This window comes from Methanooceanicella nereidis, assembly GCF_021023085.1.
GTDB classification, from domain to species: domain Archaea; phylum Halobacteriota; class Methanocellia; order Methanocellales; family Methanocellaceae; genus Methanooceanicella; species Methanooceanicella nereidis.
The window spans coordinates 1-57,282 of the sequence record NZ_PGCK01000005.1; the positions used below are offsets into that span (position 1 = coordinate 1).

General features: G+C 45.8%; 59 protein-coding genes, 1 tRNA gene and 1 CRISPR repeat array (1 of these 61 only partly in view). Of the genes, 19 read left to right on the forward strand and 41 right to left on the reverse strand.

Features of this window, described 5'->3' with window-relative positions; genetic code table 11:
• Positions 1-329: 329 nt before the first annotated feature.
• Together CUJ83_RS06955 and CUJ83_RS06960 are read left to right on the forward strand one after the other, a co-directional pair.
• On the forward strand, positions 330-830 hold the full coding sequence (locus CUJ83_RS06955) for a thioredoxin family protein (RefSeq protein WP_230741568.1): 501 nt from the start codon (positions 330-332) through the stop codon (positions 828-830).
• A gap of 113 nt (positions 831-943) precedes the next feature.
• Entirely contained in the window at positions 944-1,738 is a 795-nt protein-coding gene (locus CUJ83_RS06960) for an NAD+ synthase (RefSeq protein WP_230741569.1), read from the forward strand.
• Between the two features lie 606 nt (positions 1,739-2,344).
• Here the strand turns inward: CUJ83_RS06960 and CUJ83_RS06965 are convergent.
• Positions 2,345-2,698 (reverse strand): DUF192 domain-containing protein, encoded by a 354-nt coding sequence (locus tag CUJ83_RS06965; protein WP_230741570.1) that lies wholly within the window; start codon positions 2,696-2,698, stop codon positions 2,345-2,347.
• Positions 2,699-2,761: 63 nt separating this feature from the next.
• Here CUJ83_RS06965 and CUJ83_RS06970 point away from each other — a divergent pair, with 63 nt between their 5' ends.
• Positions 2,762-3,856, forward strand: coding sequence for a sodium:calcium antiporter (locus CUJ83_RS06970; protein WP_230741571.1), 1,095 nt, complete (start codon positions 2,762-2,764; stop codon positions 3,854-3,856).
• A gap of 667 nt (positions 3,857-4,523) precedes the next feature.
• On the opposite strand, the gene CUJ83_RS06975 is transcribed toward CUJ83_RS06970, so the two are convergent.
• Entirely contained in the window at positions 4,524-5,291 is a 768-nt protein-coding gene (locus CUJ83_RS06975; RefSeq protein WP_230741572.1) for a glucose-6-phosphate isomerase family protein, read from the reverse strand.
• 131 nt (positions 5,292-5,422) lie between these two features.
• Between CUJ83_RS06975 and CUJ83_RS15680 the strand changes: the two genes are divergently transcribed.
• The gene (locus CUJ83_RS15680) at positions 5,423-5,551 is read left to right on the forward strand and encodes a hypothetical protein (protein ID WP_255668405.1); all 129 of its coding nucleotides are present in this window, start codon (positions 5,423-5,425) and stop codon (positions 5,549-5,551) included.
• A gap of 114 nt (positions 5,552-5,665) precedes the next feature.
• Here CUJ83_RS15680 and CUJ83_RS06980 read toward each other — a convergent pair whose 3' ends face one another.
• The 8 genes from CUJ83_RS06980 to CUJ83_RS07015 form a co-directional block, all read right to left on the reverse strand.
• Positions 5,666-6,142 carry a type IV pilin domain-containing protein gene (locus tag CUJ83_RS06980; RefSeq protein ID WP_369423937.1) on the reverse strand — a complete coding sequence of 159 codons (477 nt, stop codon included), beginning with the start codon at positions 6,140-6,142 and terminating at the stop codon, positions 5,666-5,668.
• Between the two features lie 38 nt (positions 6,143-6,180).
• On the reverse strand, positions 6,181-6,588 hold the full coding sequence (locus tag CUJ83_RS06985) for a type IV pilin domain-containing protein (RefSeq protein ID WP_230741574.1): 408 nt from the start codon (positions 6,586-6,588) through the stop codon (positions 6,181-6,183).
• Positions 6,589-7,411: 823 nt separating this feature from the next.
• Complete coding sequence (locus CUJ83_RS06990; protein WP_230741575.1) at positions 7,412-8,941, reverse strand: DUF7289 family protein; 1,530 nt, start codon at positions 8,939-8,941, stop codon at positions 7,412-7,414.
• Positions 8,942-8,958: 17 nt separating this feature from the next.
• Positions 8,959-9,747, reverse strand: a complete 789-nt coding sequence (locus tag CUJ83_RS06995) for a DUF7289 family protein (protein WP_230741576.1) — start codon at positions 9,745-9,747, stop codon at positions 8,959-8,961.
• Positions 9,748-9,751: 4 nt separating this feature from the next.
• Positions 9,752-10,252, reverse strand: coding sequence for a hypothetical protein (locus CUJ83_RS07000; protein WP_230741577.1), 501 nt, complete (start codon positions 10,250-10,252; stop codon positions 9,752-9,754).
• 20 nt (positions 10,253-10,272) lie between these two features.
• Complete coding sequence (locus CUJ83_RS07005) at positions 10,273-11,499, reverse strand: hypothetical protein (RefSeq protein WP_230741578.1); 1,227 nt, start codon at positions 11,497-11,499, stop codon at positions 10,273-10,275.
• Entirely contained in the window at positions 11,500-12,153 is a 654-nt protein-coding gene (locus CUJ83_RS07010) for a DUF7288 family protein (protein WP_230741579.1), read from the reverse strand.
• The gene (locus tag CUJ83_RS07015) at positions 12,153-12,665 is read right to left on the reverse strand and encodes a DUF7287 family protein (protein WP_230741580.1); all 513 of its coding nucleotides are present in this window, start codon (positions 12,663-12,665) and stop codon (positions 12,153-12,155) included. The genes CUJ83_RS07010 and CUJ83_RS07015 overlap by 1 nt, the downstream gene beginning before the upstream one ends.
• A 268-nt stretch (positions 12,666-12,933) precedes the next feature.
• Here CUJ83_RS07015 and CUJ83_RS07020 point away from each other — a divergent pair, with 268 nt between their 5' ends.
• Positions 12,934-13,155, forward strand: coding sequence for a tautomerase family protein (locus CUJ83_RS07020; protein WP_255668406.1), 222 nt, complete (start codon positions 12,934-12,936; stop codon positions 13,153-13,155).
• A gap of 356 nt (positions 13,156-13,511) precedes the next feature.
• Here the strand turns inward: CUJ83_RS07020 and CUJ83_RS07025 are convergent, their stop codons facing one another.
• Genes CUJ83_RS07025 through CUJ83_RS07035 form a run of 3 tightly spaced genes read right to left on the reverse strand, consistent with a single transcriptional unit; the run spans position 13,512 to position 17,288 of the window.
• Positions 13,512-13,844, reverse strand: a complete 333-nt coding sequence (locus CUJ83_RS07025) for a hypothetical protein (RefSeq protein WP_230741582.1) — start codon at positions 13,842-13,844, stop codon at positions 13,512-13,514.
• Positions 13,845-13,893: 49 nt separating this feature from the next.
• Entirely contained in the window at positions 13,894-14,625 is a 732-nt protein-coding gene (locus CUJ83_RS07030; RefSeq protein WP_230741583.1) for a metallophosphoesterase, read from the reverse strand.
• Positions 14,622-17,288, reverse strand: coding sequence for an ATP-dependent helicase (locus CUJ83_RS07035; RefSeq protein ID WP_230741584.1), 2,667 nt, complete (start codon positions 17,286-17,288; stop codon positions 14,622-14,624). The genes CUJ83_RS07030 and CUJ83_RS07035 overlap by 4 nt, the downstream gene beginning before the upstream one ends.
• A gap of 153 nt (positions 17,289-17,441) precedes the next feature.
• Here CUJ83_RS07035 and larE point away from each other — a divergent pair, with 153 nt between their 5' ends.
• Both larE and larC read left to right on the forward strand, forming a co-directional pair.
• Positions 17,442-18,263, forward strand: coding sequence for an ATP-dependent sacrificial sulfur transferase LarE (gene larE / locus CUJ83_RS07040; protein WP_230741585.1), 822 nt, complete (start codon positions 17,442-17,444; stop codon positions 18,261-18,263).
• 21 nt (positions 18,264-18,284) lie between these two features.
• Positions 18,285-19,031, forward strand: coding sequence for a nickel pincer cofactor biosynthesis protein LarC (gene larC, locus CUJ83_RS07045; RefSeq protein WP_230741586.1), 747 nt, complete (start codon positions 18,285-18,287; stop codon positions 19,029-19,031).
• Between the two features lie 617 nt (positions 19,032-19,648).
• Here larC and CUJ83_RS07050 read toward each other — a convergent pair.
• The 4 genes from CUJ83_RS07050 to CUJ83_RS07065 all read right to left on the reverse strand — a co-directional run bounded on the left by CUJ83_RS07050 (position 19,649) and on the right by CUJ83_RS07065 (position 21,618).
• Positions 19,649-20,104 carry a hypothetical protein gene (locus CUJ83_RS07050; RefSeq protein WP_230741587.1) on the reverse strand — a complete coding sequence of 152 codons (456 nt, stop codon included), beginning with the start codon at positions 20,102-20,104 and terminating at the stop codon, positions 19,649-19,651.
• On the reverse strand, positions 20,091-20,486 hold the full coding sequence (locus CUJ83_RS07055; RefSeq protein WP_230741588.1) for a phage holin family protein: 396 nt from the start codon (positions 20,484-20,486) through the stop codon (positions 20,091-20,093). The genes CUJ83_RS07050 and CUJ83_RS07055 overlap by 14 nt, the downstream gene beginning before the upstream one ends.
• A 10-nt stretch (positions 20,487-20,496) precedes the next feature.
• A complete protein-coding gene (locus CUJ83_RS07060) occupies positions 20,497-20,799 on the reverse strand; it encodes a glycine zipper domain-containing protein (protein WP_230741589.1) in 303 nt (100 codons plus the stop codon).
• 69 nt (positions 20,800-20,868) lie between these two features.
• Positions 20,869-21,618: a 4-phosphopantoate--beta-alanine ligase gene (locus CUJ83_RS07065; protein WP_230741590.1), complete on the reverse strand. Its 750-nt coding sequence runs from the start codon at positions 21,616-21,618 to the stop codon at positions 20,869-20,871.
• A gap of 824 nt (positions 21,619-22,442) precedes the next feature.
• Here CUJ83_RS07065 and CUJ83_RS07070 point away from each other — a divergent pair.
• The gene (locus tag CUJ83_RS07070) at positions 22,443-23,309 is read left to right on the forward strand and encodes a hypothetical protein (RefSeq protein WP_230741591.1); all 867 of its coding nucleotides are present in this window, start codon (positions 22,443-22,445) and stop codon (positions 23,307-23,309) included.
• Between the two features lie 282 nt (positions 23,310-23,591).
• Positions 23,592-26,408, forward strand: coding sequence for a leucine--tRNA ligase (gene leuS / locus CUJ83_RS07075; RefSeq protein ID WP_230741592.1), 2,817 nt, complete (start codon positions 23,592-23,594; stop codon positions 26,406-26,408).
• 115 nt (positions 26,409-26,523) lie between these two features.
• On the opposite strand, the gene CUJ83_RS07080 is transcribed toward leuS, so the two are convergent.
• The gene (locus CUJ83_RS07080; protein WP_230741593.1) at positions 26,524-27,849 is read right to left on the reverse strand and encodes a sensor histidine kinase; all 1,326 of its coding nucleotides are present in this window, start codon (positions 27,847-27,849) and stop codon (positions 26,524-26,526) included.
• Between the two features lie 294 nt (positions 27,850-28,143).
• Here CUJ83_RS07080 and CUJ83_RS07085 point away from each other — a divergent pair.
• A tRNA-Ala gene (locus tag CUJ83_RS07085) sits at positions 28,144-28,215 on the forward strand.
• Positions 28,216-28,301: 86 nt separating this feature from the next.
• Here CUJ83_RS07085 and CUJ83_RS07090 read toward each other — a convergent pair.
• The 3 genes from CUJ83_RS07090 to CUJ83_RS07100 form a co-directional block, all read right to left on the reverse strand.
• Positions 28,302-29,300, reverse strand: coding sequence for a C45 family autoproteolytic acyltransferase/hydrolase (locus tag CUJ83_RS07090; RefSeq protein WP_255668407.1), 999 nt, complete (start codon positions 29,298-29,300; stop codon positions 28,302-28,304).
• Positions 29,301-29,688: 388 nt separating this feature from the next.
• Positions 29,689-30,639: an LppY/LpqO family protein gene (locus tag CUJ83_RS07095; RefSeq protein WP_230741594.1), complete on the reverse strand. Its 951-nt coding sequence runs from the start codon at positions 30,637-30,639 to the stop codon at positions 29,689-29,691.
• Positions 30,640-30,964: 325 nt separating this feature from the next.
• Positions 30,965-31,378, reverse strand: coding sequence for a hypothetical protein (locus tag CUJ83_RS07100; RefSeq protein ID WP_230741595.1), 414 nt, complete (start codon positions 31,376-31,378; stop codon positions 30,965-30,967).
• A gap of 249 nt (positions 31,379-31,627) precedes the next feature.
• Between CUJ83_RS07100 and CUJ83_RS07105 the strand changes: the two genes are divergently transcribed.
• Entirely contained in the window at positions 31,628-31,807 is a 180-nt protein-coding gene (locus CUJ83_RS07105) for a hypothetical protein (protein WP_230741596.1), read from the forward strand.
• A gap of 9 nt (positions 31,808-31,816) precedes the next feature.
• Here the strand turns inward: CUJ83_RS07105 and CUJ83_RS07110 are convergent, their stop codons facing one another.
• From CUJ83_RS07110 to CUJ83_RS07120, 3 genes are all read right to left on the reverse strand, one after another.
• Entirely contained in the window at positions 31,817-32,026 is a 210-nt protein-coding gene (locus tag CUJ83_RS07110) for a hypothetical protein (RefSeq protein WP_230741597.1), read from the reverse strand.
• Between the two features lie 94 nt (positions 32,027-32,120).
• The gene (locus CUJ83_RS07115; RefSeq protein ID WP_230741598.1) at positions 32,121-32,663 is read right to left on the reverse strand and encodes a GNAT family N-acetyltransferase; all 543 of its coding nucleotides are present in this window, start codon (positions 32,661-32,663) and stop codon (positions 32,121-32,123) included.
• A gap of 65 nt (positions 32,664-32,728) precedes the next feature.
• Positions 32,729-33,175 carry a universal stress protein gene (locus CUJ83_RS07120; RefSeq protein ID WP_230741599.1) on the reverse strand — a complete coding sequence of 149 codons (447 nt, stop codon included), beginning with the start codon at positions 33,173-33,175 and terminating at the stop codon, positions 32,729-32,731.
• Between the two features lie 97 nt (positions 33,176-33,272).
• Here CUJ83_RS07120 and CUJ83_RS07125 point away from each other — a divergent pair, with 97 nt between their 5' ends.
• Complete coding sequence (locus tag CUJ83_RS07125; protein WP_230741600.1) at positions 33,273-34,037, forward strand: YhfC family glutamic-type intramembrane protease; 765 nt, start codon at positions 33,273-33,275, stop codon at positions 34,035-34,037.
• Complete coding sequence (locus CUJ83_RS07130; protein ID WP_369423939.1) at positions 34,009-34,599, forward strand: endonuclease dU; 591 nt, start codon at positions 34,009-34,011, stop codon at positions 34,597-34,599. The genes CUJ83_RS07125 and CUJ83_RS07130 overlap by 29 nt, the downstream gene beginning before the upstream one ends.
• A gap of 9 nt (positions 34,600-34,608) precedes the next feature.
• On the opposite strand, the gene CUJ83_RS07135 is transcribed toward CUJ83_RS07130, so the two are convergent.
• On the reverse strand, positions 34,609-35,019 hold the full coding sequence (locus CUJ83_RS07135) for a hypothetical protein (RefSeq protein ID WP_230741602.1): 411 nt from the start codon (positions 35,017-35,019) through the stop codon (positions 34,609-34,611).
• 216 nt (positions 35,020-35,235) lie between these two features.
• Between CUJ83_RS07135 and CUJ83_RS07140 the strand changes: the two genes are divergently transcribed.
• Together CUJ83_RS07140 and CUJ83_RS07145 are read left to right on the forward strand one after the other, a co-directional pair.
• Positions 35,236-36,474, forward strand: coding sequence for a 2,3-bisphosphoglycerate-independent phosphoglycerate mutase (locus CUJ83_RS07140; protein WP_230741603.1), 1,239 nt, complete (start codon positions 35,236-35,238; stop codon positions 36,472-36,474).
• A gap of 301 nt (positions 36,475-36,775) precedes the next feature.
• Positions 36,776-37,669, forward strand: coding sequence for a radical SAM protein (locus CUJ83_RS07145; RefSeq protein WP_230741604.1), 894 nt, complete (start codon positions 36,776-36,778; stop codon positions 37,667-37,669).
• 308 nt (positions 37,670-37,977) lie between these two features.
• Here the strand turns inward: CUJ83_RS07145 and CUJ83_RS07150 are convergent, their stop codons facing one another.
• From CUJ83_RS07150 to CUJ83_RS07165, 4 genes are all read right to left on the reverse strand, one after another.
• The gene (locus CUJ83_RS07150) at positions 37,978-40,038 is read right to left on the reverse strand and encodes a sodium-translocating pyrophosphatase (RefSeq protein WP_230741605.1); all 2,061 of its coding nucleotides are present in this window, start codon (positions 40,036-40,038) and stop codon (positions 37,978-37,980) included.
• Positions 40,039-40,272: 234 nt separating this feature from the next.
• On the reverse strand, positions 40,273-41,445 hold the full coding sequence (locus tag CUJ83_RS07155; protein WP_230741606.1) for a hypothetical protein: 1,173 nt from the start codon (positions 41,443-41,445) through the stop codon (positions 40,273-40,275).
• A gap of 10 nt (positions 41,446-41,455) precedes the next feature.
• Complete coding sequence (locus CUJ83_RS07160; RefSeq protein WP_230741607.1) at positions 41,456-41,704, reverse strand: hypothetical protein; 249 nt, start codon at positions 41,702-41,704, stop codon at positions 41,456-41,458.
• Between the two features lie 182 nt (positions 41,705-41,886).
• On the reverse strand, positions 41,887-42,048 hold the full coding sequence (locus tag CUJ83_RS07165) for an HNH endonuclease (RefSeq protein WP_230741608.1): 162 nt from the start codon (positions 42,046-42,048) through the stop codon (positions 41,887-41,889).
• Between the two features lie 135 nt (positions 42,049-42,183).
• On the opposite strand from CUJ83_RS07165, the gene CUJ83_RS07170 reads away from it, so the two are divergent.
• Positions 42,184-43,302 (forward strand): TIGR04013 family B12-binding domain/radical SAM domain-containing protein, encoded by a 1,119-nt coding sequence (locus CUJ83_RS07170; protein ID WP_230741609.1) that lies wholly within the window; start codon positions 42,184-42,186, stop codon positions 43,300-43,302.
• A 349-nt stretch (positions 43,303-43,651) separates the two neighbouring features.
• Here the strand turns inward: CUJ83_RS07170 and sppA are convergent, their stop codons facing one another.
• From sppA to CUJ83_RS07200, 6 genes are all read right to left on the reverse strand, one after another.
• On the reverse strand, positions 43,652-44,626 hold the full coding sequence (sppA, locus tag CUJ83_RS07175; protein ID WP_230741610.1) for a signal peptide peptidase SppA: 975 nt from the start codon (positions 44,624-44,626) through the stop codon (positions 43,652-43,654).
• A 165-nt stretch (positions 44,627-44,791) separates the two neighbouring features.
• Entirely contained in the window at positions 44,792-45,160 is a 369-nt protein-coding gene (locus CUJ83_RS07180) for a Fic family protein (RefSeq protein ID WP_230741611.1), read from the reverse strand.
• Positions 45,161-45,258: 98 nt separating this feature from the next.
• Complete coding sequence (locus tag CUJ83_RS07185) at positions 45,259-45,780, reverse strand: hypothetical protein (RefSeq protein WP_230741612.1); 522 nt, start codon at positions 45,778-45,780, stop codon at positions 45,259-45,261.
• Positions 45,781-45,798: 18 nt separating this feature from the next.
• On the reverse strand, positions 45,799-47,280 hold the full coding sequence (locus CUJ83_RS07190) for a hypothetical protein (protein ID WP_230741613.1): 1,482 nt from the start codon (positions 47,278-47,280) through the stop codon (positions 45,799-45,801).
• 5 nt (positions 47,281-47,285) lie between these two features.
• Positions 47,286-47,903: a PA14 domain-containing protein gene (locus tag CUJ83_RS07195; protein WP_230741614.1), complete on the reverse strand. Its 618-nt coding sequence runs from the start codon at positions 47,901-47,903 to the stop codon at positions 47,286-47,288.
• A gap of 20 nt (positions 47,904-47,923) precedes the next feature.
• Complete coding sequence (locus CUJ83_RS07200) at positions 47,924-48,403, reverse strand: type IV pilin N-terminal domain-containing protein (protein ID WP_230741615.1); 480 nt, start codon at positions 48,401-48,403, stop codon at positions 47,924-47,926.
• A 207-nt stretch (positions 48,404-48,610) separates the two neighbouring features.
• On the opposite strand from CUJ83_RS07200, the gene CUJ83_RS07205 reads away from it, so the two are divergent.
• The gene (locus CUJ83_RS07205) at positions 48,611-49,192 is read left to right on the forward strand and encodes a flavodoxin domain-containing protein (RefSeq protein ID WP_230741616.1); all 582 of its coding nucleotides are present in this window, start codon (positions 48,611-48,613) and stop codon (positions 49,190-49,192) included.
• A gap of 14 nt (positions 49,193-49,206) precedes the next feature.
• On the opposite strand, the gene CUJ83_RS07210 is transcribed toward CUJ83_RS07205, so the two are convergent.
• The 3 genes from CUJ83_RS07210 to CUJ83_RS07220 form a co-directional block, all read right to left on the reverse strand.
• On the reverse strand, positions 49,207-49,692 hold the full coding sequence (locus CUJ83_RS07210) for a deoxycytidylate deaminase (protein ID WP_230741617.1): 486 nt from the start codon (positions 49,690-49,692) through the stop codon (positions 49,207-49,209).
• Positions 49,693-49,702: 10 nt separating this feature from the next.
• The gene (locus tag CUJ83_RS07215; protein ID WP_369423940.1) at positions 49,703-50,845 is read right to left on the reverse strand and encodes a deoxyhypusine synthase; all 1,143 of its coding nucleotides are present in this window, start codon (positions 50,843-50,845) and stop codon (positions 49,703-49,705) included.
• Between the two features lie 310 nt (positions 50,846-51,155).
• A complete protein-coding gene (locus CUJ83_RS07220; RefSeq protein ID WP_230741619.1) occupies positions 51,156-51,908 on the reverse strand; it encodes a DUF128 domain-containing protein in 753 nt (250 codons plus the stop codon).
• Positions 51,909-51,980: 72 nt separating this feature from the next.
• On the opposite strand from CUJ83_RS07220, the gene CUJ83_RS07225 reads away from it, so the two are divergent.
• Both CUJ83_RS07225 and CUJ83_RS07230 read left to right on the forward strand, forming a co-directional pair.
• Positions 51,981-53,132, forward strand: coding sequence for a restriction endonuclease (locus tag CUJ83_RS07225; RefSeq protein WP_230741620.1), 1,152 nt, complete (start codon positions 51,981-51,983; stop codon positions 53,130-53,132).
• A 72-nt stretch (positions 53,133-53,204) separates the two neighbouring features.
• Positions 53,205-53,522, forward strand: coding sequence for a HesB/IscA family protein (locus tag CUJ83_RS07230; protein ID WP_230741621.1), 318 nt, complete (start codon positions 53,205-53,207; stop codon positions 53,520-53,522).
• A 171-nt stretch (positions 53,523-53,693) separates the two neighbouring features.
• Here the strand turns inward: CUJ83_RS07230 and CUJ83_RS07235 are convergent, their stop codons facing one another.
• From CUJ83_RS07235 to cas1e, 3 genes are all read right to left on the reverse strand, one after another.
• A complete protein-coding gene (locus tag CUJ83_RS07235; protein WP_230741781.1) occupies positions 53,694-54,062 on the reverse strand; it encodes a rhodanese-like domain-containing protein in 369 nt (122 codons plus the stop codon).
• Positions 54,063-54,457: 395 nt separating this feature from the next.
• Positions 54,458-56,255: a CRISPR direct-repeat array (repeat unit 29 nt; unit sequence CGGTTCACCCCCACGCATGTGGGGACCTT).
• A 27-nt stretch (positions 56,256-56,282) separates the two neighbouring features.
• Complete coding sequence (cas2e, locus tag CUJ83_RS07240; RefSeq protein ID WP_255668410.1) at positions 56,283-56,573, reverse strand: type I-E CRISPR-associated endoribonuclease Cas2e; 291 nt, start codon at positions 56,571-56,573, stop codon at positions 56,283-56,285.
• Between the two features lie 9 nt (positions 56,574-56,582).
• On the reverse strand, positions 56,583-57,282 hold the 3' portion of the coding sequence (cas1e, locus tag CUJ83_RS07245) for a type I-E CRISPR-associated endonuclease Cas1e (protein WP_230741623.1). The gene runs 242 nt beyond the window's last position; only the last 700 of its 942 coding nucleotides appear in the window; its start codon lies beyond the right edge, outside the window; the stop codon is at positions 56,583-56,585.

Below are 57,282 nucleotides of genomic sequence, written 5' to 3' on the forward strand. Positions count from 1 at the left end.
AACGTTTTAGTTTTCACACACAAAAAACAACCGATAAACTGATAACTCCTCCCATACTAACCAACCAAAAACACCACAAAAACAAACAACAACACCACAACCAACTAAACACCATCACAACTACTGGGCTCAAGGGTTCACAAAGGACTTTTTTGAAGATAATTATTATCATAAAAAACTTAGTGTACCCTAGAGCCCGTTGAGCGCTTCGTGGTGAAAAATAGTGTACATTACTCGCCTTTGTGAGAGAATATACACTTAAATAAGATTACCAAAACCGGGAAAATTTCACCGAAAAGTATCTAATATTCAGTGTTAGATTGAACAGTATGCGATTAAGAGCTAAAATGATCATCCCAATGATAATCTTGATACTTACAATATCATTTAGCAGTGGTTGCATATGCCAGCAGCTCTCGCCGGAAAGTACAGCACCGGTAGAAGGTTCCCTGATGAAGGAACTTAGCAGTGCGGAAGACATAGACGCCGCGCTGGAGACAGGACCGGTATTTTTGGAGTTCGGGAACGACGGATGTTACTGGTGCCGCTTACAAAAACCAATAGCAGAGCAGCTGTCAATAGAGTATGATGGCATCAGTTTCCTGTACATAGATACGAGCGTACACAGGGCTCTGGTCGCAGAGTATAACGTAAATCCGATACCGCACATGAATTTGATCGTGAAAAAGAACCCGGACGGATCATACCTTTATGTAGATGAGGCCGGAAACCTGACAGAGAACAGGGATAGCTCGAAGATCCTGGGCCTTCATCAAAAGGACCAGCTTGTTAAACTGCTTGATACTGCCTTAAGCGCAAGAGCAGCATGATCGAAACATGGTAAATTAGGCGGGAATCATTCCCGTTTTCTTATTTTTACATAACAACTTTTAAATTTACCCCGGTATAGTATTAGTATGCCAAAGTAATGCACGGTGTGAACATGGAAGGACTTGAACTCTCGAAGGAAAGCCTGGTAAAATGTGAGAATAAGATAATGGAATCAATAGTGCGTGTCGTCGAGCTTAGTAACTCAAACGGCGCTATACTTGCCATCAGCGGCGGCATAGACTCCGCGCTCGTCGCGACGCTTGCCTCAAGGGTGGTCGACGTGTACGGCCTGATCATGCCGGATTCCACGTCCACGGACCCGGACGATATACAGCACGCGAGGGAGCTTGCCGAGAGCCTTGGCATCGATTATGAGATCATCGATATAAGCAGCATCGTGCAGGCTATCTACAGGTCGAGGCCGGAGTTAGGGCCCGAAGAATGTAAACTGGCATACGCCAACGTCAAGCCGCGCGTAAGGATGATCATGAACTACTTTGCGGCGAACCTGGACGGCCGCATAGTCCTCGGGACAGGGAACAAGACTGAACTGTGCCTTGGCTACTTTACGAAATACGGTGACGGCGGAGTCGACATTTTGCCTATTGGCGATCTTTACAAGACCAGGGTATGGCAGCTATCAAGGCACCTGGGAATACCGGAGCATATCGTTAGTAAAGCGCCTTCTGCAGGGTTATGGAAAGGGCAGACGGACGAGGCGGAGCTCGGGCTGAGCTATAAGACTGCTGATATGATCCTATATGCAATGTTCGATAAAGGACTGACAAGGGAACAGATCAAAAAAGAGACTGGCGTAGATGACGAGTCGATCGATAAAGTGATGCAGAGGATCAGGGGCAGCGAGCATAAGCGCATCATGCCGCCGATAGTCAAACTCGATGTATGAGCACATAGCGATTGATTACATTGTAGAAGATTTATTCGCCGCAAAAGTAATTGATGAATACTATTTTTCACCACAAAGGACACAAAGGTTACTAAGGTCCACCAGCTTAACCACAAAGGACACAAAGGCAACCAAGTAACACGGTTTTTCACCACAAAGGACACAAAGGCAACCAAGTAACACGGTTTTTCACCACAAAGGACACAAAGGCAACCAAGGAACACGGTTTTTCACCACAAAGGACACAAAGGCAACCAAGGTCCGCCAGCTTAACCACAAAGGACACAAAGGCAACCAAGTAACACGATATATTTAAAAAAGATGAACAAGCTCAAAAAAATTGTGTTACTTAGTTGCCCTCGTGTACTTTGTGGTTAAGCTAGTGAACCTTAGTTACCCTCGTGTACTTTGTGGTTAAGCTAGTGAACCTTAGTTACCCTCGTGTACTTTGTGGTTAAGCTAGTGAACCTTAGTTACCCTCGTGTACTTTGTGGTTAAGCTAGTGCACCTTAGTTACCCTCGTGTACTTTGTGGTTAAGCTAGTGAACCTTAGTTACCCTCGTGTACTTTGTGGTGAAAATTTTGGAAAAATTTTTCTAATAAAAATTACCACTCTAGCACGCCCCCTTCCTTCAGATAAAATTTTTCTACGGTCCCCACCGGCATTTCTATTACATATCTTGCAGGTGACTTAGGTGTCGCCATCCCTGTCCATGGCTTTAATCCTTTCTTAAGATCAACTATCTTTTTTTCATTATTCAGGTAGACCAGATCGATGGGGAAAGTGACGAACATCATATGTATGTCCACGTATTGTTCCCATATCACGTCGAATATCATTGCAAAATCTTCAGGTATATCTCTGCGGAACATCAGCCCGATAGTTTGCTTTAGCATCGTGTCGGCGAACTCTATGTTCCTGGCTATGATGGTCCCGTCGCTCTTCTTTAGTAGATTCATTTAATGGTAATTAGCCGGAAAACTATTTATCAATAATTGACCTCCTATAGTCTCGTGGATTGAATGGACCTGGTACTCTTTCTACTGAGCTTTGCCATAATACTCACCGGATGTGAGCTTTTCACGAACGGTGTCGAGTGGACCGGCAAGCGTTTTAAACTATCAGAAGGTGCAGTGGGCAGTGTCCTTGCAGCCGTCGGGACGGCTCTCCCGGAGACGATAGTACCCCTTATAGCGATATTGTTAATAGGCGGGGATGCAGGACATGAGATCGGTGTCGGAGCGATACTCGGCGCACCGTTCATGCTGGCGACACTTGCGCTTTTCGTCTGCGGATTGTCTGTGCTGGTATTTAGAAAGAGAAGAGGGACGAATAAACTCAAGATCAACGGATTGCTGATCAGGCGCGACCTTAAGTTTTTCCTGCTGGCATATTCGCTGGCTGCGATCGCAGCTCTCACACCGCCCGAGTACGGGTTTTTCAAGGTCATACTTGGATATACTCTGATACCTTTATACCTCGTTTATGTGATCTATACTTTAAAGACGGGCGAGACATGTGACGGCGGGGAGGATCTGAAGAACCTTTACTTTGATAACGTCATTAGAAAATGTACTGGTAAGTCTGGTGAGCCCGTACAGTGCCCTACTGACATGGACGGTTCGGGCTATAAAGTCTTCAATCCGCCAGAGCCTCATACAATACTTATTATCATACAGGTGCTGGCCGCGCTTGCCGCGATCATTCTGGGAGCGAACCTGTTCGTGAACCAGATCAAAAGCATCGCGGATATCATAGGGATAAACCCGCTCATATTATCACTTATTATCAGCCCTATCGCTACCGAGCTTCCGGAGAAGTTCAACAGCATGCTGTGGATACGCGAAAAGAAGGATACTTTTGCGATAGGGAATATTACCGGCGCAATGGTGTTCCAGAGCTGTATACCCGTGACGTTCGGTATTATTCTTACAGGATGGCACCTTGATCTGACGAACACTGTGCAGTTCCTTGAGGCAGTGAGCATTGCGATAGCGCTATTCTCCGGTGTTGTGCTTTACATAAGGTCGAGCCATAAAGAGATGAGCATGTCCGGGCTTATGATGGGCGGATTGCTATACCTGATCTTCATAGCGCTGGTGCTATGGAGTATCTAGATTTTTAGTAGTTTTACCTGACGGATGGCAGGTAGATACAAACCTCACGAAAACACGGAAACACAAAAATTTTTTTATGATTTTTTAAGAGCTCAAAAGCACCAAAAACTTACTCACTAAACCACAAAGGCTCTAGTATCACCGTCAATGCACTAACGTCCCAAATGCTCAACTCAACGCACCAAATTCTCTAATACACTAACGCTAAAACAAATCCCGAACCTCTCAAAAGCACGAAAGTTTAATAACCCGGTTTCCGTTCAACACGACTAAAGCATACCGGATATAATGATGATCAATAAGGCTTAGCACAAACCGCGATTTAAACTTTCGTGTTTTGGGGAAGTTCGGGCCTTGTTTTAGCGTTAGTGGATTAGTGATTTTCGTGCGTTGAGTTGAGCGTTAGTGACGTTTGAGCGTTGACGGTGATACTAGAGCCTTAGAGGTTTAGTGAGTGAACTCTTAGAGATTTCGTGCCCTTAAAAAAAATCATTAAAAAATTTTGTGTTTCCGTGTTTTCGTGAGGTTTGTATCTACCTGCCATCCGTCAGGCATAAGGCGAAGATTTTGATAAAGTAGCAGAACCTTAATTTAAAATAGATATCATAGGGTGGAAAAATCCCAATGCAATTATAACTTATAACACCCTATAATATCAATATTGTCATCATAGCATTGGAGGCTCTGCCCGGTTTTTATCGCTCAGTACCTCCTCCCATAGCCAGTCATATTTTTCTGGATAGTTCAGGTATTCGAGTTTACCGGGATCGCGCACAAGTCCATACATCTCTTTACCCTTCGCGAACCCTACCTTTGAGTAGTTCGTCGGCTTTAGGTATCTGATCTCCGGGACCTGGTCGCACCTGGCGTTCTTTATCAGCCGGCCGTCAGTAAGCTCGTAGTAAGCAGCCCCGCCGCATTTTTTGTATGGCTCGTATATTGACTCGAAGTTCCTGGATACCCAGTTCGCCATCTTTAATTCTTTATTTGACGGGTTAATTGTCACGTGGCCGTAGTTCGGGGGGATTATGACCTTGTCGCCCTCGACAGCCTCTATCATCACGACGTCGGCCATCCTGCCGCCTTCACATTTCTGTAATAAGTAGTGAGCTTTTCCCTTTAGCACTTCGTAGACTTCGGGGAAGGTATAGCCGGTATCGCCTTTGTACGGGTGGTAATGTCCTGCCGTTTTAATGAATTCGCTGCCCAGCCTTGCGGGCGGGATGACTGTGATATCATAGCGGAGACCGTTATCTAATATTATGGAATGGTCCTGCCTGCTCATGTGGACATCCCTGTACATATAATAAAGTTCCATGTCCGGGGCGTTTTTAAGCCATTCGATATCATAGATGACGTCAGTCATATCACTTAATCTTCTGACGCTCGGGGAAATGGTCTTGCCGCCGAATTCAAGCGTTCTGGTCGGGTTCACTATAACACACCATTTATATAATAATGCATTTCCCCGTATTATAGGTTTTGAAATGTATCGGAGAAAAGAAGTCGAAAGGTTAAGAATAAACCGAATAATTTATAAGCAATCAGTTAGTGAAAATTAGCATTATGGAAGATGTTGACCAGAATAAGGTATTTTACGTATGCAAAGTGTGCGGGTTCGTATTTGAGGCTGATCCTTACTTTTTCCCGATAAAATGTCCGCATTGTGGAAGCGAAGATACGATGAGGACATGATAATAAAAAATTATTAAAATAAAAATATTTTATTTAATTATTGTAAATATTTAGACATTAAATATATATAAATATATATATATAAAAAATATATTATATGTTTAATAAATTCAATTAAACATTAGTATCTATTACAACTTTTTCTTTTCCATCGACTTTTGCGGTTACAACTAGATGTATATCATTCATTGGTACATTTACATATTTATACCTGTAAACATCACCTACTGACATAACAGTCCCAATATTACATGGATTCCCCAATCCACCGTTTTGATATTGAAGTTCATATAAAGAACCTGTCTCTGGCGATATTATTGTCAATTCACTTACTATTTGTGCACCATTTTTATCTGCAAAAGTAATGTCTAATACATCATTAGACATCTTTGTTATTGTAAATACAGGAATATTATTTTTACCAATATTATTTAATAGTCCAAGCGAATAAGCCGCCACTAAAGCTGCTAAAATGACAACAATTGCAACTATAAGAATAATGCCAATAGTTTCTGATTCGCCTTTATCATTATTTTGAAAAAATAACGTATTAAAACCCCTATGTATAATAATGTTAAAACTAAATAAAATTTATTACTATAATAAAAAAAAGAAGAGGATTAATCCCCTTATACAGTTGCATCAATTACTACTTGGCTATTTCCATCGACTGTAGCACTACCTACAACGTGATACTGAGCCGAGGAGGCTAATGTATACCTGTAAGTTTCACCGACAGTCATCGAAGTTGATGAAGGTACAGGAACTGCTGTTAAAGTAGTACCATCAGCTGTTAGTGTAAGAGAATTTACTGTCTGTGCTCCACCCATGTCTACAAAAGTAACATCTAAATAGGTAGTTGATCCACTTGCAACCCTCTTCATTGTGAAAGCGGGATTCTTCTTTGTACCTACGCCACCTGCCATTCCAAATACGAATGCTGCAATAACTGCCGCTAAGATAACGGTGATCGCTACCATAAGGATAACACCGATGACGGCGGATACTGCCTCATCATTCTTCTTAAAGTTCCTCATATTAGTTTAACCTCCTAAACCATTCCACCCCACTTGTGAACCCACAAATGAGACACATATAAATATGCTAGATACTGTATTACTATCAATAGGTACTTAATCTTTTTGCTGTCAAAAACGCCATACACCAAAGTTATTTTGTAAAAATTGTACTGTATGAAATTTAGTAGATTTAATGTAAAAATAAAAAATGTTTACTAAAATTTTCGAAAATATTTTCGAAAAATCATTTTATAAAAATAAATTGTCGAGTTTATTTACAAATATTTTTAAAAAATAATTTATTGAAATAAAATATGATTAATAAGTAAAAAACTAAATAAAAATTATAAAGCAAACATTATAAAATTGTAATTAAAAAAGTAAAAATACTTATGAATAATTACAATACAAAGATTTATAAGTAATTGATTTTTAAATATGATTTTTACTAATATTTTGTATATTTTGTAAAATTTGTGTCAATAGGTTTTTCTATGCCCAAGTTTTTTCATGAGGGCCCCATCATTCTTGACCTTTACCATGTTTAATTAATAAGGTAGATATTAAATAATGCCCTACTTCAGAGTAAAGTAAAACACCAAAATATAAAATATCCACATCAAAATTACCTTATATACTATTTATATTATAAATATATAAAAAACTGATTCTGGTTCTTTCTACGAAAATTATGCGCCTTTCAAGTTATTTTCAATAAAAAATAGAATTGTGCAGTAATCCAGGATACCGTTTGATCAATATGATCATAGGTTTATTCATTTACCTATTACCTGCATCCTGAATTACCGCATCGGACAGTCTATGTTAATTTATATCAAGCTCAGCTTTGCATGCTTCCTGTCTTTGACGACAGGCCTACTTTTAATACACCCTCTGTTATGTAAAGGTATTTTATATCCTGGCCGGAACGATATTTTATAAATACCCTTGACTCGTCAGGGTTAAACTTGAAATTATTATTGCCGGTTGGCCCTCCAGGCAGACCTGATATTTTCTTTTCCGCGATATCATAGTCCGGCCCGTCATCCGGGTATTGTTTTGCCATCAGCCAGAGATAATGCTGTGTTATGTCGTGAAGCGTCTTAGACCCTCCCGGCATAATATCAGAACTGTCATCATACCCTATCACCAAACCCGTATCAAAATTGGCCTGGTCCGTGCCCCATGTCACTGTCGGGTTCGTGCTATGATAATTAAGCACGTAAGACTGGTTAAGCATATCTATATACAGGCTGTCTTCCCTGAATTCCTGCCTTTGGTATTCGGTACAGTTTGCAAATACCTCTTCTATGCCGTTCGCCTTATCAATATACTTGAACTCGATGACGCCGTAGTTCTTGTTTTCATTTACCGGCACGCCAGCCTCGTCCTTTATTTTACCGTTAAGTCTCGTCACGATGATGTATAACTGCGGATCGGGTTCTGCACCGTCAATATCGGGTACACAGTAAGTCAGGGTATAACAGTTACCGGGGTTCCTGCCAGTAAGGTTAAGGATAAAGACCTCTATCGGTGTAGGATCGTCAGTATCCATGGCTTCTGTCGTGAAACCGTCTATTGCAAGTTTATTCTGTAACGGTATACCGGTCTTCAGCGAGACGTTCACGATCTTTTTAGATGGGTCGGTCACGGCTATTGCGCTGGTACGTTCGTTGATATAGTCCGCCCATGCTGAATAGTAATCCGATTTAATGGTAATGTTAATAGAGTAGTTCTGAGGCACAGGGTTCATGCCCTTGATGCCCGGATAGATCGGAGTTATCACGCCGTCAGGCGAGCTCGCGTCAAGCATTACAGCGCCACCGCCGTTAACAGCAATGCTTGTATTGCCATCAATACGCGTTATGGGCAGCGTAAGCGTGACGCCATTATAGTTAAAGTCTGGAGGGGACCGCATTATGGTGCCGCCGTTAGGATATTTTACCCAGACACCTCCGCCCTGATATGCTATTTCGCCGTTATCACCCACATATTTTACAGTTCCCAGCGCACAGCGGTGGATCAGTTTTTGGTCCGCGCCATAAATAGCGATATAGCTATCATCTTCTGTGCCGTTCACGAAGACCGTTCCGTCACCGAACTCAAAAGGCGTCTCCTGGAATATGGATGTACTGAACCTTGCTTTGCTCATCCTGGAGTCCCCTACGGTAAAAGCCTGCTCAACTGTATTGAACTGGGCAGTTTCTTTACTGTCAGGGATCACATAAGCTCCGGAAAGTAATATAATCGATATTCCCAAAACCACTATTCCCATGAGGATCAGGTAACCGAATATTTCAGAGACCGCATCATCCCTTATTATCATACTATCGTGCCCGTTTTTAGCCGATCTTAGATCATTCACCAACATAGATACTGTCCCCTTTGTCATTTTGCTGTTATCGTTACATATGAGGGCATCCAGCAGAACTTAATGCCCGAAGTATAATTATTGCTAAGGACGACGACACCGCCGGTATTGCTCAACTCATTGAAGTACAATTCGTCCTGGAAGAACCTGCTAAGATAATTAGTATAATCACCGCTTAGATGTACGTCTATCCGCTTAACGTTATCATAGTAGCTTGGCATAGGGTAACTGACATACTGAGAAAGTTTTGAGTAGTAAGGCGTCGAGATCGATATTCTAGTCAGGCCGTTGCCGCTTATGGCCACGTTGCTGTTGTAAAACTTTATGACCGGTACGACGAACATGTTTGAGCTATTATAGATCTCAGGGTTCTTTACGGCATATGTATAATCACCGTTTTTCCTGCAAACTCCGCCCAGCAGATATGCTACACCCTGGTCATTTATAGAATATTCCATAGCTGACAATGTCGTGCTATTATTGCCCATTAAATTGTTACCTTCATGGTCGCTATAGCAAAATATGTTTATATAGCCGTCCTCACGTATGCCAAGGGAGCCGCCGTGTAACTTTAGCTCTGCGGACTGAAATGTCGACTCCAGCATTGCGACCTTATTGCCTTCGGAGGCCATTATGTAAAAGCCTTCTTCCATATTCTGAAGGTGGCTCCTGTCCAGTTCCTGGGTGAAGGCAGGATATCCTATTAACAAGATTATAGATATCGATGTGACAAGTATAAAGGTCACTAATATGTAGCCCATAGATTCGGATACCGCTTTATCGGAGCTTAACAAAGAACGATACATATGATCAATCCTCCAGGTCTATTACTATCGTGCTACCATTGTAATAGATATGCCCTGGCGCGTCCGAGCTATAGAAGAAAGTCTCTTCCACCGGCACCACGCTGCTAAAGGATGCTGCTGATGTCACGCCGGAATTTGCTTCATAGGTAATGATAACGTCTCCGCTCCTTGTAGCGGCGTCATAGGTAACGTTCACAATGTATTGCTTTCCTTTTACCAGTTTCGGCAATTCAAAATACAGGCCATATCCTGTCGCTGTCGTGTTCGTGTGTTCATCGGTATAGCCATTCATATATATCTCGTTGGAGACGCAGGTTATCCTTCCCGCAAAGTCATTAGAGATGATGTCGAACTCTTCCTTCAGGACAAGCCTGTCACTGGTGCTTATAACAGAATTTAATGTCATAAGCAGGATCGTCAGGAGTACGGACATGATGATGAGGGTGAAAATATATTCGACCACCACGTTGACTCCCGTTTCATCCTTCAAAAAATTTTTACCCATAGCAGCTCGCTCCTGTGGATCTATGGCCAATCGCCGGGATTACCCCGTACGTGTATGATGACCTCTCGCTCGTAAAGCGGCCTGTTCCCGGGTGTCCCGCAAATGTTACACGTTCCGGATATTCTCATGGTCAGGTTCGCAAAGTAGGGATAGTCATTATCAAGACATTGTATACGTACATTGATGTTTTTATTATAATTGGTACCGCTGATCAGGGCCTGAGTGAAAGAGCCGCTATCATCCGACGTTGCGAAAGCCGTGTTATTGGAATCGGGATTTAAGGTTATATCCACCTTGAAATTGCTGAAGTTGTATAATCCGTTTACGTAAATATCGTAGCTGATCTTAACGAAATCAGCCCTCAGGTTACCGCCGCCGGTAGCATAGATCTTCTCATTCTCCGCATATGTTTTTGTATAGGTCGTATTGCCCACAACATGACTGCAGGCGGATGGTATCGGGGCGCAAAATATGTTAATGTCGTTAGATCTGTTACCAGCCCCGATCGTCGCATATATCGTATCGGTGCCTGTTTGTGCACTAACATATTTTAACGTAGCCTTGCCGGTAGAATCGGTAGTGACGACAGTTACGGCCGTACCCGAGAGATCCCTGAATTCTGACCCCGCAAGAGTTTTATGCATAGTCACATCGACGTTTGCCTGTGCCACAGGGGTTGAACTGTTACTGAAAACTTCAACCGTCAAAAGTACGTAATCCATAGGCGTTAGCCCTACGGTCACGTTATATTTCGAAGGTATAATGTTTATCTTATAGCCGCTGGAAGTCCCGCCGGGGGTCGTTCCCGAAGATAGAGGGTTACCCGTAAATATCTTATAAGTTAAATTAGAGTTCCTTCCGATGATAGATAATTGCGATTCGGTCTCTGTGACGGCGAGCGGATCGCTGATAGGGATACGGTATGGCGTACTCGTAATGGTGACCTGTTTTGATTTTATTCCATACAGGCCGTTAAGTGCTTTCTCATAGTCGTCCGTATATTTGTCAAACCTGCTGCTGTCTGCGTCGCCTTTAGTATAATTATAAGCATAGGATATTTCTTTAGCCGTAGCCTGTTTAAGAGACAGGGCATCGTACCTTGACTGGTCCATCATGCCTACATATGCCATATTGCTCGAAAATATCACGTTATTCAGCATGAGCGTGATCGCGATTATGGCGAAAGCTAGTATGAATGCGCTTGTCAGCAGGAACTGGCCGGAATCATCCCTAATGATCTTTGACACCTACATCACCCACATCGTCAGTTTTACTTCAGCCACGTTATGCAGCGGCGTATCCGGACTTATATCCGGCAATATGAAGCTATTATCATAATAGCCGTCGACGGGTATGTCTTTCCCGGTCCCGTAAACGTCATCGTGCAGTACTATGATCCTTGAGACGGTCACGCAGTTTTCAGACGGGTCGCCGTTCCATATCATTTTTGCACACCTGACACGATTCTCCATGTCAGGATAAGCGACCTCTACGTTAAACGCCACGCCGCGATCTATCAAAGCGTAACTTAAAGCGTTCCCTAAAGCGGTATTCAGTATCGTGGTGTTGTTCACATAAGAAAGACTGACGTACGTGGTGTTGTTCCATGCGTACCAGTCATAATTATTAACCAGGACCCATTCTTTGATGCTCTGCTTTAATAACGACGTCGCGTTCAGATCGGTAGTGTTCATCGTATACGTCTCATCTAACGTCGTAAGTATATCCTGGCCCATGTTTTGAAGCTCTAATTTAATATGCTGGTTAGTGAATGAAGATGTAAGAGGTGTCACTGAAGTCGTCTGTACGACTAACGCAAGCACTGACAGCATGATCATAGCTGCTCCCAGCCCTTCGATAGTCTGCATTTGCCCCCTGTCGTCACGTCTTAATGAAGCCATTACCAAACCCTCACGGTCAATATTGCCATTTTACCCGGATAATTAGCCGGATTGGAGTCCCGCATATAAACGAAACGCTTGCTCTGGCCGACATTTTCATTTCCCGGGGTTATCCCGCCATTGATCTTGTACTCTGTGCCGTCCTCATCCTCAACTATGATCTGCAGGTTATGGATCTTACCATTAATATCCATACCCAGTGATCTCATTAGATTATTATAGTCAGCCGGGCTGGAAGGGCTCTCTATGCCGGATTTTAAATTATTGAAAACGTTAAGATCGACGATCCCCGGCATTATCGTACCCGAATTGTTTTTTGCCAGTATCGTCTCTACCAGTGTCATTCCCACCCTGTCGGCGGTCATTGTCAACTCATCGGAGTTTGACTGGAAAGGCGTGAACATTCCCGGTATGAATGCGAATACAAAGATAAACGCGATCAAGAAGATGGTTATCCCTGTAATGAAATCCAGGCCTGTTTGAGCAGTATTATCGCGAATTAGTCTCCTCATAGTGCCAGTACCTTCCAAATAGGTATCGATTGCTTTATTATTTTAAGCAGAAGTCTTATAATAAGCTATCGCTGGAAATTTCGATTTTAAATATGTCTTTTTACATAATATTCAAATATAACTTTTCTATGTATAAAATATTGAATAATAAGCATTAATTATTTAAACGAAAGAAAAAGACGATTTTTAATGTTACTTGATAATAAGAATACGTTTTGAACGTTTAAAAACCATAAAGAACTTAATTATTAGTTAGATTAATCTATAATTGAAGTTTAGCTTATATACTTTTAAAAAATATTCTATTGATATGCCTGTAATTAAGATATATATGTGGGAAGGCCGAACTAAGGAAGCTAAGAAAAAGATAGTATCCGGGATTACTGATGTATTCGTAAAAGAAGGAGTAAATCCGGAAGCAGTGACAGTGATCATAGAAGACGTTAAAAAAGAGAACTGGGGCTGTGCAGGTAAGCTGGCTGATGAGTGAGCTTTTATTATCAAATTTTTTCTAATATATTTTTATCAAATTTTTAGCTCAAATTATAAAGAAAGATGTTATCGTCCATATCCCCATGTGGGATACCTGCAGCAAGCCAGTTACCTTTCTTCACATAGTAAAAGCACAGGACGCACAGCTCAAGGAATAACGATCCCGTAAATACTCCCGACTGGATGAAAGCGTTAGGGAACAGTATAAGTTATTTTTCGGCCTGAGCGCGGTCCTTTCATCATCATCGAGCCGGACAAGCCTGAATATATAAACGCATGCAACTATCAAGCAAATATTCTAGACGATAAACCCCGAGATAAAAAAGTCGCCCGCTAGAACGTTCACCAGGGGCATCAGCAGAGGACATAGAGGGAAAAACGCATAGTTGGACATGTTGACTTCATTGGAGTATCGCCGAATAGCCGTTCGCGGCAATATCCAGATACCATACGCTGTCCCACACACCTCACATGCTCAGCCAATCGAACTCCGTATAGCTTTTTAGCCAGAGTCAAATGTGACATGAGCCCTATAGCGGTCAGCATTACCCTTGTGGCCGTAAAAAGCAAAAGTGTATATTTTATCCTTACGGGAATATTAGATAAAACATTTTTAATGGTCGCAATGAGCTTAATTTCATTGATCTTCGGAAGCATCATTGAACTGCCTTTTATATCCGTAGCCATTGATAACAAACGTCTTCTGCATGTTAAGACTTTAATAATTTACAGCCTATTATATGTTTAATATATCCCGGAACTCTTTTAACATGGGGAACTCCAGCGCTTCGTCATCAGCAGTGATGATAGGGCGATACTTGCCGATGTCCCCTTCTTTGATGAATGCGGACATAAAATCCCTGGAGTCCATATAGTTTATCGTCGTCCCGGAACAAAGGGGATTAAACGCGGGCAATACAAGCACGTCCTTCCCGCGCCAAGTCTTCTTGCCATACAGGAAGCAAGGCTGCTTTTTAAGTTCTATGTCAAGCGAGGGATGCTCATGGCCGAGCACTATGAGCTTTACGTCAGGATCGTTCGCGCGGGAGGGTATGGTATTCCCGTGCGTGAAGAGCACACCCCCTTTAAAAAAGAATTCTTCTGCCGTAACGCCATCGATGTCCTGAAGAGCCAGTTCCAGCATCTTATCATGCGAGCCTGTTATCACTATGATATTATCCACGGAGGCGATAAGGCTGAGCATTATCCTGTCGAAGGACTTTTTAGTGTTCCTCCTCAGCCTGTGGAACTCATGCAGGATGTCGCCGTTAAGCACGATAGTTTCCGGCTTGAATTTTTTTATTATATCGTTAAAACGTTCCTGCAGTTCGCGCTCCTCGTCCAAAGGCATTGAGAAGCCTTCGGCCTGAAGGGCGTCCTCTATGCCGATGTGTATGTCGGAGCATGTGCAAACTTTAATGCCAGGGAAATATGCAGCGCTGCGGAAATACTCTATCTTCAACCTCATTTACTCCCGATCTTTTCCATGACGCGCCTGTGGAACTCTTTCAGCAGCGACGTCTTGTCCTCCGCCAGCACGACGTCCGAAGCGGACAGAGACGCCACGCCGAACGACAGCGGGCTCGGGGAATCGACATTGATAACGACGACTTCCATATCGCCGCCCTTTATCGCGCGCACTATCTGCTGGATATGGTCTATCTCCAGCTTATCCTCGATTATTTCCCTGTATGACTCTTCAAGTACAGAAAAGTTATCGAGCCGGTGGGCGAACGACAGCATCATATCGGCGGACACCTGCTGGCGCCTTGCGCTCTTCTGGTGGCCCTTATAGTTCCTTAGTATCATAAGGGACCTTGTGGCGTTGATCCTGAACATGCGCTTCAGAAGCTGGCTCTCCTCGAGCGACTCGCGAAGTATCTCCTTCGCCATGGTCTCGTCAAGCGACTCCATATAGCCTTTTATGTCCAGCTTTTTCGAAAGCGGGACCGAGATGAAGAAGCCGCTGTCGCTTACTGACAGTGTCACGTTGCTGGTCTTTTCCCTTGATACTATGAAAGCGAGGATACGGCTAAGCCCGTCGTTGAACTGTCTGCCGTAGTTAGACTGGAAGTAGTAGTAACGGCGCAGGTGCTCCTTATCCTGGTGCTCCTCGACCACGAACCTGGTTCCGGTCGCTATGGAATCGTCGCCCGAATATCTATCCTGTTCGTCGAAGATCTGAAAGATGCTCGCCGCCGTGTTCTCGTCCACAGGGTAATTCTTAAAAAGCCATTTTAAGGTCCGGCTGTCCCCTATGCGCTTTGTCATCTCTGCCTTGAACTCGAGGACATGAAGCCCGAGGTCGAAGGAGAGCGGCAGCCTTTCCGAGAACCAAGAGGGGACGGTCGGACGGCTTGTCGAGTTGTCGACATACACCTTTCCGCCCCTGCGGTATATGAACTCGTAGAATTTACCTCCGAGAACGAAAACGTCGCCCTTCTGGAGTTTTTCAAGGTACTGCTCGTCAAGGCTTCCCACCCATTTGTTATCTCCGCGAGTCAGCACGTCGCATGAGAACTCATCGGGTATGACGCCTACGTTAGTGTAATATATCATCCTTGAGAGCTTTCCGCGCTTTCCGATATAGTTCGTCTCGTCGTCGTACCATATCTTGCCGTATATGCTCTTCTCTTCCATTCCGGGGAGCCCGCCCGAGAGATATTTTACGACGCTCATGAAGTCTTCGTCGCTGAGGTCCCGGTAACAGTAACAGCGCTTAATGATATTTTTGGCCTTTTCGATGCTCATGGGCTCGTTTATAGCCATTCCGAAAAGGTGCTGCGTCAGTACGTCAAGGCAGTTCTCGGGAATGTGCACGCCGTCGATGAAACCTTCCTGGGCTTTCTTCAGCATTACAGCGCACTCTATAAGCTCATCACGGTCGAGGGCGATAACCCTGCCTTTCACGACCTGGCCAAGGCTGTGGCCTGCCCTGCCTATCCTCTGTAATAATGATGCTACGGATTTAGGAGAGCCCACCTGTATGACAAGGTCGAGGTATGGCATGTCTATGCCCAGTTCCAGCGACGTAGATGTCGTGGCGACCTTCATCGTACCGGACTTTAGCTTATTCTCAATGTCATGCCTGCCGCTCTTTGAAAGTGAGCCATGGTGGCATCCGGAGTTTTCTTCCGTATAAAATTCAGGGTAAGACTTCCTCAGATGATATAAAATTCGCTCGGCGCCGCTGCGGGTATTCGTGAATATCAGGGTGTTCTTGTTTTCCTGTACAAGGCCGTGTATCATCTCGTACATCGCCTCGTTTATCTCATGCGCCGTCGCTTCTATAAGGTTGGGCACGGGACATAATAGCTTCAGGTCGAACTCCCTGACAAAGCGGGTATCCACGATACTGACATCCCGCGTAGTTCCGTTATCGTTCCCGGCAAGGAACTCGGCGATCTTATCCAGGGGCTCTACCGTGGCGCTGCAGCCTATCCTGACGAAAGGCCTTTTAGTGACTTCCTGAAGCCTTTCCAGCCCTAATGATAAGAACACGCCCCTTTTATTATCGGCCATCGAATGTATCTCGTCGATTATGACCCACCTTACCGTCGCGAGCTTTTCCACGAACTTTGGCGAGTTCAATAAAATTGCGAGAGTCTCCGGCGTCGTGTTAAGTATATGCGGGGTCTTTCTCAGCATCGCAGACCGCTCTTCGGATGCGGTGTCGCCGTGCCTGATAGCATGGCGTATAAGCCTGTCGTCGCCATAGAGGGCGCTGATCCCGGCAAGGGGCTCCTCCAGGTTTTTATGTATATCGTTAGCCAGTGATTTCAAAGGTGATATGTAAATGCAATAAACGCTGTTCTCCAGCCCTTCTTCCGATCTGGCCAGAAGGAAAAGCTCATTGATTATTGACGTAAATGCCGATAGCGTCTTTCCCGAACCCGTAGGGCTGCATATGAGGACGTTCTTGCCCTCGTGAATGAGCGGGATGGCAAGTCGCTGCGGCGGTGTAAAATAGCCTCCGTTGACTTTGCGGCGTGAGCCGAACGTATCTTTCCACCATTTTTTTACCGACGGCTCGAACAGGTCGAGGATCTCCTCGTCCGTGTGCGCCAGCGTCGCGTAGCTTACCGGTGAAACTGGAGTGTAGGCCTGCTTTTTTCTCCTTGATGTTGACATGAAAAATACCTTGAACGTTCGTTTTTAGATTAGCGAGTGAGTCTTTAAGTTTAAGGTTCATATCTTTTCTCTATGTGAGTATTGAAAGTATTTTTCTATAAAAACGGTTAGATATGTGCAAAGCAATCTGTAGTATGTAAAAGGTGATACCTGATGGCCGCCGGCAGCGCGTTAAAGTCGAAACTCATGAGGCTGAAAGAGATATTGCAAGAGCTGGATAGCGTGCTGGTCGCATATTCGGGAGGAGTGGATTCCACATTACTTTTAAAATGTGCCGTGGACGTACTCGGATATGAAAAGGTCGTCGCAGCGACGGCGGTATCCGAGATAATGATACAGGAGGACATCGAAGAGGCTAAGAAGGTCGCCGAAGGCCTGGGTGTCAGGCACATTATTTTTCACTCAGAGGAAATGGAAAACTTAGAGTTTATCGCTAACACCCCCGAAAGATGTTACATCTGTAAAAAAGGCCGGTATGAAAGCCTTGTCGGGTTAAAGGAAGAGCTTGGGCTGGCATATATTGTCGATGGTTCCAACAAGGACGATGAAAAAGACTACAGGCCGGGAGAAAGAGCTCTGAAAGAATTAGGTATCAGGAGCCCGCTGAGAGAGGCCGGACTGTATAAATCCGAGATCCGTGAGATTTCCAGGGAGATGGGACTGCCGACGTGGGACAGCCCTTCGAGGACATGCCTGGCCACACGCATACCTTATGGAGAGAGCATAACGAAGGATAAAATCTACGCGATACGCGAGGCCGAGAACCTGCTTCACTGCATGGGATTCGCCCAGGTTAGAGTGAGACATCACGGCGACATCGCACGTATAGAGGTCCCGTATGATGAGATAGATGATATTTTAAAGCATAAAAAAGATATTGTAGATGGTATTAAAAAACTAGGCTTCAAGTATATATCGCTCGACCTTGAAGGATTCAGGAGCGGAAGCCTTAACGAGGTCCTTAAAGGCCAATGATCATTCATGGCGGTCGGTTAAATGAAAATTTTGTACCTTGATTGTTTTTCCGGGATAAGCGGCGACATGTTCCTGGGTGCCATGGTCGACGCAGGCGTAGATATCCGCGTTCTTGAGGACGGGCTGGATATGCTCGGCATAGAGGGTTTAAAGCTCGAGGCCGGCAGAGTAAGAAAATGCGGCATCTCGGGCACAAAGGTCGATGTTCTGGCATCCGACACGACCGAGGAAAGGCACCTTTCTGACATCATCGAGATCCTTGATAACAGCAAGCTAGACCCCGATATTAAGAAAATGGCGAGGGCTGTGTTCAGAAGGCTGGCCGCGGCAGAGTCGAAAGTGCATGGTATTCCTGTAGAGCATGTACATTTCCATGAAGTGGGAGCGCTCGACACGATCGCCGACGTGGTCGGTGCGTCCATATGCCTGAGAGAGTCGGGAGTTGATGCCGTCTATGCATCCCCGGTGAACGTCGGAGGCGGTTTTGTAAAGACGTCTCACGGATTGCTTCCGGTCCCCGCACCGGCCACTCTTGAGATCCTGAAAGGCATACCGATATACTCAAGCGGCGTGAACATCGAGCTGGCTACGCCCACGGGAGCCGCCATTCTTGCCGAGGTCTGTTCCGGCTTCGGCCATATGCCAGGCATAAAGGTGGAAAGCATAGGATACGGCGCAGGCTCCAAAGAGCTGGAAATGCCGAACATGCTTAGGGCAATAATAGGCGAAAAGACAGAGCTGAAAAAAGAATATTGCCAAAAACATTAATAAAAGGTTTTTAAGTCTTTTTATTAAAACTACACCTTTCGGATGGCAGGTAGATACTAATTTCACAGAACCACAAAAATACTAAAATTTTTATATGATTTTTTAAGGTCTCAAAAGCACCAAAAAACATACTCACGAAACCTCTAAGGCTCTATCAGCACCGTCAACGCACTAACATCCCAAATGCCCGACTCAACGCACTAAAATCTCAAATTCTCTAACGCTAAAACAAGGCCCGAACATCTCCAAACCACGAAAGCTCAATAGCTCGGTTTCCGTTTAAATCGACTAAAAAATACAGGATATAATAATGATCAATAAGGTGCAAAACAAACCGGGATTTAAACTTTCGTGCTTTGGAGAGGTTCGGGGTTTGTTTTAGCGTTAGTGGATTTGTGCACTTTGGGCATTGAGTCGGGCATTTGGGATGTTAGTGCGTTGACGGTGCTGATAGAGCCTTAGAGGTTTCGTGAGTAAATTCTTAGAGCTTTCGTGCTCTTAAAATCTGAAAAAATTTTGTGTTTCTGTGTTTCTGTGAAATTAGTATCTACCTGCGATCCGAAAATAATAACCTTAAAGATAATTCGAAAAGTGTAAAGACCATAAAAAATAGTATTTTATCTTTCTGCTTTTATAGGCTCTTTATCAGTTTCTGTTTTCACGGCCGTATATTCACTCTTTTTTCCTGTGAACATGTTCGCCAGCTCTTTTTCCAGGTATGCTATGGCATACGGGGTCGCCATGGAAACAACCTGGGACGTTAGCTGAGATATGATATCCGGCCCCTTTTTAGGTGCGGGCTTTTCCGCTTCCCCTTCCTTTACCGGTACAGGGACCTCTTTTACGACGACCTTTGGCGTGGCGATGCGTATGGCCTCGTGGATTATAAGCCCGGTGCCTGCCGCTGCCGCGATCGTGGCGTACGGGTGCTCCTCCACCAGATCAGTAACTGGCCTGACAATATCAGAAGGCACTTTAAGTACGGCTTTCTTCAGGTTCCCGAAGGATCTGCCGATCATCTCCTCGGTGACGCGCAGGTCGTCTTCCGTGACAGGTTTCTTATACGTCGTCAACCTTTGTCAGCTCCGATGTCTTTGGCGTCTTCATGACAAGCTTTCTGGAGAACAGGATGTATGCTATGGCGCCCGCAAGTATGACGGACACAACGCCCGCTATGATCAATGCGGCCCACAATGGGATGAGCGTGGATATGAAAAGTATCAGCCCTATTGCCAGCGACAGCGTGCCGACCACAAGCAGGGAAGCCAGCACGGAGAGGTATATGACCTGTTTTATGATGAAATCAAGCGGGTCCAGTACATAGTTCTGGATATACAGGTCTATTTTTTGCCTTATGTACAGGTCAATGAATCTGACCATGTTCGAAAACTCTTCCTCGACCGAACCTGTCCGGTCGGAGCGGAGTTCCTCGTGGCCAGCGCCCTCCTCGTGCAATGCAGCCCTCCTAGTCGCGTCTCATCAGTGAGCCGAAAATAAACCCTACGCCTACAGCTATCGCTATAGATGCGAACGGATGTTCCGTTATAAAGTCTTCTACCGGTTCGACCTTCTTTTCCACATCCATCTTAAGCTGGTGAGTCTTAGCCTCGACATCTGCGATAATGGCCTTGACCTCATCTCCCTTAACGGAAACTCTTGCTTCCCTTAACTTCCTTGCCGCATCTTCAAATGCTTCGGCAGTCTGGATTTTCATGCTTTCAGCTTTTTGGACAGTGGAATCAACGACACGTTCAACGTTATGTTCCATATCTTCACCAAGTTACTATTAAATTTTAAAATATAAAATAGTTTGTAACCTATTAAGGAAAAAGCGATACTATTGTAACTTTTTAAGGTTCTCTGCAATATCCTCCAGGCTCCTTGACAGTGACTCCGCGTTAGAGAACTCGACAACGATCTCCTGAAGCTCCATCGGCGACATGCTTTTCATCTCCAGCGCAAACGCATGGATGTTAGGTATTGCCCTGACTATGTTATCGACTATAGTTATCGTGGCCATCCTCGAGGTGCGGGAGAGCGGGTTCAGGTCAATGGTTATTACCTTCTTCCCCATCCGTATCAGCGCTTCGCAGCGGTCCCCGTCCTCCAGCGGCACGAGCACGACGTCGGCCGCCCATATCCCTTCGGAAGATGCCTTAGCCCGGTCATGTGATAGTCCCGGTATAAGGCGATCAGGATTATCGCCATAGATAGTAATGCATCCGTCAGATCTCAATCTTTTCACGATCTTTCCGACCCTTTCTTCGGTCCTGTGAAAAAGATTGACTTCCACCGGCGCGTCAATGAGCTTTGAAAGCTCGCATATCTCCTTAGAGACAAGCGCGGCAGTGTTACCGTTCACGGATATGACCGGCCTTTCCGCCAGAAGCAGCATGGCTGCTGCCGCTTTTGTTGCCCTCATCGCCGTTCCGGTAGTCTTTTCTCCTATAAGGTAATCAAAAGCTTCTCCGCGGCCCTGGGCGATAAGGCCCTGCATGCTCGTAATTCCGTCATTCACGCCCTTGACGAGCATTTCCCTCGTGACGAGGGACATGTATCGCGGGTGATCCTCTGGTATCTCTGTCATTGTATCACGGGTAGTGTATGAATGAGAAGATAATTATTTAATGGTTTTGGAAAAATAGCGCCGTTCCTCGCTTAAAAATGAATACGTTAATGGCCTTTATGACAGGATCAATAACGGAATTTATTATATACAGTTTTGAGAGACTTTTTCAGGTCATTCCTTTTGTATGGCAGGTAGACACTAATTTCACAGAACCACAAAAACACAAAATTTTTTTAGATTTTAAGGGCACGAAAGCTCTAAGATGTTTTTACTCACCAAACCTCTAAGGCTCTAATTTCACCATCAAAGCACTAACTGCTCAAACGCACGGCTCAACGCACTAAGAACACGAATCCTCCAACACTAAGACAAGACACTAATCTCCTCTAAACCACGAAAGTTTAATGGCACGGTTTCCGTTTAACTGGATGAGGCATACAGGATATAATGATGATACGGTGCAACACCAACCGTGGTTTAAACTTTTGTGTTTTAGTGTTTTAGAGCCTTATTTTAGTGTTAGAGGCTTTGAGCACTTTGCGCGTTAAGTCGAGCGTTTGAGCAGTTAGAGCTTTGATGGTGAAATTAGAGCCTTAGAGGTTTGGTGAGTGAATTTTTTTTGTGCCTTAGAGATCTTAAATATTAAAAAATTTAGTGATTTTGTGTTTTCGTGAAATTAGTGTCTACCTGCCATCCGAAAGAAACAAAAAAGGCTAATATCATAATAAACCTGGATCCAATACGCCGAAAACCCAATAAAATGTCCTTTATGCCTCATAAGAAAATTTAATAAGGATTTAAGGATATAGCATACCCTATCGCGATTAGAAGGTCGGGGGGCTATGTTAGCGAAGATAAGGAATATACTGGGCAGAAAGCCTGCGAAGATCGAGCATTCTTTAGAAAACGTTCCGGAAGTTAAGCATTTTAGAAATGAGACGGTGGAGCAGGCCGGCAAAAGGATAAGATCACCGGACAGCCTTAAGAAAGACATAAACCATAACGGTCATTTTAGAGTCATAGCCAGGAACGATGAAGAGGCGGAGAGTATCGGGAAAGAGAACCTTAAGTCGTCCAGCGAAAAGAAGACAGTGCTCTACGGGGATGATAATATCTCCGGGTACATTTCCGGCGACAGGTATCTCAAGTTCTTAACGCTGACAAGGAACGGGGATATTTTCTCGACATACCCGCTTTTCAGCGCAGGCAAGCCGACACCTGCGAGGCTCACGAATATCACGGAATGCGAGAACTCATACGAAGGGCAGCTGGAGATATTCTTGAACGGCTCTGCCATATCGTTTTTCGACACGCTATATTTTGCTAACAAGAACAAGTATTATCCCGGCAAGGACGTCAAAGTCCTGTTATCGGGTGTCGCATACGTTCTTACCAGGGCAAGGAAAGCACCTCTCGCGGAAAAGAAAAGCCAGGCCGTCCCGAAGGTCCTGGGAGAGATGGAACTTGCGACGAGATATGAGAACGGTGACCTGGACGACTACATTTTCCGCGGTATCGTAAAAGGCGTCAAAGAGTTCAGGATAAGAGAAAAGAAAGCTTACGTCATTAAGACATCTTTGAAGACCGGGATTGACGGCGATCATACGGACTTTTATATTTGCGCAACGGAGAACGCCATCCAGGAAAAGGTACGTGTAGGCGACCACATAAGCGGCATAGTATGGATGCAGGGATTCATCGTCGAATGAGCGGCCATAATAACGATGGCTATTAATGATAGTGATACTGCAGGCAGTGCATTATGCCTGCGTACAGCATTATCACATCGCACTTACATTATGTAATGAGCATGGACCAATGAGAATGTATTTTTCTGTATTAAAATTATTAGACATATTATAATCGCTTATCATATAGCGCGTCGCTGGTAGAAAATATATAAACGAAAAGCCTTATAGCCACAAAGTTATATAAGACTACCACAAGTACAAACATAACTTACAATCATTTTGTTCGATCGAGGGTGTCATATGGATTTTAGATCAATTGAAGAGAAGTGGCAGAAGAAGTACGAAGAGTCGAAAATATTTGAGCCTTCCGTGATAAGCGGGATGCCGAAGTATTTCATCACGTTCCCGTACCCTTACATGAACGGGTATTTCCATATAGGCAGGGCCTTCAGCGGCATGCGTGCAGAAGTCCTTGGCAGATATAAGCTCATGCAGGGCTTTAACGTATTATTCCCGTTCGCTTTTCACTGCACCGGCACCCCGATAGTGGCTGCGGCCGAGAGGATCGCCGAAGGCGAAAAGAAACAGATGGACATCCTCAAAAAGATGGGCATCCCGGAAGAGGAGATACCAAAGTTCGCTGACCCGGTATACTGGACACAGTTCTTCCCTAAGGAGACTATGAAGGACCTTAAGAGGATAGGGGCTGCAGTTGACTGGTCCAGGACTTTCATCACGACATCTCTTAACCCTTATTATGACCAGTTCATAAAATGGCAGTTCAGGAAGCTGAAGGCCGGAGGGTACGTGGTCCAGGGAGAGCACCCCGTTGTATGGTGCCCGAGGTGCAAGTCGCCAGTAGGCGATCATGCAAGGCTTGAAGGCGAAGGTGTCACACCTGAGGAAATATACCTGATCAAGTTCAGGCTCGGCGAGACGGTGCTTCCGTGCGGAACATACCGCCCGGAGACAGCGTTCGGAGCCACCAACCTGTGGCTTAACCCCGACGTGACGTACGTGAAGGCAAAGGTCAACGACGAGGAATGGATAGTCTCGGAGGAGACCATAGAGAAGCTTGAGAACCAGAAATTCGAGGTCAGTGTCATTGAAAAGTTCCCGGGCAAGGAGCTCATAGGCAGGAGAGTCATGAACGAGGTGACGGGTAACGATGTGCCGATACTGCCCGCTACGTTCGTGGAGCCCGGAACGGGTACCGGTGTCGTCATGTCAGTGCCGGCTCACGCGCCGTTCGACTATGCCGCTCTCAGGGACATAGAGAACGACCCCGAAAAGTTCGGGATCAACATGGATATCATAAGCGGAATGAAACTTATCCCGCTGATCACCATAGAGAACTTCGGAGAGTTCCCCGCCAAAGAGATAGTGGAGCAGATGAACATCAAGGACCAGAACGACCCGAAGCTCGACGATGCCACCAAGGAGATCTATAAGAAAGAATTCCACACCGGCCTCCTTAATAAGAATACTGGCAAGTATGCAGGCATGAAGGTCATGGAAGCCAAGATGGAACTGGTCAGCGACTTCGTTCACAGCGGCAAGGCGGCGATATTCTATGAGCTGCCGGACCCTGTGATCTGCAGAGACCTTACAAGATGTGTCGTGAAGATAGTATCCGATCAGTGGTTCCTGAACTACAGCAGCCCGATATGGAAAGCGCAGGCGCATAAGGCTCTCGACAATATGAAGCTCTATCCGGAAAAGGTGAGAAAGCAGTTCGAGTATGTCCTGGACTGGCTCAAGGACTGGGCGTGCACCAGAGAGTACGGCCTCGGCACCGAGCTTCCGTGGGACAAGCGCTGGATGGTGGAGTCGCTTTCCGATTCGACAATATACATGGCATACTACACCATAGCGAAATATCTCGAGCACGGCGGATCGACGATCAAGCCCGAGTCGCTGACGGACGAGTTCTTTGAGTTCATATTCCTTAATAAAGGCCGGGCGGAGGAAGTATCCAAAAATACCGGCATAAGCATGGAGCTGCTGCTTAAGATGAAGCAGGAGTTCGAGTACTGGTATCCGTTCGACGTCAGGAGCAGCGGAAAGGACCTCGTGCAGAACCACCTTTCGTTCAGCCTGTTCAACCATACGGCCATATTCCCGGAAAAGTACTGGCCAAAAGGCTTTGCTGTCAATGGTTTCCTGCAGCTCGACGGACAGAAGATGTCGTCGAGTAAGGGTAACATATACACCCTGCGCCAGATATGCGACATGTACGGCGCCGACGCCACGAGGCTTACGCTGATGTACGGCGGAGAGGGCCTCGAGGACCCCAACTGGGACAGCGAGTTCGCCCGTACGGCAGGCCCGAAACTTTCCCAGTGGTACGATTTTGCCACAGAGAGCTATGGAAAGGGAAGGGAAGATGAGAAATACATAGACAGGTGGCTCGAATCCGTCACAATAAAGGCGATCAAGCTCACGAAGGACGCCATGGACAACATGGACTTCCGTACCGCTATACAGCGCGGATACTTTGACATGCAGCGCTACCTGCGCTGGTACATCCGCAGGACACCCGTGCCAAATAAGCGCGTGATATCGTGGTTCATAGAAGTCCAGACAAAGATTCTCGCCCCGTTCTGCCCGCACCTGTGCGAGGAGATCTGGGAGATAATAGGCGGCAAGGGCTTTATCGCGAAATCCCCGTACCCTTCCTGGGACGAGACCGTGGAGGTAGACGAGTCGATAGAGAGGTCAGAGGACTTCGTAAGGAGCGTAATAGAAGACCTTCAGGAGATCATAGAGGTGGCTCACCTGGAGAAAGCCAGCGAGGCTTATATTTACACTCCGGAAGGCTGGAAGTACAGGGCACTTGAGCTTGCCGCCGGAAAGAACATGGGCGACGCCATGAAGATAGTCATGGCAGAGGAAGAGATGCGCAAGCAGGGCAAGGAAGTAAGCAAGTACATCCAGAAAGTCGTCGCCGACAGGCTTGTGCCATCGGGAGTGAGCGAGAAGGAGATCCTTGAGGAAGCCAGGGACTTCATATCCCGTGAGATCGGGATGAAAGTGGAGATAGACTCCGAGTTCGACCCCGAGAAAAAGAGAAGGCACGCCATACCGGGAAGGCCTGCGATATACGTCAAGATATAAAATGGGGTTTGTATACCCCATTATTTTTTGATTTACCATTTTTTGAATTGTCAGTTTCAATAGTAATAAATGATGACATAGCTCCTGCCATCATTACGTCAAGATCAAGAAAAAATCATACCCGGTTTTTTGCGGGCAGCATTAAGACAAACCTGCTCCCCATCCCATAGTTCCCGGGAATACGGTCCTCGACCCAAATCTTACCGTTAAAATACTCGACCAGCATACGCACCAGGTATAACCCGAGGCCAGTACCCTTGACCTTCGACATCCCTCGTTCTAATCTCCTGAATACCTTTTCTTTTAATTCATCCGGAATACCCGGGCCGTTATCATCTATGGTCAACTTATAGTACTGATCTGAATCCTCGTATGTTTTATTTAGATAGATATCTATACATACGTCTCCTATCGAATGTTTCACGGCGTTACCTACGATATTTGAGATCGCGTCCTTCAATAGATAATTAGCGCAAACAAAATAGCCCGTTTTGGGAGCGAAATTAAGGTTAATGATAACTTTTTTCCAGGGGTTATTTTGATATTCATCCCTGACTTCTTCGATCATCTTGCCGATATCGACTGACTCGAATGATATTTCCTTCGATTTTAGGCTCTGGAGCTTCCTGACGTTGCTTATCAGCTTTGAGCTATTTACCATCATTTCATGGGATTTTTCGACATAGTTCAATTCATCATCAGTTATTTTCGCGGTGGATTTTAGACTGCCAAGAGCCAGCTCAAGATAACCCATGGCGATCTGGTTCATGTTATTGATGTCATGGCCCATTAAGTCAATATATAATTCCACCTCTGCCTTCGACTCCTGAAGCTGTTCCTCTATCCTTTTCCGCTCCAGTATCTCTTCCCCGAGCGCGATGTTAGCTTTTTTTAGGTCTGCTGTACGCTCTTCGACCCGTGACTCCAGCGTGTCTCTCGCCATCTTTAACTCATTTTCAGTCCTTTTCAGGTCCGTTATATCAAGTATGACACCTACGATGCCGGCCGGTTCTCCTTTCGTATCATGGAAAACAGCTTTATGAAATATCACATCATGTAACTCATCTTCAGCATCCCTGACGGAGCTTTCATACCTTTGAATTCCGCCTGCTTCAAATAGCTCTTTATCGGCTTTATAATAAATATCGGCTAATTCCTTTGGCGCGACATCATAGACGGTCTTCCCCACTATTTGATCCTTTGTCAACCCGAGAAATTTTTGAAAAGAGATGTTACATCCCCGGTATATTCTATTCATATCTTTATAGAATATGGGAACTGGTATAGAGTCGATAAGTTCCTGTAAAAAATGAAGCTGTTCATGAAACGTAATATCTACTAGCTCTTTTCTTCGTATTATATCGAGTAAATAATTTATACGATCTCGCTGGTCTTCAAGTTCCCGGATCAGCTTTTCATATATTTTATTCCCATTCGTCATAAAGCCCTATATGGATGCGATTTTGAGTGCGATTTTTTTGAAAGTTATCTATTATTGTATTTTATTATTATAGATGTATAAATTATATAATATAGAAGTATCTTAAATGTGCAAAAAGATAACGATGCAAATGTATAAAATTCGCGGCAGGGGTGCACATTGTAAACGGATCGTATTGTACGGTGTTGTTTAACAAGGACTTAAAAGATATTCACGATACTTGACATCTACCGATAAATTTATAGCATATACCGCACTATGATGTGCTAGAACATCGTCTATGTTCACAAAGAAGGGCACGTAGATCAGGGGTAGATCGCTTCCTTGGCATGGAAGAGGCCTCGGGTTCAATTCCCGACGTGTCCATAGAATTTTTATCAAAATTTTTACAACAAATCTCTTTTTGCACGATACAATCACGCTGGCTGGTGAGGAGACTCGCTGGCCTGTTATTAAGTGAACTTAAGGCGTTTGTCCTCTTTATACTGGATATTTTTAGGGTTACCCTCAGCTCTATACACTCGGCCCTCATTGAGATCATAGACTGACGACCACACAGTGTCAAAATCAAGCCCTTTTTCGTACTGACACATAAATCCGTACTTTCCGCCCAGAATATCCCTGGCATATTGTATGGAGTCTGAGTCAAATCCCTTTTTTAACGCGTCATAACCGGTTCTATACCGGTCCATAGAATTATACAGGTCCGTAATATTCTCAAACTGTTTCATTTCATCGGATAAAAAATTATTAGATGCTATGACAAAGCTGGCGTCAGCGTCCTTTTTTTCTATATGGATCTTATCGGCACAGCATTCTGCATGTGCGATATCGCCGCTTCTGTCCGCTAAGATCACATGCCATGCCCCGGCAATGGGTATAGACTGTAAAGCCTCGATACCCTCATTGACAGTCGCACACCTTTCCAGGATGTAGCGTACGAAAACCATTGAGTTCAATCCTGGCTTAAGCTCTTTCGGGCATACGAACGTCATTCCGGCAGCAAGCCCTTTTTCGTTCACGCCATCTTCTGCGATGACAAAAGCGGAGGAGTTCGCAATGAATGAATGCCCGTTCATTGGCGAATATAAGCTGCTGTTGCTTATTTTTCTAAATACTGGCGGCAGATCGTTATTCCGCCCGAAAAAGACCTTGTCGTCCTTTTTGAACGCGAACATCGTACAACCCTTTTTTTCAAGGCAGACGCTTACACACATAAGCCACGCGGAAAATTTTTCGTACGGATACATGAGTCCGTCTGCAATACCTTTTATTTCCTGACATGCTTCGGGAAAATACTTCCTTAATATGAGTTCTGATCCAGTTCCAAAGGCAAGTTGCTCCTGTGATAGGTCTATTAAACCAAAAAAATCAATATTATTCTTTTTAAGTAATCGCCCGCATTTCATCCCGAATTCATAATGATCGCCTTTAAACCTTGGGTGGTACAACTTGTTCTCCTCCCATTTTCTTTAAACTAATAAGCCAGAGTTGGTATTTATAGATGCCGAAATAAATTTAATTGAAAAAATAATTTTAAATTTACAGAATGCTTGCCAGTGCCCGGATAGTATTTACGTCGCCATTTACAATGAACACGATGAGCCACATACACTAGTTTTCATAAAAGTGAGCTTTCCTGACGGGGAATAGGCCGCGGGTTCAATTCCCGACGTGTCCATTAGCCTATTTTTAATAATCGACAATCTTTTCTTCTTTGTTTTTAGGATAATTTAACGGCATGCTTTACGGCCGTTTCGACGTATAGCTCGATGCGCTCCTTTGAAAGTAATGTGAGGGAGTATTTTAAAATATTAAATATGTTATATTATTGAAAAATTAATCAGTACGAGGAGTAATAGGTATATTCGGTTTAGTACTATTAGTCCTGCTTATTGCTTCATGAATTCCTTGAGCCAGTTCATACGCATTCCCCGTCGCCCAAAAGTGCATGAAGAACATACGAGGCTCCTCGGTCAACATATGACTGTGCAAAGCTACTACTTTTATATCATTATCATTTAAAGCACGGATCACTGGATTGACCTCGGTAGATACAAGAATAAAATCGCCGGTGATCGCAGCTCGTTCGCCTCCTAACGGCTGGAACTTGATCATAGTGGCCACATCCATGGTAGGCGGTATCTCCATGCCCATATCTATGATTTTCTCCGCCCTTGGGACATCATATTTATAGATGCCATCCTCCAGTATGCCATTATAACCCATTACCCGGTCAAGTCGAGAATGATCAATGCTTGAACTAACCTCAGGAGTCTCTTTAGATGAATTATACGACATATTCGTCAATGAAAGAGCGTCGTGAACTTTTTTAGCCATAACTACCGGATCACCCTGTCCGCCAATATGCAGGTCGAAAACATTCGGGGTCTCGCCGATGAGCGTATTATGGATGGCGGTTATATCAATACCTTCCTGCTGGATCCTTTTCTGAACAGACCATATCTCATCTCCCGTTAATACAAGGTCGCCCATCATCATCGCCCCATCACCCATATCCATGAACGCAACCCAGGAATCAAGGCCAAAAGCAGGTTTTAATTGAACATCCCCGATCATCAGGTCAATATCATTTCTCGGAAGGCTGACCATGAAAACACCGCCCGGCAACATAGTCCCATTTTTCCCTAATGCATGTTCGACAGGCTCCCATCCCACATTGCTAATTTTCATATCTCTGTTTTTTATATCTTTGACACTGCCGAAAAGAGATACTGCCATTAGAAGCACAATGCAGATACATAGCCATTGCCATACGCTCAATCGCATTTTACCCCACCATGAATTATTTGTATTAAGGGTAAATCACAATTTTATACGAGAAAAAATAGTTCACTCTTTATAGCGCGCTAAATACCCATAATTAAAACAGTTAGCGATAAACTTGAAATTGCAAATTCAATTTAAGATACGTCACAAAAAAGAATATAACGTCAGAATGTGAGCTAAATTTATAGGTTTTTATCGATACTTTCTCGCATTGCCCGTCATACATCTTAGCTTGCCAATCTATGGCTTATATCCTATTCCCTAAAGTTATGAGATTAAAAAAGAAAATTCCCGGTGCAAGGAGGTAGTGCACCGGATCTATTTATTATTGGTCTACCATGTCCATTTCGAGGAACATGTCCCACTGGCCGTCAAGCATAGCGGCTGTGACCTTGTTCTTATCGACGGCGATGTAGGCTTTATGGGGGGTTATGGCCTGCGTGACCATCTGTCCGGTCCTGTCGCCGTATCCGCCGTGGGCGCAATCGAACTCGGCTATGAACTCATATTCTCCGGGGCCGTAAGCCTCGTTGAGGTATATTTTTAAGGTGTCAGCCATGCCGTCGAACTTGAAGGTCTCATCCGCGAGGACGAATTCCTTTGCGACATCCATAGCTTCCTCTTGAGTGTATTTGCCGTCCAGTGCCTGCAAGTTCCCGCTGTCCGATAGTATGAATATAAGGGCCAGTATGGCCAGGATCGCAAAACCGCAAATACCTATCAAGGTGGTAGTCTTCATATTAGTCACCATTCTTACGATAATAAAGTATTACCGCAGTGATATTAAGCGTTATGTAAACTACGAACCAAACCGTAGTTTAATTTTCAGTATAACGAATAAATATGGAATATTACGACAACAGAAAATAAATATAGCAAGAAATCATCATATAACATTTTAACAACAAATAAAATAGAACAAATACTTAAATACCTGTGAACAGGATAAGGTTGTTAGCCTTTTTAAAGGCATGTGGAGTAAAATCGTATGGATGATTCCATAGAAAAATGCAAATATTTGATATTTTTGGACTCGTGGTTTTGTAGGTTAAAAGGTCAGAAGGACCCGAACTGTGAAAAATGCAGCATATTATGTACCCGGAAAATAAGGCCTGAGGTAGATAACGACGATAGTTCAGGATTCCTAAAAAGGATCAAGATCTGGTGAATGATATGGCTATTTATCTATCGTAGTCCTGTAATCATCAATGATCTCGTGTCGTTTCTTTGCCTCTTGATAGCGTTTCTCTTCAGCCAGCTCTGCGCCCGTTTCTTTTACACTGGCACCGGATGGTTTATCCATTTTCTTTTCTTTTTTAAGGGGAGTATAGGAAGGCATGAGATCACCAGTATCATATCTGGTATCCTTGCCTAACATCATTTCCACAGATTTATTCAGTTATAAGGGACAAATCAAAATAAATAACAAAAAAGAAGCCCGGCACCGGCAAGAGCATGATCACATCATAGCATGGCCTTTTTTAACTTTGCCAGTCCCTTTTTATCATGCCGTACACGACCAGGTCAATGAAACGATCATTAAGCCATGCTGCTTCTCTCAGCGTTCCCTCTTCTACGAATCCCAGTCTCTCCGGGATCACTCTGCTCCTTTTGTTTTCTACGGCACATCTTATCTCGATCCGGTTCAGGTAAAGCTCATTGAACGCATGGTCGATCATCGCCTTGCATGACCTTATCATCAACCCTTTTCCCTGGTATTCATCCCCCAGCCAGTAGCCCATACCTGCGGAAAGATTAACATTGTCGATGCCATGGCATCCGATAAGCCCTGCAAGCCGGCCGTAATGCCAGATGCCCGTATGGTATTCATTTTTATTGAGACTGTTATCTATGCACAGAAGAATGAAATTTCTCGAGTGATCCACGCAGGTGTTGGCATCCAGCCATGGGAGCCATTTGCGAAGGTATTCCCTGTTCTTATCCACCAGGGCGAACAGCTCTTCCGCATCTTCTTCTTCAAGCGGCCTTAGCTCAAGGTCTTCACTGATCTTTTGACACAACATCGTCATCACTTATGGATTATATGGACAGGTCATGAGAAGAGTCAGTCCTGGATACGAGATATGAACTAATCCTGCTTTCTCGGGACATGTACCATGATGACCGGGCATTGAGCCTCCACCAGCACAGCGTTCGCGACGCTGCCCAGTACAAGCTGTTTCAACATGGTCCTTCCTCTGTGCCCGATAATAATGGCATCATAATTAGCGCTGTTATATTCATATATTATTTGCCCGGCTATGTCGTCTGATTCGACGACCTTCATCGAAGGCTTTATATTGAACTTGCCCAGCATTTCCATGCACCGCTCAAACATCTCCGACTCCTTTTCGATAAGCGGGAGAGAAAAAAGCTTGTCTTCAGTGATAATATCGGTCACGACACTCTCGGGAGGCTTACGTACATGGAATAAAGTGACACGGGCATTACATGAAGATGCGATGACACCGGCCACATTTATTGCTCCGAAACTCTGCTCGGAGCCATCAACGGGGACCAGGATATTCTTATACACATTAAAAAGATACAATATCAATAAATTTAAAGTTTAACTGTATACAAGTGTGTGAAAATTAAGATATCTTGAAGAAAATAGGTATGGAGCATATCATATGGTCAGCGTGTTAAACCTGTTATCCGGGGCCGGAATGGTCACGGTGGGCGTGGCGGCGATCGCTTACTGGTATCTGAAAAAGAAGCCCGGCCTGGAGTATTTCTTTTATGGCGGAATTTTTTGGGCGATAGCTATCGGCATAAAGCTCGCCATGGACCTGACGATCTCACAGCCTTTACAAAAATTTTTGCTGGCCAATATGAGCATTCTTCCTTTCCTGATACTGATATCATTATATGTGGGCGTAAGGACGGGATTGTTCGAGAGCGGTATCACGTACATAGTGGTTAAGATGACAAAGCTATCGAAGATGAACTTTAATGAGGCGATAGCTGTGGGGATAGGGTTCGGCGGCGCAGAGGCTATCGTTTTAGGCCTATTATCAATGCTGTCCATAATGACATATATCCTGATGCCCGATCTTGTCAGCACGCTTTCCGCAGAGGTTCAGGACCAATTTTCATTAAAGTATATGCCCCTTCCAATAATTGAGAGAACCTTCACGCTATTATGCCACGTGTTTGCGACGCTGCTCGCAATATATGCTGTAAAGCTGAACGACCTGAGATGGCTGGGCGTCTCCGTCTTATTTAAGACAGCCCTTGATGCCGTGATACCTATAGCGGGTTATTATTTAACGGGGTTCTCCGGGACAGTGCTCATTGAAGGGTATGTGGTATTGCTCGGAATTCTGGCCTACATCGGTACGATATGGTTTAAAAATAAGTATGTGGCTGGTGAAAGAGACGCATATAAAGCCTGAGATAAGGGTACTGGGAATTGATGACTCCCCGCTCGTCTCGGATAAGATCATGATCGTAGGAGCGATAATGCGGGGAGGCGAATGGCTTGAAGGAGTTCTGAGAACTGACATAACCAGGGATGGGTTTGATGCCACGGTCAGGCTATCCGAGATGATATGCGGGAGCAAACACTACGGCCAGATAAGAGCTGTCATGCTAAATGGTATCACTTTTGGCGGTTTTAATATCGTGGACTTGCGAGAGCTATACGAAAGGACCCGTCTGCCGGTGATAGTTATCATGAGAGAGATGCCCGATATGGAAAAAATAAAGGAGGCGCTAAAAAACCTGTCGGATCCTGAGGGAAGATACGAAATGATCACCCGGGCAGGGAATATCATAAAAGTGCAAACCATCAAGCGAGGTAAGCCGATATTTATACAGGCGTACGGTATTGAGGCACAGGATGCGGCCAATATCGTACAGGCCACCTCAATTCATAGTCGAATACCCGAGCCGATAAGAGTAGCTCACATAATAGCCACAGGAGTTATCCTGGGAGAGTCAAAAAAGAGGGCATGATAGCCCGGCTCAATTGCTGAACCAGTTCCATTTCTTTCCATAAAATAACAGGTATAGAGGCATTACGACAAACGGCAGCAGGACCAGTGTCCCGAAATAATTGAACAGGTTGCCGCTCTCGTATAGAAGATATAATGCAGTTATTGTCGTACCTGCGAGTATGCTGGCCGTGACTAAGGATAGCATAACTCCAAGCCGGTCAAAGAACTCATAATAATAGTGCCTCATGATGGCCATATTCCCTATACCGCTCAACTCGTTAAGCTGCTGAGGCGTAAGGTTTTCCTTATCGATGAAGTCCGATAGCTCAACGAGGCGGGATACGACCTCTTCCGGCGTGTTCGCCTTTCTGATGTCCTTGAACACGACATCTACTTTGTTCTTTATTTCATCTCTTGTTATCTTATCGATGCTCGACATCCAAATGCATATTGAATAAAAACATATAAAAGCATATTGTTACAAAAAAGTAGTTATAAAAAGAGATAGCTTTTAGCTAAAGCAAGCCGAAAAAAATCCCGAGGGACGTGCGTTAAGGCTGCTTCCTGAGAAAAATCGTACAATAATAAAAATGCCTCGCGTTTCCCGATAGTTCATAATTTTTATAGGTTATGGGAGAGATGTATATATGATCTTATGTCAACTTTTACATCAACAGTAGCGAAAAAGATAATGCTTATTGTACTGGATGGCGCATCGGACAGGCCTGTTGACGGCGCCACGCCGATGTCACGCGCAAAGACGCCAAATCTTGACAGGCTTGCTGCCGAGGGAATAAACGGCATAATGGACACGATATCCCCTGGCGTCAGGCCGGGCTCGGATACATCCCATCTCGCATTACTGGGTTATGATCCGTATGAGTACTATACGGGCAGAGGACCGTTCGAAGCGGCAGGTGTCGGCATAGAGGTAAAAGGCGGCGACATCGCTTTCAGGTGTAACTTCGCGACGGTAGAGGATGGCGTCGTTACAGACAGAAGGGCTGGAAGAATAAAGGAAACAGATGAACTGGAGAAAACCATATCTGAAAAGGTAAAAGTCCCCGGAGTGGAGATCATATTCAAGAGATCTACAGGGCACAGGGCAGCTCTCGTGTTGAGAGGAAAGGGACTTTCTGCTGACATAACCGACACGGACCCGAAGAAAGAAGGTTCGCCCATAAAAGAATGCCACGCCACGAATGATTCGCCTGAGGCAAAAAGGACCGCAGAAATAGTCAATAGCGTATCAAAGCAGGTCGTCGAAGCCCTTGACAGTCACCCGATAAATGTCGAGAGGAGAAAAAACGGGCTTCCAGCCGGTAACTCGATACTCATAAGGGGCGCGGGCATGGTACCTCACATACCGGACTTTTACGACAGATACCATCTAAAAGGAGCCGTCGTCGCAGCCGCAGGCCTTATTATAGGCATAGGCAAGATGTGCGGCCTGGAATATCTGCCTTTAAGCGGCGAAGAGGCAAAAGTCGAAGGTTCCCAGGTGGCGGCCAAAGTAAAAAAGGCCGTAAAAGCGCTTGATACGCATGATTTCGTGCTGCTAAATATCAAGGGGGCCGACGAGGCCGGTCATGACGGGGACTTCGAAAAGAAAGTGGCTTACATGGAAAGCGCGGACAAGGCGTTAAAGAGCGTGCTCGACCTCAAGGATACCATAGTCATAGTGACAGTGGACCACAGCACACCTGTATCCATAAAGGACCACTCCGCAGACCCTGTACCGGTCCTGATCAACGGTGCAGGTGTCAGGGTCGATGACGTGACGCAGTACAACGAGCTCGTGGCTTACAAGGGCGGGCTATGTCGCATCAAGGGCATGGACCTGATGCCGATAGTCCTTGACCTTATTAATTTGACCAAAAAATTTGGGGCTTAAGCCCCTGTAATTTTATTTTTTGGCAACATCTTTTTTCATTAGATGGCTATAATAAAATCCCTTTCAATGGAATATAAAAAAATAGCTCTTCTGTAAGCTTATATACTACCCTAAAGTATTTATTGACTAAAATAAACTTATAATTAAGTTTTGTAAAGATATGAACATCGCAAGAAGTCGGACTGCTTTTTCCCGAAATATTTTTTAACTAAATGCGATGTACAGTATTGGTATAGTAAAATAGATTAAGCGTAACGAAAATACTAATCATAGAGTATAACCTGAATTAATGGAGATTGACATGGAAGAATTAAAAGTATACCAGGGTCCGAAGTCAAAATTCTCGCATATGACCTCTGCTCACCCGTGTTTTAACGAAAAAGCCCATTTTTCTACGGCAAGGATACACCTCCCCGTTGCCCCAAAATGTAACATTCAATGTAATTTCTGTACAAGAAAGATAGATAAGTGCGAGCACCGCCCCGGAGTATCCTCGGGAGTGATGACACCGCAGGAGGCCGCGGACAGAGTAGACCAGGCAGTAAAAGAGGTCGAGAACCTGAGAGTCGTAGGAGTCGCCGGACCCGGTGAAGCCCTTGCGAACGAGGAGACTATCGAGACCTTTAAGCTTGTTCACCAGAGACACCCGAACCTGATCAAGTGTGTGGCCACGAACGGCCTTTATCTTGCAGAGAAAGTAGATGACCTTGTTAAGGTCGGGATCAACAGCGTCACTGTCACTATTAACGCCATTGACCCGGCGGTCGGCGCAAAGATCTACTCCTGGATAAGGTACCACAATAAGACCTATCGCGGAGAGGAAGGCGCAAAGCTCCTCATCGAGAACCAGATCAAAGGAGTGGAAGCCGCAGTCAAGGCCGGCTTTATAGTCAAGGTAAACACCGTGCTTATACCTGAGATAAACGCGGAACAGATCGAGCCTATCGCGAAGATGGCGGCCGAGAAGGGCGCCATACTGATGAACATCATACCGATGATCCCGCTCTACAAGTTCGCCGGAATGAAAGCTCCGGAATGCTCGGACCTTGAAAAGGCAAGGGCAACAGCTGAAAAGTACCTGCCACAGTTCAGGCTTTGCAAGCAGTGCCGTGCGGACGCGTGCGGAGTACCGGGCAAGGAAGAGTCCATATCGCCCGCGCAGCGTGTCGCCAGAGGCGAATACTACCACGCATAAGCGGATAGTGCCCAACATGGGCACTTTTTTACTCTTTTTAAAACCCTTTATGAAGTTCTGTTACACCACAAAGGAACACAAAGGACACGATTTTTTCACCACTAAGGGCTCAAATGTGAGTAAGGTTCACAAAAATTTTTTTTAAATATATGATAATTCTTCTGAAAAAGTCCTTTGTGTACCCTTGTGTGCCTTTGTGCGCTTAGTGGTGAAAAAATCGTGGATACTGATTGTCTTTGTAATTATTTAATCAAAACTGAAAATCTATAAATTAAAAAAAATTAAGGGGGTTGGGTTTTTCACCCAACTTATTTTAACAGGTAGTATGTGGATATCAGGCCGATGAATATCAGCGATACTGTGTTCATGACCTTGATAAGGGCGTTCAGCGCAGGGCCTGCGGTGTCCTTGTACGGGTCGCCTACAGTGTCGCCTACTACTGCCGCCTTGTGGGCATCGCTGCCCTTGCCGCCATAGTTGCCTGTCTCTATGTACTTCTTACCGTTATCCCATGCGGCACCGCCGGAAGTCATGTGAATAGCCAGCAGCAGACCGGTTACGATAACACCAAGAAGTAAACCGCTTAATGCTGCAGGACCGAGTACGAATCCTACGATAAGCGGAGCGATGACCGCGAGAATACCCGGAGCAGCCATCTGCTTGAGCGCTGCCAGAGTGACTATGTCAACACACTTTCCATAGTCCGGCTTTGCCTTTCCTTCCATGATGCCCGGTATCTCTTTAAACTGACGCCTGACCTCGCTGACAATGGCGAAGGCTGCCTTTCCTACTGCCTGCATACAGAATGCGCTGAACAGGAACGGTAGTGCTCCTCCAATGAACAGTCCGATGAGGACTATTGGCTGATCGATCGAAAGGTCGAGGAGCTCTCCGCCCGGGATCTCAGCCTTGAACGCTGCGAACAGCGCCAGTGCCGCGAGTGCCGCCGAGCCGATAGCATAACCTTTAGTGACCGCCTTGGTCGTGTTGCCTACTGCGTCAAGCGCATCGGTGATCTTCCTGACTTCGGACGGCAGGTCTGCCATTTCGGCTATACCGCCTGCGTTGTCAGTGATCGGGCCGTAGGAGTCTACAGCGACGATTATGCCTGTGACGGATAACATTGCCATTGCGGCGATCGCTATACCGTATAAGCCTGCGAACTGGTATGCGAGGAATATGCCTATGATGATGACAAGCACCGGAAGTGCGGTTGCCTCAAGGCCCATCGCGATACCGGTAATGATGTTCGTTCCTGCGCCTGTCTGTGACGACTTTGCGACCTCTTTGACCGGCCTGTGATCGGTACCGGTGTAGTATTCGGTGATCACTACCATTGAGGCCATGACGCCGAGACCTACAAGCGACGAGAGGAAGATGCCCCAGTTGCCGTCAAGAAGTATCTCGGTCGCAAGGAAGAACAATCCGATAGATATGATGGTCGACGCGATAAGTCCCTTATACAGGGCGCCCATGATCTTTTTGCTGGAGCCAAGCCTTACGAAGAACACACCGATGATCGATGCGAATATGGCCATGGCGCCGAGAAGAAGCGGGTAGGTCGCAAGGTTCTCCGCAGCTGCTGCGGATAATCCTATGTTAGCGATAAGATAGTTCTGTATCTCAGGGAAGCTTCCCAGTAAGATCGCTGCGAGCCCCGTTACGACGTATGTCTCGAACAGGTCGGCACCCATGCCGGCGCAGTCGCCTACGTTGTCACCGACGTTGTCTGCGATGACAGCGGGGTTCCTCGGGTCATCCTCGGGGATGCCTGCCTCGACCTTGCCTACAAGGTCAGCGCCTACATCTGCCGCCTTTGTGAAAATGCCTCCGCCTACCCTGGCGAATAAGCTGATAAGGCTCGCACCGAAACCAAGTCCTATGAGAGGAGCGAGGTTCATCTCAGAGCCTGCGGGGGTAAGGAAGTTGGCGATAAGGATGTAAAAACCGCTAATGCCAATAAGACCAAGACCTACGACAGCAAGACCGGTGACCGCTCCGCCTTTGAAAGCGACCGATAATGCCTTGTCAAGCCCGGATTTTGCCGCTTCGGCGGTCCTGACGTTTGCCCTGACCGATATGTTCATGCCGATATAACCGGCAACAGCGGACAGTACAGCGCCCACAAGGAAGCCTATGGCGACCCAGACGCCGATAAATACGCCTAATATGATAGCGAGCACTATCGCAAATATGCCGATGGTAGTGTACTGTCTGTTCAAGTATGCCATCGCGCCTTCCTGCACCGCGCCGGATATTTCCTTCATCCTCTGGGAACCTGCATTCTCCTTGAGGACTGCATATGCAAGGTAACCGGCAAATACCAATGCAAGAGCACCTGCGATCGGTGCCAGAATGGTATAATCCATGTAGATTTATCCTCCTATGAAATTTATATGATCGATCAACCACCATATAGCAACATGGTAAACCGAGACATTGATTCCCGGACCGTTTTTTTAAGAGCCTGTGTAAGATTGTGATAGATCACAATCTACAATTTACATGAATGGTGATACTTGGTATTAGTAATAATAGTACATATTTATAACATTTACTGCTTAACAGCCGATAATATCCAAAATGAGCGCTAAAAATGAGTCTCAGGCTTTTATACCCAGAGTACTGCCAGTATCCAGAGATAGGCGCTTTCTAAGCTTTTGCGGGAGTATCACTGAACTGCCCTCTTCTTTGTATACCGGGACTCGCTCCAGTTTAACAGGGTATTTTTTTCCGCCGGGAATGATAAGATATGCGTTAGCAGATTCTTGCACGCCGAGAGACCTCAATGCCTTCTCGTCGACCCATGCTATATTGCGTTCCTCCAGCGTTTCGAGTGTCCGGTACTTTGACCTGTGCTTAATGTTCAATGCCTTATCTTCGCTTGATACGACTTTTAGTTCGATCAGCTTTTCCACCTGCACTTCTTTTTGCCCTGCGGCGATCTTTTTAGGGGCAGGCTTCTTTATTCCGCTTACCGGAGCCTCGACTGATGTCACGGCTTTTTCTTTTGGTGCCTGTAAGGGGGCAATATCAGCCTTTACTTCAACCGGCTTAACAGTGACTTTTTCTACCGGAGCCTTGATCTTCATCGCTTCTTCAGGCCTGGCCTCGACGGGGGTCGATGGCGCAGCGGCTTTTGGCCCCTTAAAGAAGGCTTCCGGAGAAAGGGCTTCAATGGTGGTCGGCACTTCTTTCTCATGCCTGGCCGCCTCTATAAAGTATATCTTTGCAGATACGCTCTTCCCGGAATAGGACGATTCCATCGTACTTAGCGCTTCCTCTCCCGATAGCTTCTCGTCTCCGGCAGAGTAAGAGGAGCTTAGAACTATGCCCGAGCTCATATACATATATCCTTTAGACCGGCTATCTTCCAGTTTCAGTATACAGGAATTGCGCTCTTTCCTGATGTTCTTTATAAGCGATTTAAGGGAAATATACTCGCCAAGCTCCGTTTCGGTCATCGACACTAATTTTCCATTCAGGAAAAGGTCCAGGATGTTCTTCGAAAGCTCATATGCGGACATGACGCCGTCTGAAACAATGGCTTTATTCTCTACCGGCTCAACGTACTTTGCACCCATGCTCATCCACCGGTTAGATTCCTCAAGCGCGGTCATCGCTTCTCCGCCTGAGTAAAATATCATAGCCTCGAAATCAGAAAATATGATATGGACGCACCCGTTGAACCCGGACGCCCTTAGCTCCTTCTTTCGCTTATAGTACTCTCTTGAACTGATCCCTTCGAACAAGGTCTTTTTACCGGATATCAGCATGTGGAAAACCTCATACGGCCGTTAATATGCCTGTCGCGAAAAACAGCCCTGCGCCAGCCTGGAGCAGCAGGGAATATATTCCCGTGTCGGTACCTGTCAGGAACAAAGGTATCACGCTGGATATGAGCAGCGCTAAGAACCCCAGCCCCATAAAAATGAACATACGGAGCTTATATGATGAGTAGAAATAGATCGAGAGCAAGACCAGGACAGCCTGTATTGCTATCACCGCATATAGCATGACCTGAGTGATTTCCATAGCGATAACCTAGAAAGTATAATATGTAATCATTTATGATACTTTCGTTGTTTGATATATACAGTTATTCTTTAGCTACCTGACTACCTTATTTTTGTCCTGACCTTTTTTGTCCTGGATATCCATTTTGCGAACCGGGATATTTCGGGATGGGAAAGTATCTTCTCGATCGTGTTATATTCTTAAGCCAGCTCTTTATTGTTTATTTTTTTATGAAGATGGTCGTGGCAGGCTATGCAGACATAGATCTTATCTCCCTTTGATCCCCCTTCTTCCCTGGGCACGAGGTGATGTTCCTCCAGCGACCATTCGGGTAATTCCCTCTTACATATCTCGCATTTCATCCCAAAAAATATAGCCCTATCATTAAATTATAAATTATGTCCGGTCATAACGGCGACCTGCAAGGAAAGGGCTTTTGATATGATCGGTATCCAATAACGTTTTATGATTTTAGCGGCTATTTTCTATGAAATTCGATGAAAGATCTTAAGATAAATTTCCGCTGGAACCCGAAAAACCGTTATAGCATAGCCGTGCTTGGCGCGGTCATTAAAGACCGCAGACTGGTCAAGGGTCCTGAGGACGGCATAATGCTCTATAGTTTCGCCTCGTTGCAGGCAGAGGACGTCTTTAAGGAAGTGAGGAGCGCAAAGACGGACTCGGTTTTTATAGCCGGAGGGCCGCACCCGACAGGATGCCCCGGGGAAACTCTAAAATATTTCGATTATGTCGTCATAGGAGAGGGCGAAGAGACATTGCCCGAATTAATAAATGCTTTACGCGAAGGGAAAGACGTATCCGGTGTCAGGGGGATAGCCTATAAAGATAACGAGAGTGTCGTTTTTACCGAAAAAAGGGAATACGTCGATCTGAATAAATATCCTCCTTTTGAGCCTCCGCTTTTCGGCCCGATCGAGATCTCCAGGGGGTGCCCGTGGAACTGCGCATACTGCCAGACGCCCCGGATATTCGGGCACAGGATGAGGCACAGGAGCGTCGAGCAGATATGCAAATACGATAAGTTTTACGAGGACAAGAGGCTGATATCGCCTAACGCGTTCGCCTACGGCTCGAACGGCGTTACCCCTGACGTTAAGGCGGTAGAAAAGCTGTTAAGTTCGCTTTCCGGCAATATCTACTTCGGGACTTTCCCATCGGAGGTCAGGCCGGAGTTCGTGATACCGGAAATGCTGGATCTCGTGAATGCTTACTGCGCGAACAAGGAGATACACCTCGGAGGACAATCGGGCAGCGATAAAGTCCTAAAGGCCATTCACAGGGGACATACCGCATCTGACGTGATAGTGGCCGTGGAAAGAGTCTGTGACGCCGGCCTCACGCCCGTCGTTGATTTTATCTTCGGGCTCCCCGGCGAGAATGAAGAGGACCAGATGCTGACGATAGACTGCATAAGGACAATAATAAAGGATGGCGGGAAAATAAGAGCACACTATTTTATGCCCCTGCCGGGCACCGAACTTGCCGGTACGACACCCGCGGAGCTTAGCCCTGAGGTTGAAAAGCTGCTGGGAAAGCTGGCGCTGGGCGGCAGGCTGACGGGCTCATGGTCGGATAAGAAAAAGATGAAAAAATGAAAAACAAAATTGGTGCTGTCTAAATCCAGGTATTTAGACCACAAAGGCCACTAAGGCACACTAACGCTCACCACAAAGCGCACAAAGGAACACAAGGGTACATAAAGGACTTTTTCAGAAGGTTATCATATCCAAAAAAAATTTGTTTACCCTTGAGCCCTTAGCGCCCTTCGTGGTGAAAGTTAGTGGACCTTCGAGCCCTTAGAGCGATTAGTGGTGAAAAAACCGTGCCCTTCGTTGACTTTGTGTTAAGCTTAATAAAATATGGACTGACATTTGCATAAAGAACATACGGTACAGAGCAATAAGGACCAAACATGCTATAATTTTTAAAATATCGGAAAGGCCATCATATCATGTATAGCCGTCCATAAGGCGAATAATAAAACCCGCCCGGTTTCGCAGGGTCGGAAAACTTATTATCATAGCCTAACGCCGTGCCCTGGCTTTGCTCTCCGAAAAGTAAAGAGTATAATGACGGCTCGTTCATGTAGGTGATGTCAGGAGTTCCAGTAATGTTGCCCATCTTTGCGGCGGCGTCTATAGCATCATACATGCTTCCGATCTCGTCCACAAGCCCCAGCGCTATTGCCTCGTCACCCGTGTATACTCGGCCATCGGCTAGCATCTCCACCACCTGTACCGGGATGTTCCTGCCTTCGGATACTGCGGATATAAAGTGATGGTTGGACGCGTTGATTATATTGTACACGTACTGCTTCTCGCTCTCGTTAAGGCCTCTCCAGTCAGCCCCCACATCCTTATATGTGCCGGTCTTGGCCACATAATAGTCGATGCCCTCTTTATTATAATACGCGCTTCGGTTCTCGAAAACCCATATCACGCCGATGCTTCCCGTGAACGTGTCGGGGTTGGCGAATATCTTATCGCAGGGCGAGGATATGTAATATGCCGCAGAAGTCGCAAGGTCGCCCATGGATACGACGACGGGCTTTACCTCGCGGGTCTTCTCTATCTGTGAATAGACCTCCTGGGCCGCTACCGGCGTGCCTCCGGGAGAGTTGATCCTTAAAACGATAGCCTTGACGGACTTATCCTCCTGAGCGGCTCGAAGGCTTTTGATAATATTATTAGAGCTGGCATAGCCAAAGCCTTCCGGCACGTTATCAGTGACCATCGTGCCTTCGACATATATGACTGCGACCTTGTTAGAGATGGGGCTGAGCTTCTTAAAAGGAAGAGACAGGTCGCTCTGGGCCATGATGAGCGCAGACTCGGCAAATAGCATGACGCCCATGGCTAAGATTATCAGTATAAGAAATATGTTGACGATATTTAACCTGCCTGGCCTGCTTCCTTCCATAGTCCCACCCGTAGATAGTTAAGTTATCCGGTCTCAAATCCATCCTTAATGACCGGGATAATCAATCATAGGGTATATTAAGCATATATAGTTTCTAGTCAAGGCTAAAGAGAACTAAAGCTGTCCCGGTAATAAGCCGATGCCCGTAAGGCTTCGTTGACTGCTCTAAGCTATGATTATCTTGCTTGCCCCGTTATCCCTGGGCTTTACCGGAGGCGCGGCAACTGGCTGCTGTGGCGCCGCTCCCAGTGCAGAGCAATTAAAGACAAGCTCATACAGGAATTTTCCATACTTGCTGTTCCTGTCATACCTGTAATAGCTTATCTTGCCGACTTTTTTTGTCTCTTTGATAATGCCGTATTTTAAAAAGCCTTTCAACATTTTCGAGACCCTGGGCTTTGACAGTTTCGTACGATCTGATATGTCCTTGACAGCGAATTCGCTGCCGTGGTTGACCACCAGAAAAACGAGGAGACCTGCAGACGAACTGCTGCCGAAGATCTCGACTAATGGTGAAGACGGTAGATTACTCATATGCACACCAATACCAAACATATCAAACGCTTAATTGTCTTAAAGACATCGCATGAAGAGAAATATAAAAAAGATAATATTCGAATTTCGAATGTTATTTATAAAATTTGACTTTCCCAACCCCTACAGTAAATAATATTATCATGAGGCAATATTTCGACATGATAATGTTCAACACCCCCCTTAGTCCCGTAAATATTGATACCCCCATCGGGGCCATATATTTTTCTAGCTTCTCTTGCCACACAGCATAGTTGGTCATAGATTTCTGCTTCGTTATCAGTATTTTTTACTTCTGTGAGAAGTTGAACGTCAATAAATTTATAATTTAGAACCTGATTAGGTCCCACAACATCTGCTACTAAAATATATCCTTTTTCCAGATTTGGATAAGACGACCATTTAATATTATTAATTACGTAGTCATTATCCGGAATACAAAAAGCATAACTGGAATTGTTTGAAGAGGGAGATGCTACTGGTTGCAGATCGTCTATAGGAATATAACTTAAATTATCATTTATTATATTGTTCGTATTTGTTTGACAATATTCCATTATGTAGACTAGAAAGAATATAGAAATAAGTAATATCACTATAGTCCACTTATTGAATTTCATAATATCACCTAAAATTTATTAAATTTCTCTGAATGTTACAGAACCCTTTGGTCCCCCATAATTCATCTCAAATTGTAACTCACCTATACACTGATCTTTGTATATCCGATAATGCCCATTGGGTCCGCCTATATCCCAAGACTCGTAGTAGCTAGCACGACTGTAATGACTACATAATGGGCCATCATACACATAGGATATACAACCAGGATGCAACTGACCGTTCTTTTGTATCAAGGTCATTGTCCCCGTCGCTATATATGCCTGATACGGATCCGGAGTCGGAGCCGGAGGTGTAGGCGTGGGACTTATAACATGGATAGTCTGTGTCGCTGACTCTCCGAACAATGTGCCGTTTTTCAGTAACATACGGTATCCCGGAGTGTATGTTCCCGGAGCTGGAGCCGTGATCTGGAAACTGAACGTGTAGTTTTCGCCCTGCCTGATAATAGACGCGGGAGACATGTAGATCCTGTCGCTTGACCCGTTGAACTTATATGCATCCCCGGAAAGCCCCCCTATCATCCCCAGGCATGTGAGCCTTTCAGGTATCGCATACCATGCTGCAGTGCCGGTATTTTGCACAGTGATGCTTACTGCCCTTATTTCTCCCGGCAGCATTTCGGAAGGGAAGTCCACGGAAACAATTCGGGCATCGTATACTGGCTCCACGACAGTGATGTTCTTTGTAAAGCGTTCCCCGAACCAGCCGTATCCAGCGCTTTGCATACGCAGAGAGCATTGATGGACCCCGGGGGTTGAAGGCGCCAGAAATGTTATGTTAAAAGTCTTTTCCGATGAAGGAAGCACTTCTTCTCCCGGAACGAAAGCCGCTGCTGAAACATGGAAAATGTCTGATAAGTATGGAGACAGGGAGTACCCGGAAGACAGGTTCCAGGAAAGGTATCCAGTGTTCAGATATTTGATACCGGAACAGTAAATGTCGTTAGCGGTCATGGTATCCGGAATATTATCATCGATATATTTTGAGTCAGGATACAGGCGGAAGAAGGACTCGAAGATAGACATCGCCGGGGAAGATCGCTCTCCTGAATCATCATATGCGACAGCTTCTATGCGATATTTACCTTCGGGGTACCTGCATGCCTGCCCATACCAGTCGTTCAGGCTTAAACTGGCTTTTATCCACGGGCCTTCGTTTATCTTATAGTAGACAAACGAGATCATTTGCCCGGCATCAGGTATCACCGATCCAAAAATACCGACTTCCTGGTCGCAGTAAAATACGCTTCCGTTAGCAGGAGACGTTATCTCAATAGACGGGGCGGCGCCATTATAGCTGCCCATGTCATTATGGGAACCCCAGACACGGAACTTTCCAAATTCCAGCGCAGTGTTAACCATGCCGTCCCCGATGGTCGTCTTAACGAGGATAGCGGCTATCAAGACAACAGCAAGCAAGAACAGGGTACCCTGAACTTCAGAGAGCCCGATGTCGTCCAGGGGCTTTTTTCTTCCGGATGAACATAGCGCCGGCATCCTACCTACCTGTAAAGTGAGTATACGGGTCCCATCTGACCGTTCAGGTTCCAGGACAGCATACAACGGGCGTTGTTTATATCCCTGTAAAAGTATCGGACCTTAATAGTATGATAGCCGCCGGATAGCTGAATATCAGGGCTTTGAATGGCTACAGGCCCGTGAACGCCATGATTATCGGCGATCATCGACCCGTCAATCCATAACCATGAGCCGTCACAGCTTTCGAGCTCGAACTTATAAGCTCCGTCCTTCGGGACATAGAGATATCCGGTCCATATGACGGACCCGTCGTTATCCGGCACGTTCAAAGGCTTATTCGATACGTTAAAAGATATTATTTCATCGATCCGCTCCGAAGCCATCCTTTTAAAAAGTATATCGTTCGGATCGGCCGACAGATAGTCCGTGCCGGTAGTATCTACATGATAATAATATCCATACAGGCCTTTTTTCATGCCCTGAGATGCAAATTCGGATAGCTGGACGCCTGATTCGTTACTCTGGCGGGAAGCGGCCGAAAGGATGACGCCGGATATGGCGATGCCCATTATGACCACTAGCGAAACGGACAGGATAGTATAAAATGCGTCGGCTATTCCCGAATCATCCATTTTAAGCATAGTATCCCCCGGATACCCCGTCAACGGGCAACCAGCAGCATCATGCCTATCTGCTGTTTTGTCTGGATGCTGGTGACCTTGATTGTGTATTGTGCGCCCTTGACCACGTTACCGCCGGTGACATTAAGCGGTATGGCGGATGTCTGAAGCCCGGGGCTCAATGTAGAAGGACTGGCAGGAGGCGATAATGAGGACAGGCTGGTCGTGCCTATCAGCACGCCGGAACTATCGAACACGCTCAGCGAGAGCTGGTCGGTTTGAAGAGTATCTCCTGATTCATGGTTGATCAGCAGTGTCGGTTGGGAGCCGCCTGAGAGAACTCCTGACAGGCTGGCTTTCGGAGAGCTTGTCAATAGCTGGATCTGACCGCCTTGCGACAGCACGATAGAGCCTATCATAAGCGCTACGATCACGACCACGGCTATCATCAGTATGCCGTATACGGCGTTCTCGACGCCCCGGTCGTCATCCAGTAGCATAGAGATAATTTTAATATTCATGCATAACCCTCTAAGATGTTAATTTCATATATTTGCAATAATACTTATTTTCATTATTATGATAAAAAGTTTTCGATTTGTATAAAATCCTTTAGGCCGGGCGGTAAAATTTTTCAAAATAAGTGCTTAAACCGCATATTCCGGTAATACAGTAAATATTATGGCGTGGCCGATATTTCGATAGTATAAAATATTCGAGTGATCCGCATGCCTAATAAAGCTCTCATTATCTATGATACCAAATACGGGGCTACCGAACAGATCGCGAACTGGATCGCCGAAGGGTTGAACGGTGCCGACATCCAGCATGTAGATGATGTGACCACTACGATCTATGAGCTTGTGATAATTGGCTCCCCGATATACAACGATATGACTTCGAAAAGGATCATCAGGTTTCTCGATAAAAATAAGGATACGTTAAGCAGCAGAAAGATCGCATTATTTACGGTGAGCGTCCCCCCGGATATGACAGAGGACAGGTCGAAAAGATTTAAGGGCGCCTATACGCTGGAAAAGCTGCTGGAGCATGCCAGAGGAACGATACTGTCGACAAAGGCGTTTTTAGGAAAAATAGAGTTAAAAGAGATGACAGAGCTTGACAGGCTGTCACTCAGGATAGATTATTTTTTAAAAGGGTACAGGCTCAGGGATGTTAACTATATGGACAGGGAAGAGGCGGTAAACTGGGGAAGACATCTATATGACCTTATGGTAAACCCGCCGGAAACGATCCCGGAAAAGCCTGCGACTCGACAGGAAAGCCAAAAAAGAGAAAGAGAAAAATAAGGATCTTGCCGGAGTTAAACGCTCAGAGGCCTTTCTTCCATTGATCTTTCCGTTTTAGGCCCCGGCATCATCAGTACCTCGATATTGGCCTGCTTAAGGAAATCCATAGATCTCAGGTCGGGGTACTCGTTCTGGAAAACGACACGCTTTATCTTGCCGTTGATTATCATCTTGGTGCACAGGATACAGGGCTGGTGCGTACAGTAGATGGTGGCGCCTTCTATCGAGACGCCGTGCAGCGCGGCCTGGATGATCGCGTTTTGCTCCGCATGCACTGCCCGGCACATCTCATGCCTTGTGCCGTGGGCTATGTTTTGCTGTTCCCTAATGCAGCCGATGTCAAGACAATGCTCGAACCCGTATGGCGCGCCATTGTAGCCAGTGGATAGTATTCTGCCGTTTTTAACTATGACTGCGCCTACGTGGATCCTGAGGCATGTGGACCTGGTAGCCACGACACGCGCGATCTCCATGAAATATTCATCCGGCGTTGGTCTCATAACGTATCACTTATTTCTTGGGTTTTGATCTCTTAGCTGCGGGCTTTTTCGCGGCCTTCGCGGCAGATTTCGGTGCCTTTGAGGCCTTTGGAGCTTTTTTAGCGCTTTCTGCCTCGAACTTTACTCTCAGCATCTTGCCAGACCAGTCATAGCGCGGAGCTTTTCTGGACGCTATGGTATCCCTGGTCTTTTCTTTCAGCGCGTGCGAGACGATCGGGAGCGCTATCGTCGCATCCGTGAACACCTGCACCTTTGGCGCGACGGAAGCGATCTTGCCCCATGATACGGCCTCTTCGAAAGTGCATCCTGACAGGCCTCCCCAGTGCGGTGAGTCCGCTGTGTACTGAATGGCATAGCTGTGCCCTTCGATGTCAAGCCCGAGCATGGACATGATGACCTCGGTCTGCTGTATGAAGTTCTTCGGGACGCCTCCGCCGACGTATATTACACCGGTCTTCTTTGTATTTTCGACGATCTGCGTGATCTCGTCGACGTCCTTCATCTGGTCGATATTGTATGCATATCCGGCGCGTCTTTCGCACATCAAGGATATCCCTATTGAGCTGTCGCTTAGTGCCGGGACGAAGATAGGCACGTTGTGTACGTATGCGCTGACGACGATGGAATCCTTATCCGCGCCCTGCTCGTATAGCCACTTTCCAAGCTCGTAAAAGAACTCTCTCGTAGAATATGGCCTGTTGGGTTCAAGGTGTTCCCGGCTCCATTTCATGACCAGCCTGTCGGTCCCCCTGAACTCTTCCTCTACGGCGAATACGTCGTATATCCTGTCAACACCGTCCTTGAACAATGCTTCGTCGTTGGCGGTGTGTGAACCGACGTAATGTTTACCTCCAAGTGACTCGTGAATATCATGGAACATGTTGGCGCCCGTTGAGACCAGGCAGTCGATCATGCGGTTCTGGATAAAGTACGCTATGATCTTTCTCATGCCGGCCGGGGACATCGCGCCTGTGTACCCCATGAGGATCGTAAGCCCATTTTCTTTTAGCATCTGTGCCCAGGTCTCGACGGACTCTCCCAGCTTTCTTCCCTGGAAGCCGGTCATCGCCATGGCACCTGTAAGCTCTGAAACGGATCTGTCAGTAACGGTGATGGGCACCGTTTGCTTATGTAAGAATTTGCTCTTGGCTATCTCGTTCACCCTCTTTTTTCAATAAAACTTATTATTAGAATATAAAGCTTTTTAGAAAGCGCAGTATGTCGATTTTTGATGTGCGGACGTTATAAGGCGTGACAATTTTTAACTATAAGGCCGGATACGATCGTAAATGCGCAGATACGGACGTATAAATAAAAATGGAAAGAACGATGCGGTATCATCGCTTAAAATAAGCATTAAACGGTGTAAAAAACCTAATTTGGATTTTTAACAAATAAAAAATGGCGCCTGAGTTGATCATTAGCGCCTGTGATATATTCTGGTGTCCTCAAGACTAAAGAGTTCAGACCAGCTTTTTCATCTCGCGAAAATCCATTACTCCCTTTATGGCTTTTGTCTGTATTGGAATGCTGGCTTCCTGTACTGCCGCCATCGGGTTGGTACCGCCGGTGATGATAATGCCCATGTGATCCCTGTCGACCGATGCGCCCAGCACTGGAGTGTTCGGTTCACCCACTTCGAGAATGCCATAAAACCCTGCGGTCAAAAGTCGGTTCAGAGTGCGGTCGACCTCATCCTTGGCGGACATCGGGACTTCCCTGAAGTTAGCGAGTATCTTTCCTGAACCGGTCTTCATCATCTCCCTTACGGACGTAAGGTCCTGGGACATGAGAACCTCGAGCGGGTCTATGGTAGTGCAGCTATAGCTGATTATGTCGGTGAACCTGATAGGCTCCCTGTCTTTAACCTGTACTATGCCGCCGAACTTTGGCCTCACAGGAATTCCGCTCTTCAACAGCACGCCGTCTATGGTGATGCTGCATGCGGTCGCGATCCCGGTCTTGCCCGCCGGTATGGTCAGTTCATGAAAAGTCTCGTTTTCGTCAAATATCTTAACGTATGAGCATACTGAGAGTCCGCTGTACATGACCTGGCGGAAAATGTCGAGTGTCTGTTCCAGGTCTTTTTTATCCACGATCGACACATTGGCGATTATGTCCCCTACCCTTGTCTTCGGGTTAAAGGTCACCTGGTACATTATTGACTCTATCTTAGCGCTTGTGAACATCATTTCTTCTTCTCTAATTAGACTCATGGCAACCCACAATTTATTTATCTCTAAAGGTTATTTACTTTTGGATTAAAAATAAATCCGAAAGGAGTTACGATGTCGAATAATTTACTAGATGTCATAAAGGAAATTTTTAGCACCTACAATTACGCTGTAAGTGCTGGAAATCAAGGCTTTGACCTTCTAGCGAAGAAAACTAACAATACTGTGGCTATAAAGCTCTCTGACAGTATGTCCGTAGATGAGCTTGGCTCTTTTATGGGATCTTTCGGAGAGATGAATGCCAAAGGGCTTGTAGTCACGATGGGGTATTTCTCCGAAGATGTTAAGCTGTTCGCGAAGCAGCATGATATATTACTCTGGGAAAGGCCCGAGCTGGAAATGCAGATAGGAAAGGCCGTACTGATCAGCTTTGAGGGGAAGCCGGACCCGTTCATGGAAACCGCTGAGACCGCCAGCCAGCCGGCACAGAAAAAGGACATTTCGGCGATCACCCAGGAGCTTTATACCAGGGTGCCCGAGAAGGCAGAGAAGTCTTCGAAGAAACTTGCGAGCATACTGCCGGAAAAAGCTCAGGCCAAATCTGCAGCCAAGGCTGAGAAGCCCGAGCCCGTCATTGAGCCGCAGGTAAATGAGCCTGCCAGTGAGATCATAGAGGCAGCAGCCGAAGAAGAGCCTGAAGATCTCAAGATCCCGCTGCATACTATCCCTATAAAGGTCAAGAGCACGGATGCGATCAAGATCGCAGGCAATATAGGCAGGGCAGAGGACGTAGAGTATTCGCTGAAGTTCATACCGTTCTGGAAATACAGTTATAATGTCGATGTCCAGTCAAAATACAAGGATATAGTCGTTCCGCTCAAGTCAAAGGGCACGAAGATAATCAACGCGATAAATAAGAATGTCGATCCGGCGCCGACAATAAAGCCTGTCGAGTCTATAGACATACCTGACGCGCCATACAACATCGAGATGACCATCCTGACCCAGGAAGAAGCCCAGGCAATGGCCATGAAATCAATAGTCGACGAGAGCAGCAAGACTATCAGGTTCAAGGCAACGATAGGTGAGGCTGCAATGGTAGAGCATAAAAAGTTCAGCCCGAAACCCGCGGAAGTAAAATTCGACATAGAGCTTCTATATATCCCGTTCTGGGCTGTCAGAAGCCATAAGGGGTACATAGAGATAAACGCCTACGATGGAAAGCCGTCAAAGATGCCGATAGATGATGGTGCGGAGATACTGTAACCCCGCATTATCTTTCCACAAGGTATTTGTATTAAACTATTAAGATTAGATTGTTCAATCAGGTGATATAAAGTGGTAACAGTAACACCAAAAGCAGCGGAACAGATCAAGGGTCTGCTTGAAAGCCAGGGAAAAATGGAGGGCATGATCAGGATATATCTCGCAGGATATGGTTGCAGCGGCCCCCAGTATGCACCGGCACTGGATATGGAAAAGAAAGAGGATGACGTAGCGATCAATTCCAATGGCATTAATCTGGTCTACAGTAAGGACCTCGATGACGACCTCAAAGAGTACGAGCTTGACTACATTGAAACGCCATACGGCAATGGTTTCATAGTCAGGAACCCGAACGCGGTCTGCGGCGAAGGCTGCAGCGGATGCCATTAAAAATTAAATTAACATCAGTGATCAAGGGAGTTTAAAGCCGATAATGCGATCATACTTTATCAGGCAAAAAACGCGTCATCGTATCTCCTTAAAACTCCCTTACAGTTCTCATTTTTTGTTATTGATCTTTATAGATCTGACCTCTTTATAAAAAGTATAAGCGATGACCGTTCAGGTCATCCTTCTTTCGCTTCTGTCGACACGGTTTCCGGCGTTGATCCAGCCTTCGAGACCTTCCTCGAAACTCCATACGTTCTTGAATTTCATGTCCATGAACCTTCGTGCGGCGTCGTCACACATCTTTGTATGTGTTGGTGTCCCGGTGGCATATACGATGATGTCCATGTTCTTGTCCATATCTTTCGCCAGGGACATGATCTCAGGGTCGAATAGTGAGATCGCTCCGGGTATATGTCCCTTATCGAAAGCCTCGACCTCCCTGACATCTATCAATAAATGAGGTTTATCCTTTCTGTTTAACCGGTCTCTCAACTGGTTAGTGTTTATACTTCTCAGTTTTTGTTCGTACAAGTTTATCACCATTTTAAAATAATAGGGTATTTATTTAAAATTCACCCGTTAAATAAGGTTATTTTAACGGTGTTTTGACAAAAATTAACCATAATTGGCGTTTATTGCTAATTTAGCCATGAATTTTGGTTATTTATTATAATATAAGCATATTTTGGCACTTAATAACTAATAGGATTACTGATCAGGGTTATTTATTAACATTCAATTGAAATATTGTTAAGGTCTGATTTATCATCAAAATCCTGATCGAAATAAAAAAAATTCCTAAAATATACGAAGATTTCTATTCATAACATACAGATGGGGATTATAAGAATGTGTTTATTGACCTCGACTGTATATGTTCACCCCACGCATGTGGGGACCTTATCCTTCCAGTTAGCCGCGTACCGTTCCAGCGTCGGTTCACCCCCACGCATGTGGGGACCTTATCATTGAGTGTACAACACTGCCGCCCACAAGCGGTTCACCCCCACGCATGTGGGGACCTTTCAGGTTACTGCGTCTTTGCCTGGTGTCGATACGGTTCACCCCCACGCATGTGGGGACCTTGTTGTTTGTGGGGACACTATAGATAAGCAGACGGTTCACCCCCACGCATGTGGGGACCTTTACGCTCAACACCCCTCTTCTCGTTGACATCGCGGTTCACCCCCACGCATGTGGGGACCTTTTCAATTTCTTGTTCTTTTTTTCGGTCCATTCGGTTCACCCCCACGCATGTGGGGACCTTTTTTTATTGATCCCTGCAACTTTAGCCATAGTTCGGTTCACCCCCACGCATGTGGGGACCTTTCGCCTCTAGTTGGTCCTTTAATGGTGGCTCTCGGTTCACCCCCACGCATGTGGGGACCTTTGTTTTGGATAAAAAGGCTTTTAGGGGTACAGCGGTTCACCCCCACGCATGTGGGGACCTTTCAGGGGATCGATAAGACTTATAATATTATTCCGGTTCACCCCCACGCATGTGGGGACCTTGCTTTTACCTCTTCTTTATGAGAGTTTACATACGGTTCACCCCCACGCATGTGGGGACCTTTGGATCATGTCCTTCGGCTCCCACTCGGCGACCGGTTCACCCCCACGCATGTGGGGACCTTTTCTAGGCCGGAACTATAACCCCCCGATCCGCCGGTTCACCCCCACGCATGTGGGGACCTTCCGAGAGCCGCAGCGAGCCTTGTCGTTGATACCGGTTCACCCCCACGCATGTGGGGACCTTCTCGAAAGCCGCGTCTAATATCATCGGTCTGACGGTTCACCCCCACGCATGTGGGGACCTTTGGAAACTGTCGAGGTCGCCCCGAGCAACGGCCGGTTCACCCCCACGCATGTGGGGACCTTGATGTATCCGCAAAATCAACTAATGCAGAACCCGGTTCACCCCCACGCATGTGGGGACCTTTGCGTAGACATTCCAGACGAACTAGACGAACGCGGTTCACCCCCACGCATGTGGGGACCTTTATTTGCTATAACACAAGAACCGAGCATTGGACGGTTCACCCCCACGCATGTGGGGACCTTTAAAAAGCGAGGTAACGAACATGGAAAAAGATCGGTTCACCCCCACGCATGTGGGGACCTTTTTAATATTTTAGGCACTTTAACGGCTGTTGCCGGTTCACCCCCACGCATGTGGGGACCTTGCAAGGACCAGGGTTCCCGCCTCGATGTTGAACGGTTCACCCCCACGCATGTGGGGACCTTCTCTCCTTCTCCACGGATAACTGGTCGGATACCGGTTCACCCCCACGCATGTGGGGACCTTCTCATCGTTAGAATAGGCGCGGATATAACCGACGGTTCACCCCCACGCATGTGGGGACCTTCTCTCCTTCTCCACGGATAACTGGTCGGATACCGGTTCACCCCCACGCATGTGGGGACCTTCTCATCGTTAGAATAGGCGCGGATATAACCGACGGTTCACCCCCACGCATGTGGGGACCTTGTTAGCCTCGGCACAGATTATGATACGGGCGTCCGGTTCACCCCCACGCATGTGGGGACCTTCTCTTATCATCAAACATTTTTTCATTGATGATCGGTTCACCCCCACGCATGTGGGGACCTTGCCTTGCAGAACTCGTCCGTCGCCACATGACACGGTTCACCCCCACGCATGTGGGGACCTTACCTTCAATGCAAGGTTTTACTGTTTTACCATCGGTTCACCCCCACGCATGTGGGGACCTTACTACAAAAATTAGTCGATTTCAATTATTATGGTTTTTCCGGCCGAATTACTAAAGACAGTCCTTCAAAGTCACATATCGTTCTTGATGTATCACCAGAAGTTTCTATTTTATATCCTTGTTCGTTATTATATGAGTAAATCAGAATAGATCCACCTTTTTTCGTATTTTTAATAATTTTCTCCCAAAGTTTGCTTCTAACAAGCGCAGAGATCTTTCCGACAAAAACGCCTGACTTAGGTTCGATCATCCAGCGAGTCAACTCGCCGCGAAGAGACTGACTAACAGACTCAAGTATAAAAATAGATATTGATGCCATATGATCATCCTAATTACCATTTGAATAATTAACGCCACCGGGCAGCGGTCCTGATTTAGGGTCCCAAACCTTGCTCGGCACAACCTGCTCCGAGTCAAAATCATCAAATATTAAATCAGAGGGGATTTTTACATCAAGAGCTCTTTCAATGTCAGGAACGATCCTTGATAAAAGATTTAATTCGTTAAACTTATCCCTGCATGCAAGGCGCACCCTTCTTTCAAGCCCCTCATCTCCATCTGCTGCTGCCGCCCTAAAAGATAATGGTATCGTAATACTTGCCTTATATAAATCCGCTATATCATAAACAAATGATAACTGTTTACCGGTATGGATAAAACCAAGCCCTGTCGAATAACCAATCGAGATTATGGCTGCGCTACATATACCATAAAGGCAGGAGTTCGCCACTGATAACGCGCGATTGACCGGGTCAGCATTAGACCAGTTATTGGGGTCAAAATTTCTACCGGTCCATGGTACACCAGTATCCATACTTGCCAGAGCATATGTTTGCCGGACTCTCTGGCCTTCCATACCCCTTAGCTGCTGAATTGTAAGGTTCTCAGGTATCTGGTCATTGAATCTCATCCGGTACATACGTTCTACAACTTTTAGACGGAGAGATGGGTTACTCACCAGTAGAGCCTGTCTTATCAATTTTGAAGAATGGCGGGTCTCGCCGAATCCCTGTGCATAAAAACGAATG

Excerpts from the sequence above, each read along its gene's own strand:
- CUJ83_RS06955 (WP_230741568.1), top strand. The coding sequence starts at position 330 with ATGCGATTAAGAGCTAAAATGATCATCCCAATGATAATCTTGATACTT.
- CUJ83_RS06960 (WP_230741569.1), top strand. The coding sequence starts at position 944 with ATGGAAGGACTTGAACTCTCGAAGGAAAGCCTGGTAAAATGTGAGAAT.
- CUJ83_RS06965 (WP_230741570.1), bottom strand. The coding sequence starts at position 2,698 with ATGAATCTACTAAAGAAGAGCGACGGGACCATCATAGCCAGGAACATA.
- CUJ83_RS06970 (WP_230741571.1), top strand. The coding sequence starts at position 2,762 with ATGGACCTGGTACTCTTTCTACTGAGCTTTGCCATAATACTCACCGGA.
- CUJ83_RS15680 (WP_255668405.1), top strand. The coding sequence starts at position 5,423 with ATGGAAGATGTTGACCAGAATAAGGTATTTTACGTATGCAAAGTGTGC.
- CUJ83_RS06985 (WP_230741574.1), bottom strand. The coding sequence starts at position 6,588 with ATGAGGAACTTTAAGAAGAATGATGAGGCAGTATCCGCCGTCATCGGT.
- CUJ83_RS06990 (WP_230741575.1), bottom strand. The coding sequence starts at position 8,941 with ATGTTGGTGAATGATCTAAGATCGGCTAAAAACGGGCACGATAGTATG.
- CUJ83_RS06995 (WP_230741576.1), bottom strand. The coding sequence starts at position 9,747 with ATGTATCGTTCTTTGTTAAGCTCCGATAAAGCGGTATCCGAATCTATG.
- CUJ83_RS07000 (WP_230741577.1), bottom strand. The coding sequence starts at position 10,252 with ATGGGTAAAAATTTTTTGAAGGATGAAACGGGAGTCAACGTGGTGGTC.
- CUJ83_RS07010 (WP_230741579.1), bottom strand. The coding sequence starts at position 12,153 with ATGGCTTCATTAAGACGTGACGACAGGGGGCAAATGCAGACTATCGAA.
- CUJ83_RS07015 (WP_230741580.1), bottom strand. The coding sequence starts at position 12,665 with ATGAGGAGACTAATTCGCGATAATACTGCTCAAACAGGCCTGGATTTC.
- CUJ83_RS07025 (WP_230741582.1), bottom strand. The coding sequence starts at position 13,844 with ATGGCTACGGATATAAAAGGCAGTTCAATGATGCTTCCGAAGATCAAT.
- CUJ83_RS07030 (WP_230741583.1), bottom strand. The coding sequence starts at position 14,625 with ATGAGGTTGAAGATAGAGTATTTCCGCAGCGCTGCATATTTCCCTGGC.
- CUJ83_RS07035 (WP_230741584.1), bottom strand. The coding sequence starts at position 17,288 with ATGTCAACATCAAGGAGAAAAAAGCAGGCCTACACTCCAGTTTCACCG.
- larE (WP_230741585.1), top strand. The coding sequence starts at position 17,442 with ATGGCCGCCGGCAGCGCGTTAAAGTCGAAACTCATGAGGCTGAAAGAG.
- larC (WP_230741586.1), top strand. The coding sequence starts at position 18,285 with ATGAAAATTTTGTACCTTGATTGTTTTTCCGGGATAAGCGGCGACATG.
- CUJ83_RS07060 (WP_230741589.1), bottom strand. The coding sequence starts at position 20,799 with ATGGAACATAACGTTGAACGTGTCGTTGATTCCACTGTCCAAAAAGCT.
- CUJ83_RS07065 (WP_230741590.1), bottom strand. The coding sequence starts at position 21,618 with ATGACAGAGATACCAGAGGATCACCCGCGATACATGTCCCTCGTCACG.
- CUJ83_RS07070 (WP_230741591.1), top strand. The coding sequence starts at position 22,443 with ATGTTAGCGAAGATAAGGAATATACTGGGCAGAAAGCCTGCGAAGATC.
- leuS (WP_230741592.1), top strand. The coding sequence starts at position 23,592 with ATGGATTTTAGATCAATTGAAGAGAAGTGGCAGAAGAAGTACGAAGAG.
- CUJ83_RS07080 (WP_230741593.1), bottom strand. The coding sequence starts at position 27,849 with ATGACGAATGGGAATAAAATATATGAAAAGCTGATCCGGGAACTTGAA.
- CUJ83_RS07095 (WP_230741594.1), bottom strand. The coding sequence starts at position 30,639 with ATGCGATTGAGCGTATGGCAATGGCTATGTATCTGCATTGTGCTTCTA.
- CUJ83_RS07100 (WP_230741595.1), bottom strand. The coding sequence starts at position 31,378 with ATGAAGACTACCACCTTGATAGGTATTTGCGGTTTTGCGATCCTGGCC.
- CUJ83_RS07105 (WP_230741596.1), top strand. The coding sequence starts at position 31,628 with ATGGATGATTCCATAGAAAAATGCAAATATTTGATATTTTTGGACTCG.
- CUJ83_RS07115 (WP_230741598.1), bottom strand. The coding sequence starts at position 32,663 with ATGTTGTGTCAAAAGATCAGTGAAGACCTTGAGCTAAGGCCGCTTGAA.
- CUJ83_RS07125 (WP_230741600.1), top strand. The coding sequence starts at position 33,273 with ATGGTCAGCGTGTTAAACCTGTTATCCGGGGCCGGAATGGTCACGGTG.
- CUJ83_RS07135 (WP_230741602.1), bottom strand. The coding sequence starts at position 35,019 with ATGTCGAGCATCGATAAGATAACAAGAGATGAAATAAAGAACAAAGTA.
- CUJ83_RS07140 (WP_230741603.1), top strand. The coding sequence starts at position 35,236 with ATGTCAACTTTTACATCAACAGTAGCGAAAAAGATAATGCTTATTGTA.
- CUJ83_RS07145 (WP_230741604.1), top strand. The coding sequence starts at position 36,776 with ATGGAAGAATTAAAAGTATACCAGGGTCCGAAGTCAAAATTCTCGCAT.
- CUJ83_RS07150 (WP_230741605.1), bottom strand. The coding sequence starts at position 40,038 with ATGGATTATACCATTCTGGCACCGATCGCAGGTGCTCTTGCATTGGTA.
- CUJ83_RS07155 (WP_230741606.1), bottom strand. The coding sequence starts at position 41,445 with ATGCTGATATCCGGTAAAAAGACCTTGTTCGAAGGGATCAGTTCAAGA.
- CUJ83_RS07160 (WP_230741607.1), bottom strand. The coding sequence starts at position 41,704 with ATGGAAATCACTCAGGTCATGCTATATGCGGTGATAGCAATACAGGCT.
- CUJ83_RS07165 (WP_230741608.1), bottom strand. The coding sequence starts at position 42,048 with ATGAAATGCGAGATATGTAAGAGGGAATTACCCGAATGGTCGCTGGAG.
- CUJ83_RS07170 (WP_230741609.1), top strand. The coding sequence starts at position 42,184 with ATGAAAGATCTTAAGATAAATTTCCGCTGGAACCCGAAAAACCGTTAT.
- sppA (WP_230741610.1), bottom strand. The coding sequence starts at position 44,626 with ATGGAAGGAAGCAGGCCAGGCAGGTTAAATATCGTCAACATATTTCTT.
- CUJ83_RS07180 (WP_230741611.1), bottom strand. The coding sequence starts at position 45,160 with ATGAGTAATCTACCGTCTTCACCATTAGTCGAGATCTTCGGCAGCAGT.
- CUJ83_RS07185 (WP_230741612.1), bottom strand. The coding sequence starts at position 45,780 with ATGAAATTCAATAAGTGGACTATAGTGATATTACTTATTTCTATATTC.
- CUJ83_RS07190 (WP_230741613.1), bottom strand. The coding sequence starts at position 47,280 with ATGCCGGCGCTATGTTCATCCGGAAGAAAAAAGCCCCTGGACGACATC.
- CUJ83_RS07195 (WP_230741614.1), bottom strand. The coding sequence starts at position 47,903 with ATGCTTAAAATGGATGATTCGGGAATAGCCGACGCATTTTATACTATC.
- CUJ83_RS07200 (WP_230741615.1), bottom strand. The coding sequence starts at position 48,403 with ATGAATATTAAAATTATCTCTATGCTACTGGATGACGACCGGGGCGTC.
- CUJ83_RS07205 (WP_230741616.1), top strand. The coding sequence starts at position 48,611 with ATGCCTAATAAAGCTCTCATTATCTATGATACCAAATACGGGGCTACC.
- CUJ83_RS07210 (WP_230741617.1), bottom strand. The coding sequence starts at position 49,692 with ATGAGACCAACGCCGGATGAATATTTCATGGAGATCGCGCGTGTCGTG.
- CUJ83_RS07220 (WP_230741619.1), bottom strand. The coding sequence starts at position 51,908 with ATGAGTCTAATTAGAGAAGAAGAAATGATGTTCACAAGCGCTAAGATA.
- CUJ83_RS07225 (WP_230741620.1), top strand. The coding sequence starts at position 51,981 with ATGTCGAATAATTTACTAGATGTCATAAAGGAAATTTTTAGCACCTAC.
- cas2e (WP_255668410.1), bottom strand. The coding sequence starts at position 56,573 with ATGGCATCAATATCTATTTTTATACTTGAGTCTGTTAGTCAGTCTCTT.